Source organism: Alphaproteobacteria bacterium (assembly GCA_040220875.1).
Lineage (GTDB): Bacteria > Pseudomonadota > Alphaproteobacteria > JAVJVX01 > JAVJVX01 > JAVJVX01.
Genome location: JAVJVX010000009.1, coordinates 345156 through 402826, shown reverse-complemented (window position 1 = coordinate 402826; position 57671 = coordinate 345156). Strand labels below are relative to the sequence as shown.

At 58.8% G+C, this 57671-nt stretch carries 51 protein-coding genes, 1 tRNA gene and 1 pseudogene (2 of these 53 cut by a window edge); 35 read left to right on the top strand and 18 right to left on the bottom strand.

Annotation, left to right across the window (positions count from 1 at the left end; all coding sequences use genetic code 11):
- The 3 genes in view from RLQ26_11365 to RLQ26_11355 are tightly spaced (at most 17 nt apart) and all read left to right on the top strand, a layout consistent with a single transcriptional unit that may run on beyond the window.
- Positions 1-260: the 3' portion of a CDP-alcohol phosphatidyltransferase family protein gene (locus RLQ26_11365; protein MEQ9089321.1), read on the top strand. The gene continues 310 nt to the left of window position 1, outside the view; the window shows 260 of its 570 coding nt (coding positions 311-570); its start codon lies off the left edge, out of view; the stop codon is at positions 258-260.
- Complete coding sequence (locus RLQ26_11360; protein MEQ9089320.1) at positions 257-1330, top strand: AI-2E family transporter; 1074 nt, start codon at positions 257-259, stop codon at positions 1328-1330. Before RLQ26_11365 ends, RLQ26_11360 begins: the two co-directional genes overlap by 4 nt.
- Positions 1331-1347: 17 nt before the next feature.
- Entirely contained in the window at positions 1348-2040 is a 693-nt protein-coding gene (locus tag RLQ26_11355; GenBank protein ID MEQ9089319.1) for a DnaA/Hda family protein, read from the top strand.
- Here the strand turns inward: RLQ26_11355 and rnd are convergent.
- Complete coding sequence (gene rnd / locus RLQ26_11350; GenBank protein MEQ9089318.1) at positions 2037-3185, bottom strand: ribonuclease D; 1149 nt, start codon at positions 3183-3185, stop codon at positions 2037-2039. The two genes, RLQ26_11355 and rnd, sit on opposite strands and share 4 nt — an antisense overlap.
- Before the next feature lie 233 nt (positions 3186-3418).
- Here rnd and aspS point away from each other — a divergent pair, with 233 nt between their 5' ends.
- From aspS to RLQ26_11330, 4 genes are all read left to right on the top strand, one after another.
- Positions 3419-5224 carry an aspartate--tRNA ligase gene (aspS, locus tag RLQ26_11345; protein ID MEQ9089317.1) on the top strand — a complete coding sequence of 602 codons (1806 nt, stop codon included), beginning with the start codon at positions 3419-3421 and terminating at the stop codon, positions 5222-5224.
- Between the two features lie 5 nt (positions 5225-5229).
- Positions 5230-6030 (top strand): DUF1849 family protein, encoded by an 801-nt coding sequence (locus RLQ26_11340; GenBank protein ID MEQ9089316.1) that lies wholly within the window; start codon positions 5230-5232, stop codon positions 6028-6030.
- A 174-nt stretch (positions 6031-6204) separates the two neighbouring features.
- A complete protein-coding gene (locus tag RLQ26_11335) occupies positions 6205-6570 on the top strand; it encodes a response regulator (protein ID MEQ9089315.1) in 366 nt (121 codons plus the stop codon).
- Between the two features lie 18 nt (positions 6571-6588).
- Positions 6589-8013 (top strand): PleD family two-component system response regulator, encoded by a 1425-nt coding sequence (locus tag RLQ26_11330; GenBank protein ID MEQ9089314.1) that lies wholly within the window; start codon positions 6589-6591, stop codon positions 8011-8013.
- Between the two features lie 12 nt (positions 8014-8025).
- Here RLQ26_11330 and rpmG read toward each other — a convergent pair whose 3' ends face one another.
- From rpmG to ruvX, 9 genes are all read right to left on the bottom strand, one after another.
- Positions 8026-8193, bottom strand: coding sequence for a 50S ribosomal protein L33 (rpmG, locus tag RLQ26_11325; GenBank protein ID MEQ9089313.1), 168 nt, complete (start codon positions 8191-8193; stop codon positions 8026-8028).
- Between the two features lie 135 nt (positions 8194-8328).
- Positions 8329-9939, bottom strand: a complete 1611-nt coding sequence (locus RLQ26_11320; GenBank protein MEQ9089312.1) for a S41 family peptidase — start codon at positions 9937-9939, stop codon at positions 8329-8331.
- Positions 9940-10118: 179 nt separating this feature from the next.
- Positions 10119-12437 (bottom strand): ribonuclease R, encoded by a 2319-nt coding sequence (gene rnr / locus RLQ26_11315; GenBank protein ID MEQ9089311.1) that lies wholly within the window; start codon positions 12435-12437, stop codon positions 10119-10121.
- 15 nt (positions 12438-12452) lie between these two features.
- Positions 12453-15149, bottom strand: a complete 2697-nt coding sequence (gene topA / locus RLQ26_11310) for a type I DNA topoisomerase (protein ID MEQ9089310.1) — start codon at positions 15147-15149, stop codon at positions 12453-12455.
- A 115-nt stretch (positions 15150-15264) separates the two neighbouring features.
- A complete protein-coding gene (gene dprA / locus RLQ26_11305; GenBank protein ID MEQ9089309.1) occupies positions 15265-16413 on the bottom strand; it encodes a DNA-processing protein DprA in 1149 nt (382 codons plus the stop codon).
- 1 nt (position 16414) lies between these two features.
- Positions 16415-17032, bottom strand: a complete 618-nt coding sequence (gene plsY / locus RLQ26_11300) for a glycerol-3-phosphate 1-O-acyltransferase PlsY (protein MEQ9089308.1) — start codon at positions 17030-17032, stop codon at positions 16415-16417.
- A 6-nt stretch (positions 17033-17038) separates the two neighbouring features.
- The gene (gene pyrC / locus RLQ26_11295) at positions 17039-18349 is read right to left on the bottom strand and encodes a dihydroorotase (GenBank protein ID MEQ9089307.1); all 1311 of its coding nucleotides are present in this window, start codon (positions 18347-18349) and stop codon (positions 17039-17041) included.
- Positions 18346-19320, bottom strand: coding sequence for an aspartate carbamoyltransferase catalytic subunit (locus RLQ26_11290; GenBank protein ID MEQ9089306.1), 975 nt, complete (start codon positions 19318-19320; stop codon positions 18346-18348). The genes pyrC and RLQ26_11290 overlap by 4 nt, the downstream gene beginning before the upstream one ends.
- 104 nt (positions 19321-19424) lie before the next feature.
- Positions 19425-19889, bottom strand: coding sequence for a Holliday junction resolvase RuvX (gene ruvX, locus RLQ26_11285; GenBank protein MEQ9089305.1), 465 nt, complete (start codon positions 19887-19889; stop codon positions 19425-19427).
- Positions 19890-19991: 102 nt separating this feature from the next.
- Here ruvX and gatC point away from each other — a divergent pair, with 102 nt between their 5' ends.
- Genes gatC through RLQ26_11265 form a run of 4 tightly spaced genes read left to right on the top strand, consistent with a single transcriptional unit; the run spans position 19992 to position 23892 of the window.
- Entirely contained in the window at positions 19992-20279 is a 288-nt protein-coding gene (gene gatC / locus RLQ26_11280) for an Asp-tRNA(Asn)/Glu-tRNA(Gln) amidotransferase subunit GatC (GenBank protein MEQ9089304.1), read from the top strand.
- 3 nt (positions 20280-20282) lie between these two features.
- Positions 20283-21764 (top strand): Asp-tRNA(Asn)/Glu-tRNA(Gln) amidotransferase subunit GatA, encoded by a 1482-nt coding sequence (gene gatA / locus RLQ26_11275; protein ID MEQ9089303.1) that lies wholly within the window; start codon positions 20283-20285, stop codon positions 21762-21764.
- Positions 21764-23212 carry an Asp-tRNA(Asn)/Glu-tRNA(Gln) amidotransferase subunit GatB gene (gene gatB / locus RLQ26_11270; protein MEQ9089302.1) on the top strand — a complete coding sequence of 483 codons (1449 nt, stop codon included), beginning with the start codon at positions 21764-21766 and terminating at the stop codon, positions 23210-23212. The genes gatA and gatB overlap by 1 nt, the downstream gene beginning before the upstream one ends.
- Positions 23213-23262: 50 nt before the next feature.
- On the top strand, positions 23263-23892 hold the full coding sequence (locus tag RLQ26_11265) for a glutathione S-transferase N-terminal domain-containing protein (protein ID MEQ9089301.1): 630 nt from the start codon (positions 23263-23265) through the stop codon (positions 23890-23892).
- A gap of 28 nt (positions 23893-23920) precedes the next feature.
- On the opposite strand, the gene RLQ26_11260 is transcribed toward RLQ26_11265, so the two are convergent.
- Positions 23921-24121, bottom strand: coding sequence for a hypothetical protein (locus RLQ26_11260; GenBank protein ID MEQ9089300.1), 201 nt, complete (start codon positions 24119-24121; stop codon positions 23921-23923).
- 289 nt (positions 24122-24410) lie between these two features.
- Between RLQ26_11260 and RLQ26_11255 the strand changes: the two genes are divergently transcribed.
- Positions 24411-24794 carry a hypothetical protein gene (locus tag RLQ26_11255; GenBank protein ID MEQ9089299.1) on the top strand — a complete coding sequence of 128 codons (384 nt, stop codon included), beginning with the start codon at positions 24411-24413 and terminating at the stop codon, positions 24792-24794.
- Here RLQ26_11255 and RLQ26_11250 read toward each other — a convergent pair.
- A complete protein-coding gene (locus RLQ26_11250; protein MEQ9089298.1) occupies positions 24791-25393 on the bottom strand; it encodes a TetR family transcriptional regulator in 603 nt (200 codons plus the stop codon). The two genes, RLQ26_11255 and RLQ26_11250, sit on opposite strands and share 4 nt — an antisense overlap.
- A 203-nt stretch (positions 25394-25596) precedes the next feature.
- Between RLQ26_11250 and RLQ26_11245 the strand changes: the two genes are divergently transcribed.
- The 3 genes from RLQ26_11245 (at position 25597) to RLQ26_11235 (ending at position 26931) form a co-directional block, all read left to right on the top strand.
- Positions 25597-26061: a nuclear transport factor 2 family protein gene (locus tag RLQ26_11245; protein ID MEQ9089297.1), complete on the top strand. Its 465-nt coding sequence runs from the start codon at positions 25597-25599 to the stop codon at positions 26059-26061.
- 72 nt (positions 26062-26133) lie between these two features.
- Positions 26134-26763: a pyridoxamine 5'-phosphate oxidase family protein gene (locus tag RLQ26_11240; GenBank protein ID MEQ9089296.1), complete on the top strand. Its 630-nt coding sequence runs from the start codon at positions 26134-26136 to the stop codon at positions 26761-26763.
- A 75-nt stretch (positions 26764-26838) separates the two neighbouring features.
- A tRNA-Ser gene (locus RLQ26_11235) sits at positions 26839-26931 on the top strand.
- 251 nt (positions 26932-27182) lie between these two features.
- Here the strand turns inward: RLQ26_11235 and RLQ26_11230 are convergent.
- On the bottom strand, positions 27183-27365 hold the full coding sequence (locus tag RLQ26_11230) for a TonB family protein (protein ID MEQ9089295.1): 183 nt from the start codon (positions 27363-27365) through the stop codon (positions 27183-27185).
- Between the two features lie 8 nt (positions 27366-27373).
- Between RLQ26_11230 and RLQ26_11225 the strand changes: the two are divergent.
- The 6 genes and pseudogenes from RLQ26_11225 to RLQ26_11200 all read left to right on the top strand — a co-directional run bounded on the left by RLQ26_11225 (position 27374) and on the right by RLQ26_11200 (position 35496).
- A pseudogene (locus RLQ26_11225) lies at positions 27374-27829 on the top strand (DUF3883 domain-containing protein).
- An 86-nt stretch (positions 27830-27915) separates the two neighbouring features.
- Positions 27916-30687 (top strand): LuxR C-terminal-related transcriptional regulator, encoded by a 2772-nt coding sequence (locus RLQ26_11220; GenBank protein MEQ9089294.1) that lies wholly within the window; start codon positions 27916-27918, stop codon positions 30685-30687.
- Between the two features lie 284 nt (positions 30688-30971).
- Entirely contained in the window at positions 30972-32126 is a 1155-nt protein-coding gene (locus RLQ26_11215; protein ID MEQ9089293.1) for an aromatic ring-hydroxylating dioxygenase subunit alpha, read from the top strand.
- Between the two features lie 98 nt (positions 32127-32224).
- Positions 32225-33535, top strand: coding sequence for a DUF1329 domain-containing protein (locus RLQ26_11210; GenBank protein ID MEQ9089292.1), 1311 nt, complete (start codon positions 32225-32227; stop codon positions 33533-33535).
- Between the two features lie 251 nt (positions 33536-33786).
- Positions 33787-34377: an alpha/beta hydrolase gene (locus tag RLQ26_11205; GenBank protein MEQ9089291.1), complete on the top strand. Its 591-nt coding sequence runs from the start codon at positions 33787-33789 to the stop codon at positions 34375-34377.
- A 93-nt stretch (positions 34378-34470) separates the two neighbouring features.
- Positions 34471-35496, top strand: coding sequence for a leucyl aminopeptidase (locus RLQ26_11200; GenBank protein ID MEQ9089290.1), 1026 nt, complete (start codon positions 34471-34473; stop codon positions 35494-35496).
- Positions 35497-35760: 264 nt separating this feature from the next.
- Here the strand turns inward: RLQ26_11200 and RLQ26_11195 are convergent, their stop codons facing one another.
- The gene (locus RLQ26_11195; GenBank protein MEQ9089289.1) at positions 35761-36726 is read right to left on the bottom strand and encodes an amidohydrolase family protein; all 966 of its coding nucleotides are present in this window, start codon (positions 36724-36726) and stop codon (positions 35761-35763) included.
- 201 nt (positions 36727-36927) lie between these two features.
- A complete protein-coding gene (locus RLQ26_11190) occupies positions 36928-38043 on the bottom strand; it encodes an LLM class flavin-dependent oxidoreductase (protein MEQ9089288.1) in 1116 nt (371 codons plus the stop codon).
- Positions 38044-38875: 832 nt separating this feature from the next.
- Here RLQ26_11190 and RLQ26_11185 point away from each other — a divergent pair.
- The 10 genes from RLQ26_11185 to RLQ26_11140 all read left to right on the top strand — a co-directional run bounded on the left by RLQ26_11185 (position 38876) and on the right by RLQ26_11140 (position 49752).
- Complete coding sequence (locus RLQ26_11185; GenBank protein MEQ9089287.1) at positions 38876-40036, top strand: class I SAM-dependent methyltransferase; 1161 nt, start codon at positions 38876-38878, stop codon at positions 40034-40036.
- A gap of 205 nt (positions 40037-40241) precedes the next feature.
- Complete coding sequence (locus tag RLQ26_11180; GenBank protein ID MEQ9089286.1) at positions 40242-41561, top strand: DUF1329 domain-containing protein; 1320 nt, start codon at positions 40242-40244, stop codon at positions 41559-41561.
- 110 nt (positions 41562-41671) lie between these two features.
- The gene (locus tag RLQ26_11175; protein ID MEQ9089285.1) at positions 41672-42055 is read left to right on the top strand and encodes a hypothetical protein; all 384 of its coding nucleotides are present in this window, start codon (positions 41672-41674) and stop codon (positions 42053-42055) included.
- Positions 42056-42104: 49 nt separating this feature from the next.
- A complete protein-coding gene (locus RLQ26_11170; GenBank protein MEQ9089284.1) occupies positions 42105-43712 on the top strand; it encodes an FAD-binding oxidoreductase in 1608 nt (535 codons plus the stop codon).
- A gap of 56 nt (positions 43713-43768) precedes the next feature.
- A complete protein-coding gene (locus tag RLQ26_11165; protein MEQ9089283.1) occupies positions 43769-44953 on the top strand; it encodes an aromatic ring-hydroxylating dioxygenase subunit alpha in 1185 nt (394 codons plus the stop codon).
- A 6-nt stretch (positions 44954-44959) separates the two neighbouring features.
- On the top strand, positions 44960-45295 hold the full coding sequence (locus RLQ26_11160) for a hypothetical protein (protein ID MEQ9089282.1): 336 nt from the start codon (positions 44960-44962) through the stop codon (positions 45293-45295).
- A gap of 299 nt (positions 45296-45594) precedes the next feature.
- Entirely contained in the window at positions 45595-46371 is a 777-nt protein-coding gene (locus RLQ26_11155) for an alpha/beta fold hydrolase (protein MEQ9089281.1), read from the top strand.
- 62 nt (positions 46372-46433) lie between these two features.
- Positions 46434-47477, top strand: coding sequence for a leucyl aminopeptidase (locus tag RLQ26_11150; protein MEQ9089280.1), 1044 nt, complete (start codon positions 46434-46436; stop codon positions 47475-47477).
- 39 nt (positions 47478-47516) lie between these two features.
- Positions 47517-48287, top strand: coding sequence for an SDR family oxidoreductase (locus tag RLQ26_11145; GenBank protein MEQ9089279.1), 771 nt, complete (start codon positions 47517-47519; stop codon positions 48285-48287).
- A gap of 268 nt (positions 48288-48555) precedes the next feature.
- Positions 48556-49752 (top strand): aromatic ring-hydroxylating dioxygenase subunit alpha, encoded by a 1197-nt coding sequence (locus RLQ26_11140; protein MEQ9089278.1) that lies wholly within the window; start codon positions 48556-48558, stop codon positions 49750-49752.
- A 495-nt stretch (positions 49753-50247) separates the two neighbouring features.
- Here RLQ26_11140 and RLQ26_11135 read toward each other — a convergent pair whose 3' ends face one another.
- Both RLQ26_11135 and RLQ26_11130 read right to left on the bottom strand, forming a co-directional pair.
- Positions 50248-50796 carry a 3-phenylpropionate/cinnamic acid dioxygenase subunit beta gene (locus RLQ26_11135; GenBank protein MEQ9089277.1) on the bottom strand — a complete coding sequence of 183 codons (549 nt, stop codon included), beginning with the start codon at positions 50794-50796 and terminating at the stop codon, positions 50248-50250.
- Positions 50793-52166: an SRPBCC family protein gene (locus RLQ26_11130; GenBank protein ID MEQ9089276.1), complete on the bottom strand. Its 1374-nt coding sequence runs from the start codon at positions 52164-52166 to the stop codon at positions 50793-50795. The genes RLQ26_11135 and RLQ26_11130 overlap by 4 nt, the downstream gene beginning before the upstream one ends.
- Positions 52167-52914: 748 nt before the next feature.
- Here RLQ26_11130 and RLQ26_11125 point away from each other — a divergent pair.
- The 3 genes from RLQ26_11125 (at position 52915) to RLQ26_11115 (ending at position 56334) form a co-directional block, all read left to right on the top strand.
- Positions 52915-54315: an amidohydrolase family protein gene (locus tag RLQ26_11125; protein MEQ9089275.1), complete on the top strand. Its 1401-nt coding sequence runs from the start codon at positions 52915-52917 to the stop codon at positions 54313-54315.
- Positions 54316-55024: 709 nt separating this feature from the next.
- A complete protein-coding gene (locus RLQ26_11120) occupies positions 55025-55660 on the top strand; it encodes an urea carboxylase-associated family protein (protein MEQ9089274.1) in 636 nt (211 codons plus the stop codon).
- 2 nt (positions 55661-55662) lie between these two features.
- The gene (locus RLQ26_11115; protein ID MEQ9089273.1) at positions 55663-56334 is read left to right on the top strand and encodes an urea carboxylase-associated family protein; all 672 of its coding nucleotides are present in this window, start codon (positions 55663-55665) and stop codon (positions 56332-56334) included.
- A 70-nt stretch (positions 56335-56404) separates the two neighbouring features.
- On the opposite strand, the gene RLQ26_11110 is transcribed toward RLQ26_11115, so the two are convergent.
- Positions 56405-57382: a phytanoyl-CoA dioxygenase family protein gene (locus tag RLQ26_11110; GenBank protein MEQ9089272.1), complete on the bottom strand. Its 978-nt coding sequence runs from the start codon at positions 57380-57382 to the stop codon at positions 56405-56407.
- A gap of 253 nt (positions 57383-57635) precedes the next feature.
- Between RLQ26_11110 and RLQ26_11105 the strand changes: the two genes are divergently transcribed.
- A protein-coding gene (locus RLQ26_11105; protein ID MEQ9089271.1) for a LuxR C-terminal-related transcriptional regulator crosses the window boundary here: on the top strand, positions 57636-57671 show its beginning. The gene runs 2691 nt beyond the window's last position; the window shows 36 of its 2727 coding nt (coding positions 1-36); it begins with the start codon at positions 57636-57638; its stop codon lies off the right edge, out of view.

Here is a 57671-nt window from a genome sequence, read left to right as displayed (position 1 = left end):
CGGTCATCGTCGGGGGCCTCATACTGGAGCACATGCTGCGCGATCACGTCGTGATGAAGCCCCTGCTGATCTCGAAAGCGAACACGTTGCTCCAGATAACACTCGCCGGGTTTGTTCTCGCAAAGCTTGGCGGTTATATCGACGCAGGAGTCTGGCTCAGCGTGCTGATTTACATGGTCGCCGCCACGACCCTTGCCTCCGGAGCGCTCTACGTATGGAACGGCCTGATGGGAATCGATAAAGCGGGAGGACCGGTATGACACGCGCAACCCGCCACGGCCTGATCTGGATCGGCGTTCTCGCCGTCTTCATCGTGTTGCTCAATTTTTTCGAGGCCATCCTCCTGCCGTTCGTCCTGGGCGCACTTATCGCGTATTTGCTCGACCCGCTGGCGGACCGGCTGGAAGCGGTAAGGTGTCCGCGATGGCTTGCGACGTTACTGGCGCTGCTTGCGTTTACCCTGATCGTGACGGCGGCGCTGTTGCTGATCGTGCCAATCGTGACGGTCCAGGCAGCCGGACTGGCCAAAAACCTGCCCGAATATGTCGCCGAGCTGACCGCCGTCCTCACCCCTTACCTGCAACAGTTGACGGATCAGATTGCGCTCGCCGAATTCGGCTCCCTTGGTGAGAACGCAGGCAAGATCGCTGAAGGCCTGCTGAAATGGGTCGGTGGCGCGACGCAGGCCATTCTCAATGTCTTCAACGTTATTGCTCTCCTTGTCGTGACGCCGGTCGTTGCGTTCTATCTGCTGCGCGACTGGGACCGGATCGTCGCCCGTATCGATTCATGGGTTCCCCGCGACCATCTGGCCGAGGTCAGGTCCCAGGCCCGCGCGATCGACGAAACCCTGTCGGGCTTTCTGCGCGGTGTCGGGTCCGTCTGTCTGGTGTTGGGAATCTTTTATGCCGTGGCGCTCACGGCCCTGGGCCTGCAATTCGGTGTTCTTGTGGGGCTGATCGCGGGTCTTCTGTCTTTCGTACCTTATCTTGGCGCGATCGGCGGGTTTGTGCTGGCGACGGTTCTGGCCGCCATCCAGTTCGGCGACATCCTGTATGTCGGCCTGGCTGCCGGTATCTTCGTCGCGGGCCAGGCGATCGAGGGAAATTTTCTCACGCCCAAGCTCGTCGGGGACCGGGTCGGGCTTCATCCCGTGTGGGTCATCTTCGCCCTCCTGGCGGGCGGGGCGGTGGCCGGTTTCGTGGGTGTTCTCACAGCCGTGCCGGTCGCCGCCACAATTGGCGTGCTGCTGCGATTTGCCATGGGAAAATACCGCGAAAGCCGGCTCTATCTCGGTGACGATCGGCCGCGCCCCGGGCCGCAGCAGTGACTTCAGGCGGCCGGCAATTGCCGTTGGTCTTTGCGCCGCGCCCGGCGCTCGGTCGTGACGATTTTCTGGTGACGGACTCGAACCATGCCGCGATCGCCTGGATCGATCGCTGGCCCGACTGGCCTGCCCAGGGTCTCGTCGTTTCCGGCCCGCGGGCAAGCGGCAAGACGCATCTCGCCCATGTCTTTCGCGAGCGCACAGGGGCACCGATCATTGCCGGCGGGAGTTTGCGCGGCTTCGAGTCGGGGACTGGCGAGGGACTTTTCGCACCCGAAGGAGTTCGCGCCGCCCGGGCACTTGTGATCGATGACGCGGATCAAGTGGCTGACGGGCGGGACTTGCTGCACGTCATCAATTTCATTCGGGAAAATGGCGCCAGTGTGCTGCTGACCGCGACGCGGCCGGCCGGGCACTGGCGTGCCGAGCCGGCGGATCTGGCGTCGCGGCTGACGGCGATGGGGGCGGCCACGATAGCCCCGCCCGACGATCACCTGCTGGCTGCCGTGATTTCCAAGGCATTTTCGGACCGCCAGGTCCGGGTCGGGGATGACGTGATGCGCTATCTTCTGGCGCGGATCGAGCGCTCGTTCGAAGCCGCCAGGGATATCGCAGCCCGCCTCGATGCGGTGTCGCTGGCGCGCGGGCAGAAGGTTTCTGTGCCGTTGGCGCGGGCTGTCCTGGAGGACCAGGGCAGGGCGGAAGGCGACTAGATCGGAATCTGGCGCAGTCCGCGGGAATCGACCGTCAGCGCGATCCGCCCCTGCTTGAGCGCGAGCGCATCATCACCGAAGACGTGCCGTCGCCAGCCTTGGAGGGCCGGAACCGCTGCACTGTCATCGAGCGCGATTCGTTCCAGATCCTCGCTGCTGGCCACCAGCTTCTGCGCGACATCGTGCTCGTCGCATTTCAACTTGAGAAGGACCTTCATCAATTCCACAAGGGGGCGCTTGTTGGCAGGCAGATCGGGTCGCCCGTCGACCATCGGACATTCCTCGGCCGGAAGAGCGCGGCCACGGGCAACCGCCTCCAGAATTGCCGGCGCCAGCTTGCTTTCGCTGAAATCCTTGGGTACCCGTCGCGACTGGCGCAGTTCATCCGGTGACTGGGGGCTGCGGGCGGCGATATCGAGCAGGACGTCATCCTTGATGATCCAGTTGCGCGGTATGTTGCGCGTCCGTGCCGCCTCTTCCCGCCAGGCGGCCAATTCGCGCACGATGGCCAGAAAACGGGGATCGGTGCTGCGCGTCTTGAGCCGCCGCCAGGCATCCTCGGGGTGGACCAGATAGGTTTCCGGCCTCTTGAGAATTTCCATTTCTTCGCTGACCCAGGCCGCGCGCCCTGTTCGCGCCAGCTCTTTCTCAAGCCAGCAGTAAATCTCACGCAGATAGGTGACGTCGCCAAGTGCGTATTTTAGCTGGCGTTCGGTCAGCGGCCGGTGCGCCCAATCGGTAAACCGGCTTGCCTTGTCGAGTTTGGCCCTGGCAATTTTGTTCACAAGTTTCTCATACCCCACCGAGTCGCCGAAACCGCAGACCATGGCGGCAACCTGCGTGTCGAAAAGGGGGGTCGGCACCTCGCCCCAGAGATTGACGAAGATCTCTATGTCCTGTCGGGCTGAATGAAAGACCTTGACCGGGCCGGAACTGGCGAACAGAGCCGCGACCGGCGAGAGATCGATCCCCGGCGCCAGCGCGTCGACCGCGACCGCCCGGTCGGCTCCGCCGAGCTGCAAGAGGCACAGGCGCGGCCAATAGGTCCGTTCCCGGACGAATTCCGTGTCAACAGTGACGAAGGGTTCGGTGGCGAGCTTCTCGGTGAACTCCGCGAGTGCGGCGGTCTCGGTGATCAGGTCCATGGGGTGGAGAGATACACAAATTCCGCACGCTTGCAAAACCTTCCTTCCCGGAGGCCGGGGCATTGGGCCCCCGACCGGTCTGTCCCGGGACCCGGCCGCCGCCGGCTCCCCTTGACAATCGGGTCTGTTCCATGCGGTTTAGCGTCTCGTCCGGTGGCCGGGCAGGCGGGGTTTTTCGCCGATTTTCCCGGCCGCGGGCAGGAATCCGGTGGCCGCCTGAAGAGGTTCAATCAATGCATCCCTACCGCACTCATACTTGCGGCGAGTTACGCGAGTCCCATGTCGGCGAGGTCGTCCGGCTATCCGGCTGGGTACACCGGATTCGAGATCACGGTCATCTTTTGTTTGTCGATTTGCGCGACCATTACGGGCTGACGCAATGTGTTGTCGAGGCCGGCGACCCCGGCTTTTCCGAAATTTCGAATTGGCGGCTGGAAAGCGTCGTCTCGGTGACCGGCCCGCTCGCCGCGCGCTCCGCCGATACGGTTAATCCGCAATTGGCGACCGGTGCGGTGGAGCTTCGTGTCCGCGAGTTCGAGATGCTGTCGGCATCCGATCCGCTGCCGCTGCAAGTCAACAGCGATCAGGATTATGGCGAGGATGTGCGGCTGACGTATCGCTACCTCGACCTGCGGCGCGAGCGCATGCACCGTAATCTGACACTGCGGAGCGCGATCATTTCCAGCATCCGCCGCCGTATGGTCGAGGCCGGGTTCAACGAATTGCAAACGCCGATCCTGACGGCGAGCTCGCCCGAAGGCGCACGGGATTACGTTGTACCCTCGCGCGTGCATGCGGGAAAATTCTATGCGCTTCCCCAGGCGCCGCAGTTGTTCAAGCAATTGCTGATGATTGCCGGTTTCGATCGTTACTTCCAGATCGCCCCCTGTTTTCGAGACGAGGACAGCCGGGCGGACCGGCTGCCCGGGGAGTTCTATCAGCTTGATTTTGAGATGTCCTTCGTGACACAGGAAGATGTGTTCAACGCGATCGAGCCGGTAATCCACGGTGTGTTTGAGGAATTTAGTGGCGGCAAGGCCGTGACGCCACTGCCGTTTCCACGGATCCCGTACGAGGAAGCGGTGCTGAAATATGGCAACGACACGCCCGATTTGCGCAACCCCATCGTCAATGCGGATGTGACTGAGATATTCCGCGATTCCGATTTCCAGATTTTCGCCAGTCAGATCAGCGGAGGCGCTCTGGTCCGGGCCATTCCGGCGCCCGGGGCGGCCAGGCAGCCGCGGAGCTATTTCGACAAGATGAACGACTGGGCGCGCGAGCAGGGGGCGGCGGGCCTGGGCTACGTTATTTTCGACGGAGGCGAGGTGAAGGGGCCTATCGCCAAGCGGCTCGACGAGGCGCGGCTGGCCCGGCTCCGGGAGGCCGCGGGGCTGACCGACGGGGACGCGGTGTTTTTCGCCTGCGGTCACCCGAAGGAATCAGCCCGGCTGGCGGCGGCGGCGCGAAACAGGGTCGGGCTGGAGCTGGACCTCCTGGAAAAGGACACGTTCCGGTTTTGCTGGATCGTCGATTATCCGATGTATGAACAGGACGAAATCACGGGCGCCGTCGAGTTCAGCCATAATCCTTTCTCGATGCCTCAAGGGGGACTTGAGGCTCTCAATGCACTGCCACCTTTTGAAATCAAGGCGTATCAGTACGATATCGTGTGCAACGGCATCGAGCTGTCGAGCGGCGCCATCCGTAACCACTTGCCGGAAATCATGTACCGGGCCTTTGAGATCGCCGGCTACAGCGCTGGAGATCTGGAAGAGAAGTTCGGCGGACTATTGAGCGCTTTCAAGCTGGGGGCACCGCCCCATGGCGGCGCGGCCCCCGGGATCGACAGGATTGTGATGATGCTCCTGGGCGAGCCCAATCTTCGGGAGGTGGTAGCCTTCCCGCTCAACCAGCAGGCAGAAGATCTCATGTTGGGGGCGCCCTCCGCGCTTGGCGCAGAACGCCTGCGCGAGCTTCACGTCGATATCCGCAAGCCCCCTGTGCGAAAGCCTGAGGCGGCGGAAAGGGAAGGCTGAGCCTGATGCGTGCCGCAACCGCCACGATCCTGGTGTTTCTCTGCCTGTCTGCGCATGGTGGAGTCGTTCTGGCTGCAACCCTGGCGCCTCACCGGGCCAGCTATACGCTGGAGCCGGGTGGGGCCCGGCCGGGCAGCGATATCATCCGCGCCGATGGCAGGATGTGGGTCGAGGTCGGAAAATCCTGTGATGGGTGGCTGTCTTCGCAGCGGATCAAGATGGCGGCGTTCCCCCGAGAGGGGGCGGCGATCAACACGGACACGGCCTATACCAGTTGGGAGAGTTTCGACGGACTTCAATTCCGCTTCGCCACGCAGACCAACCGGGACGGCCGGGCGGCGGAACGTCGGGCCGGGCATGCGACCCTGGAACGGCCGGGCGGGCCAGGACAGGTGATCCTCACGGCGCCGGAGAAGGGAACCGTCGATCTGTCGGCCGGAACGGTCTTTCCGACCCGGCATCTGTTGGAAATTCTCGACATGGCCGGAGCCGGAAAACGCCAGTTTTCGCGCACCGTATTCGATGGCAGCACGCCCCAGGGGTCGAGTGACACCAGCGTCCTGGTCCTTTCGCACATTCCGCCGGGCAAGGTGCCAGACTCGGGTCTGGGCCTGCCCGATATCGGACGATGGAACGTCCAGATCGCCTTCTACGACCCCGACAACCGGAATGGCGCGCCCGATTACGAGATGAGCGTCCGGCTCTTTGAGAACGGGGTGGCGGAGGCAATGGTGCTGGATTTCGGTAACTTTACCGTCCGCGCCAGCCTCGAGGAGTTCGAATTCCTGCCCGAGCCTGCCTGCTAGGCCAGCGCCTCCCGGGCATAAGGCTTGTTAACCACGCCGGGCAGTCTAGGATTAAGATCGTAAAGTCTAAGGGAAAATTAACCCGCTTCCGCGACCATCGGTCAGGTTCCTTGGGGCGAAGGGTATGCGGGGATCAGGCGGATGACGGCGGCCGAGACACAGTCGGGAAAATTGATGTCAAAGAAGGTTCTGATTGTCGAGGACAACGAACTGAACATGAAGCTTTTCCGGGACTTGCTGGAGGCTCATGGCTACGAGACCGTTCAGACCCGGGAGGGGCTGGAAGCCCTGAAACTGGCGCGCGAGCATTCGCCCGACCTCATTCTCATGGATATTCAATTGCCGGAAGTATCCGGCCTCGAGGTCACCAAGTGGATCAAGGGCGACGAGGTGTTGCGCCATATCCCGGTCATCGCGGTAACCGCCTTCGCCATGAAGGGGGATGAGCAGAAGATCCGAGATGGCGGTTGTGAAGCCTACATTGCAAAGCCGATCTCCGTTTCCAATTTCATCGATACGGTCCGAAAATTCCTCGGATGAGTTTGACTGGCAGCGCAAATGACTGGCTTAGTTCTTATTGTGGACGACGTTCCAGCGAACGTCAGGTTGCTGGAAGCGAAGCTCACCGCAGAGTACTACAGCATCATTTCCGCCTATGACGGCGAGGAAACGTTGCGTCAGGTCCGCGAGGCGGCGCCTGACGTCGTTCTCCTCGATGTCATGATGCCGGGCATGGACGGGTTTGAGGTCTGTGAAAGAATCAAGGCGGATCCTGCGACTTCACACATTCCTGTCGTTATGGTCACCGCCCTCTCTGACCGGGCCGACCGGCTCCGCGGCCTCGAAGTGGGCGCCGACGATTTCCTGACCAAGCCGGTGCGCGACGAAGCCCTTTTTTCCCGCCTGAAATCTCTCATCCGTTTCAAGCAGACCATGGACGAATGGCGCGTGCGCGAGGAATCATTCGGCCAGTTCGGCGGTTCCGAGGAACTGGCAAAAATGCGGGATCTCGGGATCAGGGGCGCCCGGGTGCTGGCAGTCGACGAGTATGACGAAGCGCGTGCCCATCTGTGTGAAATATTCGCTCAGGCAGGCGCTGACATAGAATCGGCCAAGGGCAATGACGAGGCGTTCGCGCGGCTGGCCCAGGCGGATTACGATCTGCTCGTGGTCGGCTCCGTCGAAGGGGGCGGCGCGGTGCGATTCTGTTCACAATTGCGCGCGCGTCCCGAGAGTCGATCGGTCCCCATCATCGTGATCGGGAACGAGCAGATGCAGGAAGAGCTTTTCAAGGCGCTCGACCTTGGCGTCAACGACTATGTCGTGCGTCCGCTGGATCGAGCGGAGCTCACAGCCCGTGCCAAGACGCAGGTCGCGCGCCACAAGTACCATCGCTGGCTGAAGGACGGTTATGCCCGGAGTCTCGATTTGGCTCTGACGGATCCACTGACGGGGGTCTACAACAGGCGCTATTTCGAGGTGCACCTTGAAAAGAAGCTGGCACAGATGCGCCCGGGCTCGTCACTTGGGCTGATCTTTATGGACATCGATTCGTTCAAACAGATTAACGATTCCCAAGGCCATGCGGTGGGGGACCGCGTCCTCATGGAGGTCGCCAGGATATTGCGTGAGCGGGTGCGCGAGTTCGACATGGTGGCGCGGCTTGGGGGGGATGAGTTTGTCGTCGTCACGCCGGATATGAGCGAGGACTTGCTTTTGCGAGTGACCGATCGTCTTTGTGAGGCAATCAGGGGGCTTGCCATCGAGCCTGTCAAACCGGGACAGGCCAGTCTCGCCATTACGATGAGTGTCGGCGCTGCGTTGACCGAGGCGGCGGCCGTCAGTCCGGTCGAGTTGCTGGGCCTGGCAGATACAGCCATGTATCAGGCGAAATTCGCCGGTGGCAACTGTGTCAGGATCGAGACGGTCAGTGCCGGACGGCCGCACGGTGGCGGGTCCGGTGACGCGGCGGCGGCCAGATAGCGCCTGACCCGCTTATTTGATCTTCGTTTCCTTGAAGATCACGTGCTTGCGGGCCTTCGGGTCGTATTTTCTTTTCTCGATTTTTTCCGTCATCTTGCGCGGGTTCTTCTTCGCCACGTAGAAGTAGCCCGTGTCCGCGGTGCTTTCGAGTTTGATTGTAATCGTGTTGGCTTTGGCCATGACCCTGGTCCGCTCTCTGGTGGCGATTGAGGCGCCCGAACATAGCGGCCGCGCCGCGCCTGTCAAGTCCGGCGGCAAGCGGCGGGTTCCCGTCTCCGGGCCTCGACCGGCCGCATAATGGATTGAAATAACGTCTTAATCCGTGTCTGCGGCCTGGGCCGTCGAGATTTCCGGGCCGGAAAGCATCAGCGCCTTGGCGTACAGGACCGGATGCTCGAGAAGGAGCCGGGCGATCTGGAGATCCCGGTCCGAATTCTTGGAGACGGCCGGGCAGGTGGCCTCGATCAGTTTTCGCGTGTCCGCACTGGCGTAGCGCCAGGAGGTCAGGCTCGTGCGGGGTTTGGCAATTTCGGCGTCGAGCAGGGCGTCGATCTGGCTCACACTCGGTGCTGCCCCGTCCCCGGCCGAGCTGGTGCACAGTGTAGGCAGGACGCCGAGCTTGTTCAGCATATAACCGGACGGGGTATAGATCAGCGACCATGTGAGGATGATTTCCCCGTTATTGGGCAGGCGGACCACATTCTGCACCGTGCCCTTGCCATAGGATTTTGAACCGACAACGACGGCGCGGCCCTGGTCCTGAAGGGCGGCGGCGACGATTTCGGAAGCCGACGCCGAACCGCCATTGATCAGGACCACGATCGGAACGCCAAGGGCGACGTCGCGGGAATCGGCGCCGAAATTCTGACTGCTTTGCGGGTGGCGTCCCTTGGTCTTGAGGATCTGGCCGTGATCGAGGAACATGTCGGCGACCAGGACCGATTGGTCGAGCAGGCCGCCCGGGTTATCGCGCAAATCGAGAATGAGCCCCTTCAGAGTGCCCAGCGTGTCCTGTTCGGCCCGGCGGATGAAGCGGGCCACGTTACGGGCCGTCCGCCGGTTGAAGGAATCGATGCGGATCGTGGCTATCCGGTTCTCCTGCACCATGGACACGGTGCGCGGCACGATCAGCGCACGACGCAGCTCCACGGTGCGGTTGCCGTTCTTCTTCTTGATGGTCAGGTTGATATGGCTTCCGATCGGGCCGCGCAGCCTGTCCACCGCTTCGGTCGGTGTCAGGTCGCGTACCGGCTGGCCGTCGATATGGCTGATGGAATCGCCGGCCTCCAGCCCGCCCGTGGCCGCGGGACTGTCGTCATAGACATCGAGAATCGTGAGGATCCCGTCTTCGTGGCGGAGCCTTACGCCAAGCCCGCCAAACCCGGTCCGGTGCGCGCGCGTGTTGTCTGCCGCCGATGCCCCGACATATCGGGAGAAGCCGTCCAGGTCATCGAGCGCGGCGTCGAACACGGCCGTATAGAGTTCCTCGTCCGATGCTTTTCTGAGATTGGGAGAAACCGCGCGGCCGGCATCGATCACATCGAAGGTCAGGCGTGCCCAGCCCTCGACATCGTCCTCGGCCGGGATGCGGTAATGGCCACGGACATGGGTGTCCGATACCAGCATCAGATCATCGCCCTCGACCCGAACCGAAATATTGCCGTCGATATGGCTCAGCCCTTCGAGCGCGTTCCGGGCGATCTGCTGCGGCCGCATGGGATCGATATAGCGCTCGGCAATGTTGCGATACCCCACGGCCAGCACCTCGCTCGCATCGGAATCGACAACACCACGATTGCTGACGATCCGGTTCGGTGTCGCGCAGGCGGCCAGCACCGGGACCATGGCCCCGAGCAACAGCATGGCCCGGCAAACGTGGAGGGAAGTCCTCGCCGGCTTTTTCCGGTTATCGTCGCGAGATGTCATCCGGGCCGCTCTCATCGGGTTTTACGGCAGGAACAAGGGTTCGGGCATTTGCGCCGGTCGCTGGCGCGCTCCGCACCTGGCAGCCGCGGGCCGGGCCCGGCCTCCAATCGAGATTATCATAGCCAGACCAGCCAAAAATCAGTTAATTGCGCCGCCCGGTGGGGTGGTTTGCCGTCATTTCAGCGCCGGGGGCGCCGTTTTCCGGGCTTGCCTCGTGGCCCGGGTTGTTTGCCGGAGGGGCCGGATTTGCTGCGCCCCCTGTGCGGCGGTCTCCGGTGCGAGGTGAGACGGCCGCCGGATCTTGGGGAATCCGGCGCGGGGATCGACCGGGGCCGTGCCCGCGCTTCGGTCAGGAGATCCAGGATCAGGCCACCCGTCACGCCATCGGCTTCGCGCAGCCGGACTTTCACCTGGTCGCCCAAAACATAGACCGTATCCGTTTGCTGCCCGATAAGCGCATGCCGCTTCTCGTCATGGAAGAAATATTCGTCCCCCAATGCCCGCACGGGGACGAGTCCTTCCGCGCCCTCCTTTACCAGCCGGACAAAAAGGCCAAACCGGGTGACCCCGGTGATCCGGCTGTCAAACACATCGCCAACGCGGCCTGACAGGAAGGCGGCGAGGTAGCGGTCCATGGCGTCGCGTTCCGCCGCCTGGGCGCGCCGTTCGGTTCCCGAGATCTGCTCGCCCCAGTCCTCGAACTTGCCGCCATCGGCGGGGTCAATCCCGTCCTCGCCCAGCCGGAGCGCAGAAATCAGGGCGCGATGCACCAAGAGATCGGCGTAGCGCCGGATCGGTGAGGTGAAGTGACAGTACCTGGCAAGGGCGAGACCGAAATGGCCCTGGTTTTCGGGTGTGTAGACCGCCTGGGACTGGGTTCGCAGAATAAGTTCGTTGATCAGGGTTTCGTTCGGATCGCCCGATACCTTGTCAAGCACCTCAGCAAACGCGCGCGGTCGTGTCAGCCGGTTCGGGTCCAGATGATAGCCCATCCCGTCGAGCACTTCGGTCAGGGATTCCACCTTGACCGGATCGGGCGGTGCATGCACGCGGTACATGCAGGGCCAATGTCGCCCTTCGAGTGTTTCGGCGGCAGCGATATTGGCCGCGATCATGAATTCCTCGATCAGCCGGTGGCTGTCGAGTCGTGCACGGATTTCGATGCGCTCGATGCGTCCGTCCTCGCCGAGGCGAACCGTGCGCTCGGGCAGGTCGAGATCGAGGGTGCCGCGCTTGGCGCGGGCGCGTGCCAGGGCCCGGTAAGCGCTGTAAAGAGGGGTCAGGATCTCGGCCTCGAGGGGCCCGGTCAGATCGTCGGGCTGCCCGTCCTGAGCCGCCTGGACCTGTTCATAGGTCAGTCGTGCGGCCGAGCGCATGAGGCCGCGTTCGAATTTGTGCCGGCGTAACTGCCCGGTCTCGGAGATCCAGAGATGGGCCGCGAGACAGGCCCGAGATTCCCCCGGTTTCAGCGAACATAGATCGGCCGATAACTCGAAGGGCAGCATCGGGACGACCCGGTCCGGAAAATAGACGGAATTGCCACGCGCGAAGGCGGCCTTGTCGAGGGCGCTGCCGGCGCGCACATAGTTGGCGACGTCGGCGATGGCGACGATGAGATGGAAGCCGCCCGCATTATCGGGATCGGGATCGGGCTCAGCCCAGACGGCGTCGTCGAAATCGCGGGCGTCCGCGCCGTCGATGGTGACCAGGGGGATGTCGCGGAGATCGGTGCGCCGGCCCGGCTCGTGGACCGGCTGCGCCGCGCGCGCCTCCTCGAGGGCGGCGTTGGAAAACTCCTCGGGAATATCGTGGGTCTTGATTGCGATGAGGCTGACCGTCCTCGGGTCTCCCATCGGGCCCACGACCTCGGTCACGCGCGCCCGGGGCTGGCCGCGATAGCGCCCGGGGCTCATCTCCGCTAGGACAAGGTCGCCGCTGGCTGCATTCAACGTATCCTGGCTGTCGACGATGAAATCCTGTTTGTGGCGCCGGTCGGTCGACTGGAGGCGGGCGCCCGCCGGATCGAGACTGAGAACGCCCACGATTTGTTTCGGCGCTGGACCGATAAGCCGGATCGGGCTGGCTTCGTAGCTGCCGTCCGCCTGTCGGGTCAGCCGCGCCAGTATGCGGTCGCCCTCGGCCAGGGTCGGCCGGCCTTTGCGGTCGGGCGCGACGAAGATCGGCGGTGGCGGCGTCTCTTCGTGCCAGACGGCCGGCGCGCCGATCAATTCGCCATCTTCATCAATGCCGGTGATATGTATCACGCCCACATCGGGAAGCGTGCCCTTGGGTCGGACTTTTCGCTTCCGGCCGGAATCGATCAGTCCTTCCTCGCGCAGTTCCTTGAGGAGGTGCTTGAGCGGAATCCGGTCAGATCCCTTGATATTGAAAGCGCGCGCGATTTCACGTTTGCCGACTGGCGTGGGGCTCGACTTTACAAACGCCAGGATCTCGTCCCGGGAAGGAAGTGTGCCGGATGACTTTTTCTTTTTCACCACGTCGGGTGGCCTCGCCTACGAATCATCGGCAGAGCTTGATTTGGCGGAGTCGCTCTCTCCCGTTTCCGCCTTATTGTCGGTCTGCTTTTTGGGCGCCGTCTTCTTGCGGGCTGATTTCTTGGCGGTTTTTTTCTTTGGCCCCGTCTTTTTGGCAGCCTTTTTGGCAGTCTTTCGGCCCGTCGTTTTTTTCCCCGATTTGGCCGACCGTTCCGCCAGAAGTTCGACCGCGCGCTCGAGGCCGAGTTTGTCCTCGTCCTCTCCCGACGGCAGGCTCGCGCGTGTGCTTCCATGGCTGAGATAGGGACCAAAGCGCCCCTTTTTCAGCATGATCGGCCTGGAGTCCTCGGGGTGCGGGCCGATCTCGCGCCCGGGGCCTCCACCTCGCTTCTGCGGGGCCTCGGCGATCAGCGTCACCGCCCGGTTGAGCCCGATGGAGAGCACATCGTCGTCGTTCTTCAGCGAAACATAGTTTCCGTCATGGTTCAAATACGGGCCGAAGCGACCTATTCCGGCCGTGATTGTCTTGCCGCTTTCGGGGTGCCGCCCCACCTCGCGCGGAAGGTTGAGGAGGCCGTGCGCGGTTTTCAGATCGATTTCGGCCGGATCGAAATTTTTTGGAATGGAGGCACGCTTCGGCTTCTCCTTGGCCTTGCCCTTCTCCTTGCTGGCCTCGCCAAGCTGAATGTAATAGCCATAGGGCCCGCGGCGCAGCGACACGTCGAGTCCGGTCTCCGGGTCTGCGCCCAGCAGTTTGAGCCCTTCCGGCCCCACCACGGCGCCATCGTCCCGGCCGTCCACCGACAGGGGCGAGGTGTAGCCGCAATCGGGGTAGCGCGAGCAGCCGATGAATGCCCCATACCTGCCAAGCTTGAGACTCAGGCGCCCTTCGCCGCAGGCCGGGCACTTGCGCGGATCGACGCCAGACTTGGTTTCGCGGAAAAAATGCGGTCCGAGCTCGCGATCCAGTTCATCAAGGACATCGCGCACCCGAAGCTCCGACGTCGCGTCGACCGCTTTTTTAAAGGCGATCCAGAAATCCTGGAGAACGGTTTTCCAGTCGACCTTGCCGGCCGAGATGTCATCGAGCTGGTTCTCAAGATCGGCCGTGAAGTCGTATTCGACGTAGCGCTCGAAAAAGCTCGTCAGGAACGATGTGACAAGGCGGCCGCGGTCCTGCGGGACCAGGCGCTTGGCATCGAGTTCGACATATTTGCGTTGCTGCAATACCTGAAGTATCGCCGCATAGGTCGATGGCCGGCCGATCCCCAGTTCCTCAAGTCGCTTGACGAGGCTCGCTTCGGTATAGCGCGGGGGTGGCTGGGTGAAGTGCTGCTCGGGCTTGACGGCTTCGCGGGCCAGTGCCGAGCCTTCGCTGAGCGGAGGTAACGCGCGCGAATCGCCGTTCTCGTCATCCGGGTCATCACGGCCTTCCTGATAAAGGGTCAGGAAACCGTCGAAGGCGATGGTAGACCCTGTTGCCCGGAAAACGGCGCGGCCGTCGTCGGCCCCGATGTCGGCCGAGACCTGGTCGATCTTCGCGCTCGCCATCTGGCTGGCAAGGGCCCGCTTCCAGATCAGCTCATAGAGCCGCAAGTGGTCCCGGTCCAGGTGGCCGGCCACTCGCGCCGGGCTGCGGCCGAGGTCCGTCGGCCGGATCGCCTCATGGGCTTCCTGGGCATTCTTGGCCTTGCTCTTGTACAGGCGCGGACTGTCCGGCACGTAGCGGTCGCCGTATTCTCTTGCGATCACGCGACGAGCGCCGTGCACGGCTTCCTGAGCCATGGTGACGCTGTCGGTCCGCATATAGGTGATGAGCCCCACAGTCTCGCCACCAAGACGGGCGCCTTCGTAGAGGTCCTGCGCCAGTCGCATGGTGCGCGCCGCCCCCAGCCCCAGCTTGCGGGAGGCCTCCTGTTGCAGGGTCGACGTGGTGAAGGGGGGATAGGGATTTCGCGTCGTCTGTTTCTTCTCGACGGTGGCGACGCGGAAGCTGGCGTTTTCCGCAATGCGCGCGGCCGCAGTAGCCTCGTCTTCATTGGACAAGTCAAACTTGCCGAGTTTCTTGCCATCAAGATGGGTCAGGCGCGCCACGACGTTCTTGCCGTCCGGTGTTCGGAAAACCGCCTCGATCGACCAGTATTCGCGGGCGACGAATGATTCGATTTCCGCTTCCCGTTCGCAGATCAGGCGGAGTGCGACCGACTGCACACGACCGGCGGATTTCGATCCCGGCAGCTTGCGCCAGAGTACGGGGGAGAGGGTGAATCCGACGAGGTAGTCGAGCGCGCGGCGCGCGAGGTAGGCGTCGATCAGTTCGCGATTCAGATCGCGTGGGTGTTCGACCGCATCGAGAATGGCGTTCTTGGTAATTTCGTTGAAGACGACGCGCTTGACGTCCACGTCCTTGAGCGCGCCTTCACGCTCCAGGAGTTCGCGCACATGCCAGGAGATCGCCTCGCCCTCGCGGTCGGGATCTGTCGCCAGGAGGAGTTGATCGGCGCCCTTGAGCGCCTTGGCGATATTGTGGACCCGTTCGGCCGATTTGCCCGACAACTGCCATTTCATGACAAAATCATGCTCGGGGTCGACGGAGCCTTCCTTGGGAGGCAGGTCGCGCACATGGCCGTAGCTGGCGAGGACCTTATAGTCGTCACCAAGATACTTGTTGATGGTTTTGGCTTTGGCCGGGGATTCGACGACAACGACCTTCATGGCGGCCTATTTGCCCCTCTTCAAAAAAAACGTTCCAATTCCGTTCTCGGCCCAATGCGCGCGGCGCGCGACGACATTGCGCGGGGCAAGGTTAGCCGCAGGTTAATGAGGCCAATCAAAGCCCGGCGACAAGCGCGACCCGCCCGCCGGCGCTGCGTTCGAGACGGCCGGCCAACTCCAGTTCGAGCAGCACGGTCGCCAAAATGGCCGGAGACACTTGGCATTGCCGAAGCAATTCGTCAACGTCGACAGGGCTCGGCCCGAGCCGGCTGAGGATTTCGGGACGAGCCGCCTCGACCTCGCTTTCGGGGAGGGATGCGGCCGGTTTTTCCGAGAAATCAAGGCCTTTGGGCTCGGTGATCCGCTGCGGCCGGCGGCTGCGGAGTTCATCCAGAATATCTTTTGCCCCCTCGATCAGGATTGCACCGTTCTTGATCAGATCGTTCGGGCCCTGGGCGCGCGGATCGAGCGGCGTGCCCGGCACGGCAAAGACATCGCGTCCCTGATCCAGCGCCTGGCGGGCCGTGATGAGAGAGCCCGAACGGCGTGTTGCCTCGACCACGACGACGCCTTGCGACAGGCCGGAAATAATGCGATTGCGCCGGGGGAAATGCCGCGCCTGCGGGACTGTGCCGAGGGGCTGCTCCGCCACGATTGCGCCCAGCGCCGCGATCTTCTCGTATAGGCTCCTGTTTTCCGTCGGATAGGGCACATCGATACCGCCCGCGACCACCGCGACCGTGCCGGATTCGAGCGCGCCCGCATGGGCTTCGGCATCGATGCCCCGGGCCAGGCCCGAGGCCACGACGACGCCGGCCTGACCAAGCTCCGCCGCCAGGTTGCGGGCAAAGCGCCGCCCGTTGGCTGACGCATTGCGCGCCCCCACGATTGCGACTATCTCGCGAGTGAGCAGGCCGGCATGCCCCATAACCGTCAGCACCGGCGGCGGGTCATGGATCGCCCTGAGAGGGGCGGGGTAGTCGGGCTCGCATGCGGCCAGAAGGCGGCCGCCGAATTTTTCGAGCTTTTCAAACTCGGCCGCTGCCTCGGCGTGCGGCTGAATACGGATGGGCCGTTGCCGGCCGCCTCGACGCGCCATCTCGGGTGCGCCGCGCAGCGCGGCCTCGACCGTGCCGAAATGCTCAAGAAGGCGGAAGAAGGTAACGGGGCCGATATTCTCGCTCCGGATCAAACGCAGCCAGTCGAGGCGCGCCGCCGCCGAAAGGGGGCGGCCTTCGGGCGAACCGGCACCCGGCCCCGCCATGTCAGCGTTCCTGCCGGGGCTTGCCGCCGATACGCGGCTCCGTGCCCGAGAGCAGCCGAGCCAGATTGGCCCGGTGGCGCCACCAGACCAGCGCGGAGACCGCAAGAGCGAGTTGAAAGACGCGAAAATCAGCGAGATACCAGGCGAGGATCGGCAGTGCGGCGAAGGCGGTGAGGGCGGCCAGCGAGGAGAATCGGAAAACAAGCGTCATGGCGAGCCAGAGAGCGGCAGCGCCCAGCGCCGTCCAGGGTGACAGGCCGGCCATGACCCCCAGCCCGGTGGCTACCCCCTTGCCCCCGCGTCCCTTCAGCCAGACAGGGTAGAGATGGCCCAAAACGGCGCCAAACCCGGCCAGCGCGGCCATGTCCATGCCGTAGGTCAGGCCGAGCCAGGCGGCGGTGGCACCTTTCAGGCCGTCGAGCAGAAGCGTGGTCGCCGCCAGCCCCTTGCGGCCCGTGCGCAGCACATTGGTCGCGCCGATATTGCCCGATCCCAATTGGCGCAGATCTTCCGTGCCGCCGAGCCGTGTCAGGATCAGGCCGAACGGAATCGAGCCGAGGAGGTAGCCGGCCATGAGAGCGGCCAGATAATAGAAACCGGACAGGGCGGGATCGGGCATGATGGATCAGGCCCCGATCTCAAAAACAGTTTTACCGCCGACGACTGTGCGCAGGACCCGGCCCTGAAGCGGCTTTTTGTCGAAAGGTGTGTTCTTCGATTTGGCCATCAGGCGATCGGCCTTCACCCGCCAGGCGCGGTCGGGATCGAACAGGCAAAGATCCGCCGGGGCACCCGGTTGCAGGGTGCCACCCGGCAGCCTGAGAATCCGGGCCGGGGCAAGCGAGAGGCGCGCGAAAAGGGTGTTGAGGTCGAGGTCGCCGTCATGGACCAGGCCGAGCGAGACCGCCAGCAGGGTTTCGAGACCAACCGCGCCGAACTCCGCCTGGCTGAACGGGAGGCGCTTGTCATCCTCATCCTGAGGCGTGTGGTCGCTCGCGATCGCATCGATGGTGCCGTCCACGACGCCCTCCACGATGGCGCGCCGGTCCGCCTCGCTACGCAGCGGCGGCGAAAGCTTCGCGAAGGTCCGGTAATCACTGACGGCGAGCTCGTTGAGAGCGAGATAAGGCGGAGCCGTGTCGCAGGTCACCTGCAGCCCCTCGGCCTTGGCCGCGCGAATGACGCCGACCGCCAGGGCGGTGGAAACGTGGCCCACATGATACCGGGCGCCGGTCATCCGGACGAGGTGAAGGTCGCGCTCGATCATCATGGCTTCTGCCGCGGGCGGCATGCCGCGCAAGCCCAACCGTGTGGCGATCTCGCCCGCGTTCATGTCGCCGCCATTTGTGAGTGACGGCTCTTCGGCATGCTGCATCACCAGCACGTCGAAGCCGGTGGCATAAGCGAGGGCACGGCGCATCACGGCCGCGTCGGCGACGCAGCGCGTGCCGTCGGTAAGCGCGAGTGCGCCGACCTCGGCCAGCAGGCCGATTTCCGTCAGCTCCGCGCCGGCGCCGGCGCGGGTCAGGTGTGCGTAACTCCTGACATTTACGACGCCGGACTCTGCTCCCCGTCGGGCGACGAACTCGACCATCGCGACATCGTCTATGGGTGGATCGGTATTGGGCAGGCAGACGATGGTGGTCACCCCGCCCGCTGCGGCAGCCAGGCCTTCTGTCTGGAATGTGCCCTTGTGCTCGCTGCCGGGTTCGCCCACCTGGACGCGCATGTCGATCAGCCCGGGCGCCAGGCAGGCGCCCAGACAATCGATCCGCCGGGCACCTTCAGGCACCGCGACGGATGGTCCTATATCCGCAATTTCCCGGCCCTTCGTCAGGAGAATGCCGGTTTCATCGCGCCCCGTCGCCGGATCAAGCAATCGCGCGTTTACATAGGCCGTCATTTCCGGCCCGGAGAAGGTCTCTCCCGCGGTCATGATGCCTGCGCCCTTTCCAGCGCCGCCCGGTTGTTTCGGGCCAGGACCTCCAGGCAGGCCATGCGCACCGCGACACCCATTTCCACCTGTTCGCGGATCACGCTGCGGTTGATGTCGTCGGCCAGTTCGCTGTCGATCTCGACTCCCCGGTTCATTGGCCCCGGGTGCATGACCAGCGCATCCGGCTTGGCGACATCAAGTTTCGCCGCATCGAGGCCGTAGAAGCGGAAATATTCGCGAGTGGAGGGGGCATAAATGCCCTGCATGCGCTCCGTCTGCAGGCGCAGCATCATCACGATGTCGCAATCGTGAAGCCCGTCTTCCATGTGTGTGAAGACCTGCACGCCGAGACGCTCGATCCCCGATGGGAGAAGCGTCGGCGGTCCCACCACGCGGACCTGGGCACCCATAGTATTCAGCAGAAAGATATTTGACCGGGCCACACGGCTGTGGAGGATGTCGCCGCAGATCGCCACTTTCAGCCCCTCGATGCGCCCTTTCCGGCGCCGAATGGTGACCGCATCCAGAAGGGCCTGGGTCGGGTGCTCGTGACTGCCATCGCCTGCGTTGATGACGGAGCAGTTCACTTTCTCCGAGAGCAGCTTGACGGCGCCGCTATCGGGATGACGCACGGCCAGCACGTCCACATGCATGGCGTTCAGCGTCATCGCCGTATCGATCAGCGTCTCGCCCTTCTTGATCGCGCTCGAGGCGATGGCCATATTGATGACATCGGCCCCAAGTCGCTTGCCGGCCAACTCGAAAGAGGTGCGCGTGCGCGTTGATGTCTCGAAAAACAGGTTGATGAGCGTGCGGCCGTGAAGCGTGGTTCGCTTCTTGTCCGCTTCGCGGTTCAGGTCAACGAAAGAGTCGGAGAGATCGAGGAGAAACCCGATCTCCTCAGGCGTCAGGTCCTCGATGCCGAGGAGGTGGCGGTGTGAAAACCGCGCGTCTGGCTCGCTTGCGCTCATTAAAGCCGCACTATATATCCCGCACGGTCCCGCGCGGCAACCAATTAGGCTCAATGAGGTCCAATTCGGCCCTGACGCCTGCCGGAACGCGCAAACCCGGGCTTTCAGCCGTGTCTGAGACGGTCCAGCACGCCCTGCAGGATATAGGCGGCGGCCTGGCTGTCGATCGTCCGGGCCCGCTTGCGCCGCGAGCGGTCAGCGCGGATCATCTCGCGTTCGACCGCCCGGGTCGAGAGCCGTTCGTCCCAGAAGGCAACGGGAATATCGATCTTTTCCAGCAGGTTGGACGCAAAGTCACGGGTCGACTGGCAGCGCGGCCCTTCACTGCCGTCCATGTTGACCGGGAGGCCGATTACGAGCGCCCCCACGTTTTCCGCCCGGACGAACTCGCTGATTTGAGCTGCGTCCTCGGTAAATTTGCGCCGGCGCAAGGTCAGACGCGGGCTGGCCACGGTAAGGTCCGGGTCAGAAAATGCCAGCCCTATCGTTTTTTCCCCCACGTCCAGCCCCATCAGGCGCTGGCCCGGGGCGAGATGGAGGCGCAGGTCCGTAGGCTTGCAGATACCCATGCCCGATGATACCTTCCGCGCGCCCGAAGAGGGCGGTTTCCGCCCGATTCCGGGCATTTTCCGATCATAGGCCCGGCCGGCGGGCGAGGAGAGATTTACCTCATGGCTTTGGATAAGGCTACCGTAGCGCGGGTGGCTCACCTGGCACGGATCAGGGTGGACGATTCCGAGCTCGACCAGCTTTCGGACGAGTTGTCCAAGATTCTCGGCTGGGTCGAAAAACTTTCCGCCGTCGATACGGAAAACGTGTCTCCCATGACCAGCGTGGTCGAGATGTCGCTGCCCTGTCGCCAGGACGTGGTCAGTGAAGAGGGGGACGCTGCGGCGGTCACGGGGAACGCACCCCGCTCCGATCATGGATTCTTCACCGTGCCCAAGGTGGTGGAGTAGAGCGTGGCCGAGTTGACCGACTTCACCATCGCCGGGGCCCGGGCTGCCCTTGAGGCGGGCGATGTCTCCGCCGTGGAGCTGACACGGGCGCATCTCTCCGCCATGGAAGCACATCGCGCGCTCAATGCCTTCATTACCGAGACGCCGGAAAGGGCGCTCGCCATGGCCGAGGCGTCCGACAAGCGGCGCGAGGCGGGAGAGGCCGGGCTGCTCGAAGGAGTTCCCCTCGGCATCAAGGACCTCTTCGCCACGGCAGGCACGCTGACCAGCGCCGGCTCGCACATTCTGGATGGATTTCGCCCGCCTTATGAATCGACGGTGACGCAAAAGCTCTGGGATGCCGGCGCGGTAATGCTTGGCAAGCTCAATCTGGACGAGTTCGCCATGGGCTCGTCCAACGAGACAAGCTATTATGGCCCGGTCGAAAACCCCCGCCGGCGGGCGGGTGACAACCGGCCTCTTGTGCCAGGCGGGTCCAGCGGCGGGTCTGCCGCCGCGGTGGCGGCCGGGCTGGCCGTCGGTGCCACGGGCACGGATACCGGCGGTTCGATCCGTCAGCCGGCCGCGTTCTGCGGCGTCGTCGGCCTCAAGCCCACCTACGGGCGGTGTTCGCGCTGGGGCATCGTCGCCTTCGCCTCGAGCCTGGACCAGGCCGGCCCGGTGACCCGCACGGTCGAGGACGCGGCCCTGATGCTGCGCGCCATGGCCGGACATGATCCAAAAGATTCCACCTCGGTCAACCGGCCGGTGCCGGACTATGCGGCCGCTCTCGAAAAGGGTGTGAAGGGTCTGAAAATCGGCATCCCCCGAGAATACCGGATCGAGGGCATGGATGGCGCGGTCGAAAAAGTCTGGGCCGATGGCGCTGCCTGGCTGAAGGCGGCGGGTGCCGAGATTGTCGATATCAGCCTGCCCCTCACCGACATGGCACTGCCCGCCTATTACATCGTTGCGCCGGCCGAGGCGTCGAGCAATCTCGCGCGCTATGACGGCGTGCGCTATGGGCTCCGGGTCGAGGGCGATAACCTGCTCGATATGTATGAAAAGACACGGGCCGCCGGTTTCGGCGCTGAGGTCAAGCGCCGGGTGCTTATCGGCACATACGTCCTGTCCGCGGGATATTACGATGCCTATTATCTGAAGGCGCAGAAAGTGCGCACCCTGATCGCACAGGACTTCGCAACGGCGTTCGAGAATGTCGACCTCATTCTGTCGCCGACGACTCCGACGGAGGCCTTCGCCATCGGTGACAAGGTGGACGATCCGCTCGCCATGTATCTCAACGATATCTTTACCGTGCCAGCCTCTCTCGCCGGGCTGCCGGGCCTGTCGGTTCCGTCGGGTATCTCGTCGGGCGGGCTCCCGCTTGGCCTGCAGTTGATCGGTCGCGCCTTTGACGAGGAGACGGTGCTGCGCGCCGGCGCGGCGCTGGAAGCGGCCGCCGGATTCGAGACGCGGCCCTCATCCATCGGAGAGCAGGGCTGATGCTTTACAAGGGAAATACCGGCGAATGGGAAGTGGTGATCGGACTAGAAGTCCATTGTCAGGTCATTTCCAGGGCCAAGCTGTTCTCGGGCGCCGCCACCGTTTTCGGGGCCGAGCCCAACTCCCAGGTGGCATATCTCGATGCGGGCATGCCGGGCATGCTGCCGGTCATCAATGATTTTTGTGTCGAACAGGCGGTCCGCACGGGCCTCGGCCTGAACTCCAGCATCAACCTGTTCTCCGTCTTCGCCCGGAAGAACTATTTTTATCCGGATCTGCCCACGGGATATCAGATTTCTCAACACGAACTGCCGATCGTGGGTGAGGGCTTTCTTCAGATCGATCTCAAGGATGGCACATCGCGTAACATCGGGATCGAGCGGCTGCATCTGGAACAGGACGCAGGGAAAAGCCTGCACGATCAGCATCCGGACTATACGTATGTCGACCTCAACCGCGCGGGGGTCGCGCTGATGGAAATCGTCAGCAAGCCAGAACTGCGCAGCCCGGACGAGGCGGCCGCCTACCTGCGCAAGCTGCGGTCCATCGTACGCTATGTCGGTAGCTGTAACGGCAACATGGACGAGGGATCCATGCGGTGCGACGCCAACGTGTCGGTCCGCCGCCCCGGTGATCCCCTGGGGACACGTTGTGAAATCAAGAATGTCAATTCGGTGCGGTTCGTTTCCCAGGCCATCGATTACGAAGCGCGCCGGCAGATCGAAATTATCGAGGGCGGCGGCAAGATCGACCAGGAAACACGCCTTTTTGACACCGGCCAGGGCGTGACGCGCCCCATGCGCTCGAAAGAGGAGGCGCATGATTACCGCTACTTCCCCGATCCGGACCTGCTCCCGCTCGAGCTGGAGGAGAAATGGGTCGAGGAGATCCGGGCCGCCATGCCCGAGCTGCCGGACCAGAAGAAAGAGCGATTTATCTCCGATTTCGGGCTGTCGGCCTATGACGCGGGCGTACTCGTGGTGGATAAGGAGACGGCGGCCTATTTCGAGACCGCGGCCGAGGGGCGCGATTCCAAGCTCGTCGCCAACTGGGTCATTTCCGAGCTGTTCGGGCGGCTCAACAAGGCGGGGCTGGCGGTGACCGAATCGCCCGTCTCCGCCAGGGCCATCGGGGAATTGGTGGATCTGATCTCGGACGACACGATTTCCGGGCGGATTGCCAAGGATGTGTTCGACGAGATGTTCGAGACCGGCAAGGGCGCGGCCGCCATCGTCGACGAGAAGGGGCTTCGGCAGATCACTGATACGAGCGAACTAGAGCAGACGATTCAGGCAATACTCGAAAAGGAATCGGAAAAGCTGGCCGAATACCGGGCGGGGAGCGAAAAACTGTTCGGCTGGTTCGTCGGTCAGGTCATGAAGGCCACCCAGGGCAAGGCCAACCCCAAGATGGTCAACGAATTGCTGAAAAAAATGCTTCAGGGCTGACGTGCCCGAGGCTTGGCGCCGGCGATGAAGGCGGCGAAGGGGAGCGGCGAATGATCGATCTCTACACCTGGTCCACCCCCAACGGGCGCAAGGTTTCCATCATGCTGGAGGAGACCGCGCTCGACTACGAGGTTCATCCGGTCAACATTACGGCTGATGAGCAGTTCGCCCCGGATTTCCTCGCGATCAGCCCGAACAACAAGATTCCCGCCATCGTGGATCGGGGCTCGGCCGATGGCGAACCCTATGCGTTGTTTGAATCCGGCGCGATCCTGATCTATCTGGCCGAAAAAACCGGACGGTTCCTGCCGCGCGAGGTGCGCGGTTGCTACGACGTCATTCAGTGGCTCATGTTCCAGATGGGCGGGGTGGGGCCCATGTTGGGGCAGGCGCATCATTTCCTGCATTTCAACCCGGGCAAGGCGCCTTACGCAGAGGAGCGCTACGCCAACGAGGCCCGGCGGCTTTACGGGGTGCTCGAGAAGAGGCTTGGTGAGAGCGAGTTCCTTGCCGGCGATTATTCCATCGCAGACATGGCTACGTTTCCCTGGCTGCAGCGTCACGACTGGCAGGGGATCGATTTCGCCGACTTCCCCAATGTCCGGCGCTGGTATGATTCGATCGCGCGCCGACCGGCCGTCGAGCGAGGGATGAGCGTGCCGACGCCGCCCCGTAAATAGGCTTGCCGCTCGCGCTCCCGGCCCCGACTCAGGCGAATGCGGTCAGGGCGTCCGCCTCTCGGGCCGGGCGCTCCCGCCGGTCCCGGGCGGCAGGTTCGCCACGGAGTTCCGACAGACAGGTTTCCAGCGCCCTCTTTTCCCGGGCGTCCTCGCGGTCGTGACATTCGAGATAGCCCAGCTTGATCTCGATCAGGTCGATCAGGATCTCTTTCGATCGTTTGGAAAGCATTGAAGTCTCCTTCAGCCAGCCGGTTCTCTGCGGCCCCAATACCCAGATCCAGATTTCTATATTGCCCCTGCCATCGCCCGTCAGGGCTGATGGTTGGCGCGTTAGGCTTAACACCGGGTAAATGAAGCCTGGCCGACGGAGGATTTCCGGCGAGGCGGGCGTGAGGTCGCCGGACGGGGCCGGCGTGCCGGGTCCCGGCGTTAAGCAATTGGCAAGCCGGAGAAGCGCAGGATCGGCCGGACCGTGCGCGACGAAACGATGCCGGGCCGCACGGGGGGAGGGGATGAGAATGCAGGAAACGGCTGAATTTGCCAGGGCCTCGGGGTCCGTGCCGATAAATCAGGCGGTCGCCTCGCTCGGCGAGCCACGTTACAGCCGGCGTCTGGGGGACCGGATCCTTGCGGCCTTCAATCACGCGTATGCGATTGGTGCGACGGATATCGCGGACCGGTTGCGCGAGGTGCTGGAAACTCTTGAACGCCGGGCGCCGGATTCCGGGCCTTCGTCCCAGGGACGAAAGGGGGCGATCTCGCCACTCGAACAGGCGGCGCTTTGGGCCGCGTTCGTCGATGCGCGGAATACCTATAACGAGATGGTCGCGGCCGGCGAACTTGCCGCCGAGGCGGCGCTCGAGGAGATGCAGGCCGCCTATCGCGCCTGGATAGCGGTTTAGTCCGGCCCTGGCGGGGCGGACCGCCTGTCCGGATCCGGCGACGTCGCAACGGCGAGCAGGTGGCGTGCCGCTTCCTTCGCATCTCGCGCTGGATCCTGGGCGTGTCCGAGATGCGCTGTCACGATCGCCCCTTCCTTCAGCAGAAGAAGCTGACGGGCAAGGAGGCCCGGATCTTCAGCCCCGGCATCCGTGGCCAAGCGAAGGACATGATTGAAAATCAGTCGCTTGTGCTCGGCAGACTGGGCATGGATCGGATGGTCGGTGTCCTGAAACTCGGCCGCCGCCTTGATGAACATGCAACCGCGGAAGTCCGGCTGGGCAAACCATTCGCCAAGCGCGTCGAACATGGCAAGGAGCTGGCCGTCGGGTGCGTCGCCAAGTTCCTCCATCCGGCGGAAGAGCCAGTTGCGAATCTGCTCGTCGCGAAGCCTGAGGGCGCCGAGGATGAGGTCCTCCTTCGTGCGGAAATGGCGGTACATCGAGGTTTTCGAGATGCCGGTCTCGGCGACGAGCCGGTCCATTCCTGTCGCATGGAAGCCGTTTTGATAAAAAACCTCGAGTGCCTTCCGGACCAGCGCATCGCGCTTCGTCGGCCGCATGATTGCCTCCATAACATGTACAAATCAGTATAGTCAGATTACCTGGAAGGGCTCAAGGTAACTACTTTAAATATCAGTAATATAGAGATAATAATTTAAGGCCGGTAAGATTTTAGCGGGATGGCCAGGCAAAACCGGGTTTACAAATGGTACTGATCGGTACATATTGGTTCTCGATCGAGCCGTGCCAGGGAGATTACCGGATGAGCCGCCCGCCTTTACCCCCTTTCACCGAAGAGAGCGCCCGGACCAAGGTGCGGGCCGCCGAAGACGCCTGGAACTCCCGGGACCCCGCGCGGGTCGCCCTGGCCTACACGCCTGACAGCCAGTGGCGCAATCGGGCCGAATTTGTGAATGGCCGGGGGGAGATCGAGGCCTTCCTCGCCCGGAAATGGGCGCGGGAGCTCGATTATCGGCTGATCAAGGAATTGTGGATTTGCGCGGGCGACCGCATTGCCGTGCGTTTCGCCTATGAATGGCGCGACGACAGCAACACCTGGTTCCGCTCCTATGGAAACGAGAATTGGGAGTTTGATGCCGACGGGTTCATGCGCCGCCGGATCGCCAGCATCAATGATCGGCCCATTGCCGGGACCGAGCGCAAGTTTCACTGGCCGCTTGGCCGTCGCCCGGACGGTCATCCGGGGCTTTCGGAGCTCGGCCTGTAGCGGCGGACGGGTCCGGGCGGCAAAGAACACACATAAAAAAAGAACACACAAAAGCGAGCAGGAAAAAACATCATGACACGCGCATTTGCGGAGATCGCCTTTACGCCGGCCGTGCGCGAGGTGCAGGCCCGTCAGGGCTCGGCCGCGGCATATGACAGGTTTCTCGCGGCCGATGCGTCCCCCGGCGACCGGCTGGGGCCCGAAGAGGCGGGCTTCATTGCCGATCGTGACGGGTTTTATCAGGCGACCGTGTCGGCGAGCGGCTGGCCCTATGTCCAGTTCCGCGGCGGGCCGGCCGGGTTTCTGCGCGTGCTCGATGAGCGCACGATCGCCTATGCCGATTACCGCGGCAACCGGCAGTATCTGAGCACCGGCAACCTCGCGGACGACGACCGGATCTCGATGATCCTGATGGATTATGCCAATCGCCGCCGGCTGAAAATCTGGGGCCGCGCGCGGCTCGTCGAACTCGCGGCCGATCCCGATCTCGTCGCCGGCCTGATGACCCCTGGCTATGACGCCCGGCCGGAGCGGGCGGTCGTCATCGCCATCGCGGCCCTCGATTGGAATTGCCCGCAACACATCCCCCAGCGCCTGACCCTCGAGGAGATGGACGCCGCCCTGGCGCCCCTGCGCGAACAGATCGATCGCCTGGCGACGGAGAACCGGTCACTCAAGACGGCGCTGGCGCGTTTGACCTGAGCGGGATATAGAGGTTCCGGCCAGAGCCGGGATTCGTTGACAATCCGCGACCCCGCTGGGTAGAACCAGCCGGACGGAGGGGTGGCCGAGTGGTCGAAGGCGGCGGTTTGCTAAACCGTTGTACGGTTTTAAGCCGTACCGAGGGTTCGAATCCCTTCCCCTCCGCCATCTCCGGAAGCCGGTTTCTTCCCTGGCCAGCCCCGTCCCCGTGCAGCGCCACAAGCAGTCCGAGTTCGTCCGTCCATCTTTCGCTTCTCCGTAGGGCGCTGGCGAAGCCATCCCTGCGCGTGATCTCTTGCGCTTCGGTCCAGGCTGCCCCGCCGCTCACGCCCTTTGCGCCATTGGCATTGACCAGGCCCGGGCTTGTGCCAGGGGTTCCGGCAGAAAAGCGACGACAAGATTGTTTATCGCAGGACGAATCAGACCGGTACGACAAGTTCCAGGCGGAGTCCCGCAACCGTTTCCGGCGGGTGCGGCAAGGGCTGGGCGCGTTCGATCATGGCCCTGACGGCGTCGTCCAGGAGCCCGTGCCCAAAGCTCTGCGGCACGCCGTATTCCAGGACGCGTCCGCCGCGATCGATCACGAAATACAAAAGGACCATGCCCTCCTGCCGGCGAGGAGCTCGTGCTGGCGCATGAGCAGGCATCGGTACGATCGGCGGGGCGTGATGACCTGGCGCGAAGGATCCGTTGGGTATCCGAGGAAGACGGGGATGGCGCAGGCTACGACATCGCGAGTTTTGCGTCGGACGGTCGGTCACGCCTGATCGAGGTAAAGACGACGAAAGGGTGGGAACGGACGCCGTTCCACATCACACGCAACGGACTCACAGTGGCGGACGAGCGCAGATCCGAATGGTGCCTGTTCCGGCTTTGGAATTTCTCGCGCGAGCCGAGGGCCTTTGAACTGTATCCGCCCCTCGACGTCCGCGTCACACTGACAGCCACAACCTTTGTGGCTGGTTTCCATCGAGGCAACGGTGCCGGCGGCAGTGCAGTTGCGGTTGCCGTGAATGGTGACGACGCATCCAGACGGTCAGGATGTGGGGTACCGAATATTTTTTAAATATATCAGCCTGATAAGGGCACACATGGCGATCATTTATTCGCTCCCCGCGTTGAGATACCATTGTCGGACTTCCGGGGGCTAAGATGCCATCGATCCTATATACGAAACTGCGTCCGCCGATCCTCGGCACGCGGCTGATTAATCGGAAGCGGATTTTTGCGCCGATAACGGAGAAAATCCTCCGCAGGGAAACTCTCCTGACTCTAGTTGTTGCACCCGCCGGTTTTGGCAAGACCACCTTTCTCGCCCAATGGCGCAAAGATCTTATTCCCCATGGTGTGGCGGTCGTCTGGCTCTCTATGGACGAGGCCGACAACAACTTGGCCCGATTTCACCAGCATCTGGATTTTGCTCTCCAAGAGCAGATTAATCAGTCGAAAATTGGAGGTGGCCTCGCCCTTGAGAGGGGCATCCCGAATTCTCCAGCCACAGATTTTCTGAACGTCATGGCCGGTGCAGACCGGAATTTCGTGGTCATGCTTGATGATTACCATTTGATCAGCAATCCTCGGGTCCATAAGGCCGTTGAATATCTTATCAGATTCTCGCCGTCGAATACCCATTACAGCTTGGCAAGCCGCGCCGCTCTACCTCTGGAGCTTGGGCAGATAAAAGCCCGCGGCCTCGCAAATACCGTGGGTAGCGATTTACTTCGCTTCGGGGAGGAGGATCTGTCTCACTTGATTGAAAACGGATTTATCTCTGGTCTTTCCCATGAGGAAATTTTTGATCTGAACGAGGCCATGGAAGGCTGGCCCATTGGCCTGCAGCTTGCCGCGGTCTCGGGGAAAACGTCGAGTGACATCGAGCAGCTTCGGCATGTTTCCAAGGATACCCTGGGTATGCTGCACGAGTTTATTGAAGAGAGCGTGTTTTCCAAGCTACCCAAGGATGAGCAGCTCTTTCTGTTGGACATTTCTGTCGTGGACGAGGTCTCACCCAGCTTGGCAAATGCACTCCGGGGGCATGACGACAGTGAGAGTTTCATTACTAAGATATATGACAAGAACTTGTTCCTATTTTTCGTTGATGCCGAAAATGAGTGGTTCCGGTTTCATGCCGTTTTTCTGGATTTTCTCGAGCGCAGGCTTGCCCGCTTGATGCCCGACCGGAGAAAGCTTCTTCACCTGCGTGCGAGCCGCTGGTTCGAAGATCATGACCGGACGACTGAAGCCGCTCGTCACGCTCTCCGAGCCAAATACTTTGATCGAGCGGCTGTGTTAGTCGACAAATGTGGCCGTCAGCTTTTGCATGAAGGACATCAGGAGCTCTTTATCGACTTTGTCGAAGAGCTTCCCCCTGACCTCCGGGACCGTTATGCCAACGTCGTTTATCTACGAGCCTGGGCTCATCTATTGGTGGGAGAGATTGAGAAGGCCCGTTGCGTCGCGGACAAGGCGGAAAGCCTCATAGCGGAGATGCACAAAAACAAAAATGAGGGACAATATGATTTTGATCAGATCAATGCCCTTGAAGATGAAATGGAGTCATTGCGTCTGATCCTTCAGCTTTCGGTTGACGCCCACTGGGCAGACATCAAGAAGGCACGGGAAATTGAGGGGCGTCGCCGATCGAAGCTCACCTTCTCGGCCGGGATGGCCTCCTATGGCCAAGCTCTGATTTATTTGCGTCGTGACGAGATCCTCAAGGCAACCGGTGCCCTTGAAAAAGCAAAGCGGCAGTTCCTTGAAGACCGTTCCATAAACAGCTTCAGTACGGTTACTTACCTTCAAGGACACATTTTAAGAGATCAGGGTCGTCTGAAAGACATTCTACGCCTATGCGAGGAGGCGGAAAAGACAGCCGCTCGGTTGGAAGAGAGCGATACGCCGGCACTCGAGCCCGTGCATATCTTATTGGCCCAATACGAACTGGAGCAAAGTAACCTCTCAGAAGGCCGTGCACATTTACGCCTGGCAGAGCGGCTCAACGCGCAATCCCTTCGTGCGGACTGGAAAATTCTTATCAAGCTGTGCAACGTGGCTTTCGATCTCAGAGAAAACAGATATGACAGGGCCTTGAGTACCATTGAGGAGGCAGAGAGCCTTTCGCGGGAGTGCCGGTCCCTTTTGCCGTTTAGTGTGCAGAACATTGACGTGCGTATTGTAAAGGCGAATGCTCTAATTCGTGTGGGTGATATCCAGGAGTCTTTTAAATTACTCGAGGGGCTCGAGGCTCCCTTGGGAGCAATCAGCCCACCTCCCGGCTTTAACTGTTGCTATAGAGACTGGCCCCTTTATCTGTGTTTCGTGCGATATCTCTTGGCTGCCGGCTCTAGTGATCGGGCAGCTCGCTGGATTCGGACACTCCTAACTGAAGTAAGGGGGAGCGGGCTGGATGGTATTGAGCTTCGCCTTAACATCCTTCTGGCCGATGCAACTTTAAAGACAAAAGGGCCGCCCGCAGCCCACAAGGTCCTTCGTGAAGTGCTGGCCAACGCCGAAGAGCGGGCCTACCTAACCACTCTGGTCGATGAGGGGCAGGACTTAGCGGAGTTGGTTGAGGGACTTCGTCGCGGGCGGAGCGAACCTCATCCGGCGCTGCCACTCAAACCCTCCAACCACTTTCTCGATCGTTTCCTCGAGGTAACTGGTCGGTCAGTTCCCCTGGAAACCGATTGCCAGCGAAGTCTGGCATGGCGTCAATTCGGGGACAACGAGATCAGCCTGACAGGGACGGAGCGGAAAGTACTCGACCTGGCGGCTGCAGGCTTGACCACCAGCGAAATTGCCCGAGAGCTTGGCATTCGAAATACCACTGTGAAATGGCATTTTCAGAACGTGTTTTCCAAGCTTGGCGTTCACTCCCGGATGCAGGCTATCATCCTTTCCCGTAAGCTTGCGCTTGTGCGGTAGGCGTCAGCGACGGCCTCAATTCCCCATATTTTTTAGGGATTTTTAGTCCGGCTTCGCCCCTCTATCCCCTCCTTAGGGAGGGGGAACCGCGGGCGCACCGCCTCCATGCTGTCGGCTACGAGGTCGAAACCAGATAAGAGACCTTGGGGCCAGCCCGTCTTAGCCGGACGTCTCCATCTGCTCGGCGCGGACGTCACTGGCCTGGCGGGGCCGGACAGCCACTGGCAAGCCGCCACCTGATTTGAAAGCTGGCGGTTCCTAAGGCCGCGGAGGAAAAGAAAACCATGAGTGCAATGTCACAAGTAGAAGACTTACCGGCACGCCCAGATTTTTCCGAGACTCGCCGGGATATCCTGAAAGCGCGGCATCTACCGGGCTATGTCTACACGTCGCCCGAAATCTATGAACGCGAAGTTGATCAAATTTTCATGAAAGATTGGCTGTGCGTTGCTCGCGTGGAGGAATTCCAGAATCCCGGCGACTACCAGGCACTTCGGATCGCCACGGAACCCGTAATCATCTGCCGCGGAGAGGATGGAGCCCTCAATGCCTTCTCAAACGTCTGCGCTCATCGTGGCGTAGAAGTGATCCGGGGCGAAGGCACCGTCAAGGAGTTCAGCTGCCCCTATCATGGTTGGCTTTATGACCTTGAAGGCAGGCTTGCCGGCGCTCCTCACCGTAAAGGCGTAGAAGACTTTGACTTTGCTAATTGCCGTCTGCCGCAACTCAAAATTGATACCTGGGGCGGGTTCGTTTTCATTAATTTCGATTCCGCTGCCCCGCCCCTCGGCGAGTATCTGGACGTGGATGACATAAGGAAGGAAGCGGACTTCTTGCGCCATGAGGATACCCGAATGGCCGATAAGTTCGTCACTGAGATAAACTGCAACTGGAAGCTGGTCACAGAAAATCTGATGGATATCTACCATGTTGGCGTTATCCATTCGACATCGTTTGGTAAGAATTTTCCTGTTGATAACTTCAAATTCAATCTGACAAGGCGGGGCTACCATGCCTTCTACCAAAGCCTGACGATGGCGCCGGAAGGGGTCTCTCTCTTTGGTCCCATTCCTTGGCTTAAAGACAAGGACCCGATGTTTGCGTGTACGTTCCTCGTGCCGCCTAACATGAACCTTTTTGGACGTTTTGATGTACTGCAGCCTTGGATAGTTTATCCGTTGGGCCCGGACCGGTGTGTCATCACGATCTATACGCTTTTCCCTAAAGAATATTTCGACATGCCAGCATTCGATGAGCGGGCCCAGATCTACCGGGACTTTATTCGGCTGGTAGGCGACGAAGACAAGGAAATGATTGAATCACTCCAGCGAGGCTTCAAGTCGCGTGCCTATAAACCGGGGCCGATGGTTGGACTGGAAGCGGCAATCCATAACCGGATAAACGTTTATATCGACCGTATTTTCGGCACGGAGAAATAGAGAAATTTAACTGACCGTAGGAGGGGGCCTGTCTCAAAGGTATAGGCGAGTCTCGCAAAGAGGTGGGGCCTTAATTCTAGGGTAAGGGAGTGGAAACAATGAATCGAGTGCGCCTTTCTCTACAGAGAGCTATGAGAGGAGCAGCGCTGCTATGCGCGGCTTCTCTTGCCGGACAATCTTTCGAAGCTGAGGCGCAACAGTGCGACGGCAGGGATTGGGAGGCCGGTGGTGTTATTAGCAATGAAAACCTTGATTGCGCCGTCCAGGGCACCTTTCACGGACATAAAATTGGCGAGATGATCCCTGAAAAGATTGCTTGGCAGATTCGAGAGAAGGATCTGAATATCACGCTTGCCGATCCCACACCCCTCGCAGTGGATTACAGGATCCGAGAATGGACGCAGAAGAACCGCGGCCGGGTCGAGTTCAACGAGGCCACCCGCACAGTATCTGGCTGGAAGGCTGGGGTCCCGTTCCCAGATATCGATCTGAACGATCCTTTTGCGGGGATCAAGGTCGCGTGGAATTATACCTATGGCGTTCCGCGAGGAGACACTCAGGCCCTTTACAAGTTTGTCTTTGGTCTGGTGGATGGCGATACAGGGATCGAACGGGTCCAGAGGTGGGGCTATATCCGAAAATACTATAAGGGGGTCCTAGGCAACCAAGGACCTACCTTGGGTGATGGAGAGGTCTTTGATAAGACCTTGCTGGTTGCTTTCTCGCCTCATGATATCAAGGGGCTTGGGACCCTAACGATTCGCTACGATACAGGTCGGCTGAACGATATATGGGCCTATATTCGAACAGTACGACGCGTTCGGCGCCTGTCGGGAGGTGCCTGGTTTGATGTGATTGGTGGTACGGACGTCCTGCAAGATAATATTGAAACATTCAACGCTTACCCGACCTGGTACCCGAAGTACAAAATGCTAGGCAGGCGCACCGTTCTGGCGATGGCACATGGGACAGCGCCAGCGTGGATCGAGGACGCTGACAACTATGTAAACATGTTTCCGCGTGTTGATGTAAGCAATCCGCCATACTGGAACCCGATCGAGACGTGGGAGCCTCGCGACGTCTACGTTGTCGAGGCAATTCCGCCAAAGGAACATCCGTATTCGAAGAAGGTTTGGTACGTAGATGCTGAAGCGTGGCGCCCCTATTTCATGGAAGGATATGACAAAAAGGGTGAGCTTTGGCAGTTTCAGCATTACTCGACCGGTGAGTATCCGGTGGCAGACGATCCCGAAGGGTCCGCGCTGCTGACCTGGACCGGAATCACGGTAGATTTTCAAAGAAACCATGCAACCTTCTTTGCGGCACATGATTCTTGGGTGATGAGCGTGCCGGTGGAGAACGACGAGGTTAGTATCGGGGCACTGGAATCGGGCGGGAACCTTCGCTGATTGTTCGGCAGAAGAGGCAACTGGACCGATGTTTTCCCCCGGTCGTTGGCTGCCTGGAAGCCAGGCCTTGATCCTCCGTCGTCATACAAGCGAGGGGCGCTTTTCCTAGGTGATGATACAGGATGAGGAAAAGAGCCCTTGCTGAAGGAAGTTTGGGGGGGACAAAGCTGAACGTACGAGAATGGCGGAAGGGCAAACCCCTCATCCTCGTGCATGGCTCGGGTGCTTCAGCCGACCTTTAGGACCGGAAAGTGGGTGCCTTCGCCTGCTTCAGGAGGGTCACCGGCGTCGATCTTCGTGGTTTCGGGCGTTCGGAGAAGCTTACCTACGAGGATGTCTGCAGGATCCGTAGATTTACTGATGACATCATCGCGCTCGCCAAAGATCTCGATGCCGAGAAAGTTGATTTTCTCGGCACGTCTAGGGGCGGGTTCACTGTCGCGCAGCGTGCGCCGGCGCCCTGGGGCCGGTTGATCCTGGGTCACACGGGACCAAAGATATCGATCCCGGCTGACATTATGAAAAAACGTCTAAGGGAACTGACGGAAACGGTCATGGACACCTTTTCGGCGATAGTCGCCAGACAGACACTCTCGCCTGACGCTGATCCGATACTGATAGGACGCATCGCTGACATGATTGTTCGCAATGATCCAATGATCTACCGACGGATTCTTCTTGAAGGCCTCAGCAATTTCGACGTGACAGACCCCTTGAAGTCGGTTGCACGGCACTCTCTTGTGCTTACGGGGCAATACGAAAAGGTTATTCCCCCATTTGAAGGTAAAGAGCTCGCTTGTCTGCTGCCAAACATCGCCCCCGTCCGGCTCTGTCCAACGTAGGCCACCTTGGCTATGTGGAACACCCTGTGGCCCCTAATCAGGTTGTTGCGGCTCTTTTAAATGAAGAAACCAAGCTTCCCCGGGAGATATAAAATGGATGCAAGAAAATCAGACATTGATCTCGTGAGCCTTTTCCGCAAGGAACTGGAGCTCTGCCGCGTGACGCCTGACGAAACTGTTGCTGTTCTATCGGAAGGGGAGAATTTGCGCAATTATGCGGAAGCATTTCTCTCTGCAATTCGGAATCTGGGCGCAAGCGCAATTGATGTTAATTTGAGAGGCCAACTCACGGATACAAACGACCGACTCAAACAAATAGGAAAGAACAATTTAGGAAACAACCGAGAGGCGATGGAGCAATTAAAGGCGGCAGATATGGTGGTTGACCTGGTTCTCCTGTTGTTCTCGAAGGAGCAACTCGAGATACAGGAGTCCGGCACGCGCGTCCTACTATGTGTAGAGCCCGTTGAGATCCTTCAGAGACTCATGCCATCGCGTCAACTGCGAAGGCGCGTAGAAGCCGCCGCCAAGAAACTTTCGACCGGGCGGGTTCTTCGCTTCACCAATGAGATGGGCACGGATATCACCTACGAGCTGGAGGAGCATAGCGTACTGGCTGAATATGGTTATACCGATACACCGGGCCGTTGGGATCACTGGCCTGGTGGCTTTTTGGCCACCTATGCAACGGGTGATGTGCGGGGTCGGGTTGTGATGGCGCCTAAGGACATCGTCTACCCTTTCAAAGAATTCGTTAAAACACCTATTGAGTTTGAGGTGCGTAACCGCGAAGTGCAAAGCATACAGGGTGGGTCGGATGCAAAAAGGCTGAGGGCTTATATGGATGAATTTTCTGACCCTCGAGCCTTTGCGATTTCCCATATTGGTTGGGGGCTTAACGAGGCGTGTGAATGGCGACCGGACCTTCCTGGTATAGGGATGGACGGGCGCGCCTACTATGGCAATGTGCTGTTTTCAACGGGTCCAAACACCGAGTTTGGCGGAGAGAATGACACTGCTTGTCACTTGGATATGCCGATGTCCGGATGCACCCTGTACCTTGACGACGAAATGATCGTGAACCAGGGCCAAATCGTGCCCGCTGAAATGCGCATTTAGTGGAATGAATCCTGAAGCGCCTATTTTTTTTGAGCGCAAAGTGTTCGTTTCGTATCCGTAAGTCCCATTTGATTCGGCAATTAGTTTGAAGAGTGTTGGTAGTTCGGAGAACGTTGGCACGTTAACAGCGGCGGGTAAGGAGAAATCGGGATCATCGAACGACGCTGGCGGCCCTGTTCGCTCCTGGCACCAAGTCAACATGTCAACGCCGATCAAAGTCATCGGCCCGGGGCTGGATTTCAAATAGTAAACGCGGAAAAGGCTTTATTTTCTAATCGCCAAGCGTGGGAACAGGGCCTCAGCGTGGCCGTGCTCGACACCAGCAAGCATTGCCTCATCGAGGGCTTCCAATTCGCTAAGCGCCGCCACAGACCTCTCGGTCACTACCTCTGGCGCGTAAGGCCAGTCGCTGCCGAAAAGGATGTGCGACGGTTCAACCACAGCCATAAGCGCGGCCATCACCTGGGGAGAAGTAGAAATGGCCGTGTCGTAATAAAAGCGGTTTAGATAGTATGCGAAACCCTTGGGCACGCGTTTCTCCAGCCTTGGATCGATAAGCCCGCCCATGGACAGCCGCCAGGCGAAGTAGGGGAGTGTGCCGCCAGCATGTGACAGAATGAATTTGATGTCGGGATAGCGCTCCATCGTGCCCTGATGGATCAAATTTACAGCGGCGCGAGTGGTATCAAACAGAAACTCCATGAGAAAGGCCGGTATTTCGTGGCGGAGTTCCTTGGTGGTTGGATGAACGGTGGGGTGAACGAAGACCACCGCCTTGCGTCGGTTAAGCTCTTCATAGACCGCATCGAAGGCGGGATCGCCCAGGAAATGGTCTCCGATGCTGGCAAGCAGGATGACACCGTCTAATTTCAGTTCATCCAAAGCGCGTTCGATTTCCGCTAGCGCCGCATCAATGTCGGGGAGCGGGACATGAGCGAAGGCGCCGAAACGGTCAGGATTTCCGGCCACCAGCTCAGCCGACACGTCGTTACAAATTCTGGACAGCTCACGAGCCAGATCGACATTGCCGAAATAGACGCCAGGCGAGGAAACCGATGTTAGGGCCGACCGTATGCCGTTACGATCCATCAGGCCAAGCGCCTTCTCAGGGCTCCAATCGGGATACGGGATGCCGCCAGACGTCGAGATCCCAGACTGGCCCAATGCATCGAGGTATTTCTTCGGAATGATGTGATGATGCACGTCAATCCTGTGCGGTGCTGATTCCATGCGCTCCTCGCCTGTGTCGACCTGACTGGCCCCTGTGGCTGTCTGCGTCGGTTGCTAGGCAACCTGCCCATGGCCCCTTGGGTTTTTGACCGGTCAGACCTGGGCCCTGCTGGATGGACCGGTTAAAATATAAGTGTATCGTCGATTTTGTCTGTAGAGGCATGATACCCGCTGGCGCGAGCGGTTTTAATGAGCCCCGGATCACCACATAGGGGGCAGCTCATTTTGGGCGGATGCTCTTGTTTCCACATTCACGCGCCGGCACTTGAGGGACGGGATTACCCGCTCACCAAAGTCCCGAACCCCGGATACGAAATCCGGCCAACAAAAAAGCATCCCATCTGTGTTCGTTTCCTCTGCAATCTTGTCTATTTTCCGCGCGACCGTTTCATAGGATCCGTATAGGACAGGAAAGCCCATGAACGCAGAATTGCCATCGTCCAGACTTTTGGCGAGAGAGGCTTTCAGGTGATCGGAGCTGCCGCCTCGGTTGGAATCAAGAGTGGCACTGGACACGACATTGGTGATTGCACCAACGTCTGCCTCTTCGATGATATTTCGTCCAATCTCGGCCGCTTCGGCGTCTGTGTCCGCGAGGATCATTGCGAATAGGGCGTACGTTCCGACTGTACGGCCATAGGACCTGCCTTTTTCCTTCAGGTTGTTGCAAACAGCACCGAGCTTAGACGGCGGCGCCATCACGAAATTAAAATCACCCATCTTTGCGACAAAATCCATGCCGAGCGGAGATTGGCCGGCGCAGACAATCGGGATGTGCCTTTTGGGTTGGGGCAGGCTGCGGCAATCGTCTAACTGAAAAAACTCGTCGTTGTAGGTGGCGCAGCCCTTCTCCCAAAGTTCCTGGAGAATGTGTAAATAGCGGGCAGCATACTCATAGCGCCGCTCATAATGCTCGTCGCCAGGCCAGAGCCCCATCTGGGTGTATTCGGGCTTGTTCCAGCCCGTCACGATATTCAACCCGCAGCGACCGCCACTTATGTCGTCGATCGTAGCTATCATCCGGGCAACGTAGGCTGGATGCTGGCTGAGAAGAGCGATACTCGGGAAAAGTTGGATCCGGGTGGTAACGCTTGCAAGTCCGGCCATCAGGGTGAATGATTCGAGACAAGCGTCCCAATAACCCGTCTCTCCTCCAAACCCTCGAAATTTCATCATAGACAGTACCATGTCGAGGCCCTGGCGCTCGGCTTCCAGGCTGATCTTCTTGTTGTGCTCAAAAGTAGGCAAGTAAGGAGGAACAGCCTTCGAGAGGATGTAGCCGTCACTGCCATTGGGGAGAAAGACACCAAACTTCATTGCAGGCCTCTCCTATTTTTGGTTCGCGCGTTTTAGTTCACGCGAAAGGCGCCAATATAATAATTCGATATCAAAGGATATAGGATTCTATCGCTTCTGCGTCAACGCTAGAGCCCTTCTGGTTGGGTGCCTCGCGCCTGCTTGAAACGATGACGCACATTTCCAGTATAGTTCATGCCAGTGGATGGATTCCCGGCGGCCCAATTATACCCTCTTGCGCCCCTGCACCAGAAACTAGCCAGGTGAATAATCCTTTGAAATTTCGCTTTGAGAAATGAAGGACGACCCAGCTCGTCATTGAAGACGCCCAGGGCTCCAGGAATCCACGGGTGTTGCGGTAAGTGGAAATTTGCGACGGGGTCGTCCTTGCCACCCGAGCCATGGTCTCTGCCTTCGCCTGAGACGGCTTGGCTGAATCCCGGTATTCACAATCATCACGCCAGCTTTCCGGCCCTCAGCTTAGCCACCTTGGTGCGGTTTGCACTGCATCAGAGAGGGTAGGTAGGGGGAGCGGTGACACTTAAGCCCTTACTCTCCGCCACAAATGCCCGCTTTATTTCCGGCACAGATACCCGCATTTCCACCACAAACACCGCGGTGCGGTGAAGTGCAAATCCGATATTACAGATTATTTACTTCGATATCGAATGTGTGTATCCTCGTCCCTCAACCTTAGATATCAAAGGAAAAAGACGTCATAGGAGCTGTGGCGGCCACGGTCTGCTGGATCACCGCTAGCCAGAATCCGGCTTGAGACGGCCCTGTTCTTCCTGAGAGCCGGGACAAGCGCCAAAGGCCCACGTTATCCAGTCCACTCGAGGGAGGACCAGAGATGCCCGAACAATTTGCCCACGACGTATTATTGAGGCGTACCAGCGAGGAGCAGTCACGGCAGGCTTTCGCGAAGAACCTCAAAATCCATCTGGCAACGTCGATCTCGCCCGGCAACCGAGTCGTTTACGACAACGACATCGCGCCCGAATTGGCAAAGAAGCTGGGTCGCGAGCCTAAAACCCGCCACGAAATCCGCAAACCTATGGAGAGCCATCCATATTATCGGATGTGGTCTTCACTGCAACGATCGAGCCAGGAAGTGATGTGGGACGCAGTCGGCGAATCCGTCGAGCGCCAGTTAGACGATTTGATCGAGCGGGCAAAAAAATTAGGAAAGGGACAAACAAAAGGATCCTTGCGACTGGACCCGTCACTGGAAGTCCCCAGTTACCTGGCCGGCGTTGATACCCATTGCCAGCCAGGCAGCTATTATACCGAAGTTACTCAGGACGACGTTTATGCGGGCGCCGTCTACGATCGGGTGACTTACATCTACACAATGGGGCGAATCGGGCCGTTGAACGAAGACATGGGGCTTACGGCGGTCGATTATCTGAAAGAACAACATCCGGATTTCAGTCCGTCCCGAATTCTGGATATGGGTTGTTCCGTCGGCCAGAGCACTTTGCCATATGTCAGGGAATTTCCAGATGCCGAGGTGCATGGCATCGACATCGGGGGGCCCATGCTACGTTATGGTCACGCCCGCGCGGAGTCGCTGGGTGCATCTGTACATTTCTCCCAGCAAAATGCCGAACACACAGATTTTGATGACGAATCGTTCGATTTGATCGTCTCTCATATCCTGTTGCACGAAACATCCAGTAAGGCGCTGGATAACATTTGTGCGGAGGCTCGGAGACTCCTTCGGCCCGGGGGCTTGATGCTTCACATAGAAGTACCTCAGTACGAAGGCATGCACGTTTTTGACCAATTTATGCTTGATTGGGATACCTACTATAATAACGAGCCATTCTGGGGCGGATTGCACGATAAAGATCTTAAAAAAGTAGCGGTGAAAGCGGGTTTCGACGCTAGTCAGGTCATTCAAGCGATGCAGCCCATGCACACGGAACGACAAGCACACCGTCTTGAAAAATTCGAGTGCGGAGATTTCGCCGGGGGCGGCGCCTGGTTCATTTTTGGCGCCCAAAAATAACGGACAAAGCCTAGCCTTTGTATTCCGGGAAAGATCTTCCTCTCATGAGAACCGTGCACACGGACGCGCATGCGTTCGCAGAGGGACCCGGCCCCTATCGCAGGCCGAGGACAAGAGGGGGGAGCAACGGATCCAACAAATGGGCCGGCTCCCCGCGAAGAAACTCCAAAAAAATAAATTAGCCACTTGGGAGGGACGATCCACGATGTCATCTTCAATGTTCCAACAGAGGTCCTTGCAAATCTTGGTCTCACTTTGCCTCGGCGCGGGGATGCTTGGCGTTGCACAGGCACAAGAGAGTGCCGCCACAGTGGCGCCGGAGCTAAGCGCTGGCTTTGTCATAACAGCCAATAATTTAGATCGTGCGAAAAGTTCGACGTTTCATGGCCGTGAAGTTGGTGCAATGCTCACTGACCGTATTGAGTGGCAAATTAGGAATTACGGACAAACTATACGGTTGAAGGACCCTGAACCGCATCCGGTGGACCCACGGCTCGCGAGAGCGACAGAGCTCTATCGCGGCACTACCACCTTCGACCCAAGCACTCGCATGGTGCACGGCTACAAGTCAGGCGTGCCGTTCCCTGAGATCGATTACGCCAACGATCCGCACGCGGGAGCAAAAGCTATCTGGAACTTTACCTATGCACAGCCCAGATTGGATATTCAGGATTTTCGGAGATTTGCCTATCTGCTGATCGACGGTAACGCAGGCATAGAGCGTACATTACAGGGTGGGTACGTCCGCTATTACATGAAAGGCCAGGTTCGGGACATCGAAAATCCGGTGGAGGGCGAGGGTGAACTCGATAAACTCCTACTCTGGTTTTACTATCCTCAAGATGTGAGAGGGGTCGGCACTTTTACGATTCGGTACGACACGGGCAAGTTGCCGGATGTCTGGGCCTATATCCGAACTGTGCGAAGGGTTCGACGTCTGTCCGGAGGCGCCTGGATGGATCCAGTCGGTGGCACGGATCAACTTCAGGATGACCTCGACATATTCAATGCCCACCCAGCCTGGTACGATTCATACCAGTTGATTGGCAAGGCTACGTTCCTAGCTATCGTAAACAGCGACGGAATGGCATGGAACGAAGACGCAGGCAGCATCGATCGTACATATCCACATGTGGATCTTAAGACCCTGCCGTACTGGAATCCGGTCGACGTTTGGGAACCGAGAGAATTGCTTGTAATCGAGGCCGTCCCACCCCACTACCATCCCTACAGCAAGAAAATCGTGTATCTGGACGCCGAAAATTACCGGCCGGTTTTCGGGGACCATTACGATCGCAAGGGGGTTTACTGGAAGCATCAGAATTTCGCCGGAAGAGTGCTTAAAGCTGAAGACGGTGGGGTTGGCGTAACCTCAAATTGGGGCAGCACCATCGATTTCCAACGCGATCATGCAACCATCTTTAAGTCGCACCCGAGCTGGGCTTTCAATCCGCAAGGCATTGAGGCCGAAGATGTGTCACTCCAACGTCTCGAAGATGCCGCACGCGGGGGCGGGTTTAACTAAGCCCCTCTCACGACCCGTTCGGTGTCCGGGACAAATGGGCTTGGCATCTCCAGGTCATCTCGGGAAACGACGGCACTACCATCCAACACAGCCTAAAATGGAAATCTAAGATGAACCATGAGCCCCAGGAAACCGTCACCGGTGATAGTGTTAAGGGCCGTCGTCTACGGGTCGCCAAAGGCCGAAGGCCATGGTTCTTTAAAAATCCCGAATCCGATCAGCTCGTGGCAATGGTGGTCGCGTTGGCAAGTGAGCTAGCGACCCTTCGTGACCGGGTAGATGCCCACGAAAGGCTGATGGAAAAGGAAAAAGAGTTCTCCAAGAAAGCGGTGGATGCCTTTGAGCCGTCAGAAGCAGTGGCCCAAGAACGGGACGAATGGCACGCCGATTATCTGAACAGAATCTTTCGGATCTTGCAGAGCGAAATTGACGACGTAGCCAAGCAGGCAGGGGAAAAAGAATACAGGGACGTGGTAAAAAGCGTAACCCGTTAGGCATCCGCCATGATCAGAGCGAGCTAAAATTGAAGAGGGTGAGGAGAAAATGGCTATCGAAACGTCTGAGAGGGCCGGCAATCTAGCGGATACGCTCGATCAAATGATTGGGTCCGAGAATGTTCTCAAAGAGCATAGTGAGCGCGACTATATATCTCGAGACCTTAGTTACCTCCCCTATGAGCTGGCAGATATCGTAGCACGACCGGGAAATACTGAAGAACTTGCCGCGGTGGTGCAAAAAGCCGTGGCGGAGGGATACGCCGTCGTGCCTCGCGGGGGCGGTATGTCTTACACACTAGGCTATACGCCGGAACGTAAGAACACCGTATCGATCGACTTCAGCCGAATGGACAAGATCGTCGAAATCAATACCGAGGATATGTATGTAATCGTCGAAGTAGGGTGCACCTGGAAAGATCTCTACGAGACATTAAAAAAACATAATGTGCGCACCCCCTACTACGGCCCACTATCAGGGATGTATGCCACGGTTGGTGGCGCTGTCTCGCAAAATAGCGTCTATATGGGCGGTGGAGAGTTCGAGACGGCGGCCGATAGCGTAATCGGCCTTGAGGTCGTCCTTGCCAACGGCCAAATTCTTCGGACCGGCTCTTGGGTGCACAGAAACAGCAATCCCCATTTCCGCCATTTTGGTCCGAATCTCTCCGGCATCTTCACAGCTGACACGGGAGCATTCGGCCTGAAGGCAAGGGTCGCGCTTAAGTTAATAACGCTTCCGGCAGTTACGGAAACAATGTCGTTTGCATTTGATAGCCTGGAAACCATGTTCAGCGCTCAGATCGAGCTTGCGCGCTATCGGATAGCTGCGGAGACGTATGGATTTGATCCGTATTACAACGCAGCATTCGAGAAACTGGGCTTCGAATTTAAGGAGGGTGTTACGACGCTCCGTGACATCGCTACAAAGGGCGGGTTAAGTCTCGCAAATTTGTTAAAATCCTTGAAAGTAGCGGCTGCCGGCAAAAAAGTGCTCAGAGACGTTCAATACTCGCTACATGTGACCTTCAATGGCCATGATGAGGTGATGGCAAGAGCCAAGTTGAAGTTGGGACGGGAGATCTGTTTGCGTCACCAAGGGCGGGAAATCGATAACAGTATCCCAATCGTCTTTAGCACCAAGCCTTTCGATTTTGCAGGAACCATTATACTTGGTCACGATGGCGAAATCTGGCTTCCCATTCACGGCTTTGTGCCTCTTTCAAAGGCTATCCCTCTTGCACAGGCGGTTGAAAAACTTTTCGCCGACAATAGCGAACTGATGGAGAAGCACGACATCAGGACCTCATATTTGACGTGTCTTTCTGGAACCGACTTTTTAATTGAGCCCAGTTTCTACTGGTACGACGAGATCCAAAAGTTCCGTCTCGACCGAGTTTCTCCGGCCAACCAAGAAAGATGGAAAGACCGAAAACCGAATTTGGAGGCTAGAAAGGTTGCGTTAGACCTTCGCGATCAGCTTCGAGATGTATTTTTCGACTTTGGTGCGTCGCACCTGCAGATAGGGCGTTATTACAAATACCGGGAGGCCATCGAGAACGAACCGTTTTGGACTCTGCTGGAAACTTTGAAAAGTAATCTCGACCCCGACAATCTTATCAACCCAGGATCTCTGGGATTGGATACCAATCGGTAGAGTGCCCATTCCCTCAGAGAGTCCGCAATTTTCCCAGACCATGGAAACCGGCCGACATGGAATTACAGCCTAAACTTACCAGAGAATTTCCGGATTTCGACCTCGATCCAATGCCGGTGGAGCCGTACCTCTCAGATGACATCTACGATATGGAGCGGGAACGGATTTTTCGTCGCAGCTGGCTTATGGTTGGTAGGGTAGAGGAAATCCCGGATCCTGGAGATTTCCTGGTCAAGAATCTCGATGTGTTAAACGCGTCAATAATCGTTATTCGAGCGAAGAACGGAGAGGTCCGGGCATTCCATAACGTTTGTAAACACAGGGCCAGCCGTTTGTTATCGGGAACAGGATCAAGGAAATATATCACCTGCCCATTTCACGGGTGGACATACGATATCGAGGGGAATCTTCTGTCTGTCACGCAGGAGGAGGCATTCCCCTCGCTCTGCAAGAGTGAGAACGGTCTTGCTCCTGTGCATGTGGACACATGGGCAGGAAAAATCTTTATCAATCTTTTGAAGGAGCCGATGGAGTCCCTGCCTGATTTTCTTGGCGGTATGAAGGCACATTTGGATCCATACCCGTTCGAGGACTTGGTGCTGGTCGGAAAATACACCCAGGTTCTGGACGCGAATTGGAAGCTTGCGATGCACAATACGCAAGAAATTTACCATCTTCCCGGACTACATTCGCGTACCATCCCTGGCGGGTTTTCAGCCATTGAGAAGGTCAGATTCTATGGCCCGCATCAAATCGGAAGTAATGCTGGAGATGCCAACTACAAGCCAACGCCAGCCGAAAGGATAGCCCAACGGCTTGGAAGTACGGCGTCGGAGGAAGGTGCGGCTCTTTCCCGCGGCATGCGTGACCAAGCATTGAGGGGACTTAATGTCGACAACCTAAAGGGGTTTGCGTTCGACTTCGCGACTATCTTCCCCAATCACATTATGACCATAGGGGACGGCTGGGTTTTTTCTTACAATTATTGGCCAATCAGCGCAAAGAGGACTCTTCTGGAAATCAATCGATTTTACGAGCGCCCGAAAAAGCCCAGCGATGTCATCGGCCGCGAATTCGCGTTGGTTGTCATGCGGGAAGCGGACTGTGAAGATGGGCTGTCGATAGAGGAATGCCAAAAGGGTCTGAGTAGCGGCACAATGAATCATATTCATTTTGGGGATCAAGAGATCCTTTGTCGGCATCTCCACAAAGTGGCGACTGACTGGATTGCGAAAAAATAAATGACAATGACAGTGGAGAAATTGCCTGCGGATTTCAGCGCGTTGGAGTTCCTCGTACGCGAGTGGAGCGTGAGAGGCGAGCAAGCGCGCCGCGCGAAACGACTTGCCAGTAGCGCTGAGGAACTCGAAGAATTCTATAAGGCAATGATAGAAAAAATAGAAGAAATCGCGGCCTATCTGGATAGGTTTCCCTTGGAGAATTTGCCCCCCAGGGAAATGGTGCTGTTAGATCTGGCATTAATGTTTATGGAAGTGGCGCCTGCTGTTGAACTGTTCGGAAATCCGAACCTGCCATATTCTATGGATCCTGAAAGACAAGTGATTCACCAAACGAGAAGTTGAAATTCGGAGGACTAAGGCATCCTCCCGGCTTGCACTCGCCCGAGGACCGGTGCCGCGCCGCGCGCCGCTGGGCAGACACGGCAGGTCCTCCAGGCCCGGCTCCCCACTCCTAAAACCAGGCCCGGAATTCCGCGGGCCTTCCGGTCTTGCCGACAGAGCTCCCCCACTGGCCATGCGACAGGGCAAATTAGGCGCCGACACAAGTAAGTGGCGAGCCACTTTGAGCCGATAGTCTTGACAGATCGCTCCAGCGCCATAGAGTTCGATATCTAAGGAAAAATCCTCGCCGGGACCGCTGCATGTCACGCCAGGTGTTTGGCAATATCGTCCTGAACGTCCGCCAGTGGGGAAGCGGTGAGCCCCTCGTCCTGGTCCATGGGATCGGGGCCGGAAGCGACCTTTGGCTGCTGCAAGTCGAGAACCTCTCAAAATATTTCCATGTGATCGCAGTCGACTTGAGAGGTTTTGGCCGGTCTGACCGTCCACGTGGAGACCATAACTACAGCCTTCCGATAATGGCGGAGGATATCCGCAATGTAATTAGAACACTCGACCTGGGGCCGGTTCACTTTCTAGGGACATCGTTGGGCGGGTTTATCGCGCAATATCTCTACGCGACGGGCCCGGAGGATTTCCGCTCGCTCTTGCTCTGCCATACCGCCGGTCAAATGACTATGCCGGATCACGTTATTCAAGCCCGACTAACGGCAATTGAATCCATGTCGATGGATGATTATGCACAGATGGTGGTTAATCAGGCTGTTGGACCGAAAGCCGGGGAATTCGCGCGAGAATGGATTTCCGAGATATTGGCGCGAAACGATCCGGAAATTTACGGGACGGTGCTGAAGAATGTGCTCTGTGGTTTTGATATGGCGGATCAACTTTCCAAGATTCGGGTGCCGACTCTCGTCTTAGTGGGAGAGTCGGATCAGGTAATTCCTGTTGAAAGTGGCCTCCGGCTCGCCGAGGAAATTCCTAATACTGAACTCGCAGTTATTTCCGATGCCGGGCATGTAAGTTACGTGGAACAGCCGGCCGCCTTTCAAAAGTCGATCCTGAGTTTTCTGACCTGATCCGGTCAGGCCCAGCGTTCGCGACGTTTCGCTAATAGCAACGAGTACGACTGGAGACGATGATGCGCACAGCCGAACCAGATCGAAAAATGGTGGAACTTTTTAAGAAGGAGCTTGTCCTTTGCAAGGTCGGTCCGGGCCAAACGGTGGGCATTCTTTCGGAAGGGAATAGCGCTAGGGATTACGCTCTTGGCTTCATTCAGGCTGCCAAAGAACTCGGTGCAGATCCGATCGACGTTAATCTGCCTTCCCACAACGATAAATCGGCCAATGAACGGCTCGCGAACCTCGCCGATAACGCTTTAGTGGGAAATAGACAGGCGATAGAAAGGCTTAAGACTACGGATCTCGTCATAGATCTCATATTTCTTCTGTTCTCCAAGGAACAGATTGAAATTGAGTCGGGAGGTGCGCGCGTGCTCCTGGTTGTTGAGCCGCTCGAAATCCTTGAACGCCTTATGCCCACGGAGGATCAACATCGAAGAGTGCAGCTGTCCGAAGAGCTCCTCAAGAATGCCAGTCAGTTACGATTTACAAATGCCGCCGGGACCGATGTTTTATACGAACTTGGCAAGGCACGGTTGCTTCCTGAGTACGGATTCGCCGATACACCCGGTCGTTGGGATCACTGGCCAGGCGGATTTCTTTCGACCTATGCGGTGGGCGACATTCGCGGGAAGGTAGTCATGGCACCCGGCGACATTCTTTATCCGTTCAAGGAGTTCGTGAAGGACCCCATAGAATTCACCGTTATGGACGGTATGATTCAAAGCATTGATGGTGGCGAAAGCGCGCAAAAACTCCAATCGTATATGGAAAACTACGACGATCCGCGTGCCTTCGCCGTGTCACATATTGGTTGGGGCTTAAACGAAAAATGCGAATGGCGGGTCGATTTTCCGGGAGTTGGCATGGATGGCCGGGCCTATTATGGAAACGTGCTCTTCTCGACCGGCCCGAATACTGAATTTGGTGGTGATAACGATACGGCTTGCCATCTAGATCTGCCGATGAAGAATTGCAGCCTTTGGCTTGACGGCGATCTGATCCTCCGGGACGGTGAGTTTACCATCCCTGAACTAAGGGCCTCTCGGTCAGCCACATAACCTTAGACACTGTTACCTGATCTTTCTGGGAGATAGAGCGTGAGTAAACGACTACGGGATAAGGTGGCTTTGGTAACGGGCGGAGGCGGCTCAATCGGTCGGGCCATCGTTTTGAGATTTCTTGAACAGGGGGCTAAAGTCGTTGCGTGCGATCTGGACGTTCAACGTTCGAAAGAAACCCAGAAGATCGCTGGCGAAAAAGGAATAGATCATGATTTTCGATCGTTTCATCCCTGCGACCTCGCGGACCGAGTCCGAGTGGCGGAATTGGTCAATTTCATTTCTTCGGAATTCGGGCGACTCGATGTTCTCGTGAACAATGCGGGAATGGCCTATTTCAACTCGATGGAGACAGTCACTGATGAGGATTGGGATCGGACCATTTCGGATGAGCTCGATTCGGTTTTCAACATGACCCGTGCAGCCTGGCACCTTCTAAAAGAAAGCGGGAGCGCGTCCATTATTAATATCGGATCCGTCTCGGGGAAACAGGCTTACGAGGCCTTGCCCGCTATAGCTCACATGGCAGCTAAGGGCGGTGTTATTGCGATGACCAAACAACTGGCAATGGAAGGTGGCGCCTCCAATATCAGGGCCAATTCCATCTCTCCCGGGACGATAGAGACGAACCAGACTTTCGAGTTGATGAAGGACGAGTCGTGGTACACAGCCATGCTCAAGAAACTCATGATAAAGCGGCTTGGAAAGCCCGACGACGTAGCTTACGCGGCGGTCTATCTCGCTTCTCCCGAGGCTGAGTGGGTAACGGGCGCGGATTTCGCCATAGATGGCGGGACGATGGCCTGGTGAGGAACTGCAGACCCTTCAGGCGATTGGGAAAATTCGGCTCCTGACCATCTAAGGACGGGGGTTGGTGCCCATCCAACACGACCGAGCCCAGAGAGGCAGCACCTAAACAAAGAGGTGCATCGTGAGCAATGAGGTTCATCTCGCAAGAACATTGATCCACTACCTAATAGCGAGGTATACTTCGGTATCTAAATAAAAGAGCGAGAGGCCGTGGGTTCTTACTGGTCCTACCGAATTCGAGAACTAAGCAGCTCAAGAGGAGGAAATGATGAGCGTTATTGAAAAGACGGCGGGGAAAAAAGCTCGATCAAAAGATCGGGGTGACCTTGTCATCGATAGCGAGTTGGAGGCTACCCGCGCGGACCTTCTCCGCTCTCGACACCTGCCCTCGAAGTACTACACGTCCGCAGAAATTTATGAGCTTGAGCTCGAAAAAATATGGCGTAAGGACTGGATCGTGGTGGGTCGTGAGGAAGAGTTCCCGAATCCGGGTGACTACCGCGCGATGAACGTGGCCGGCGAGCCGGTCGTCATTACCCGGGCGGAGGACGGCACTCTAAATGCTTTCTCGAATATTTGTGCCCACCGGGGGACTGAAGTCGCCTATGGAGAGGGAAACACGAAGGATTTTAGCTGTCCGTATCATGCCTGGCTCTACGGCCTGAAAGGTGAGTTGATTAAGGCAACACGTACCGGGCCGATCGAAGGATTCGATCTTTCAAATTGTCGACTTCCAGAAGTAAAGCTTGATACGTGGGGCGGATTTATTTTCATAAATTTTGACGATAGCCCGCCTGCTTTGACTGATTATCTTGACGCCGATACCGTCAGAAGCGAAATGGATTTTTTGCGTATGGATGAGCTTCGCCTTGTCGATACGTATTCGTTTGAACTGGACTGTAATTGGAAACTGATCCCGGAAAATTTCATCGACGTATATCACGTCGAGGTGCTGCATAAACAGACATTCGGACGGGAATTCGGCACCGATGATTTTGAGTTCGGGCTAACGAAATACGGATGGTATGGGAAATACGAAGCGGGAACGAACGCACCGGACGGAGAGATGTTCTTCGATCCAATCCCGTGGCTAGATGATCATCCCAGTGGCGAACTCTTCGCATTTACAATGTTTGTGCGGCCCCACATGATGGTTTTCGCGCGGCAGGACCACGTTCAACCGGTGATCTGCTACCCGTTGGGGCCTGAACGTACGCTTTTAAAGGTCTTCACATTGTTGCCCCAGTCTTCTTTGAAGGCCCGCGCCTTCCCGCAGAAGGTCCGCATTCTCCATGACTATATCAAGCAGGCGACGGGCGAAGATGCGGATATGCTGGTTTCGATGCAGAAAAACTTCAAATCGTCACGATTCGCGCCTGGGCCATTTACAGTGCTGGAAAAAGCCATCCACCACAGGCTCAACAGATACCTGGACATACTGCAAGGGGATGGCGAAACGCTTTAGCCACCTATCCTAAGTCTGAGGGGTCTTTTGCGCTCCGGGACACCGCCTAAGGCCGATTGCCATCAATAGACGGGGGGGGCAGGTCCCCTCGGCCACGGGATGCGGCTCGGCCGGGCCGGATCCCCCGCAGATACGGCTCCGCCCCGCATGGCACGGCGTAGGGTCCAGCCCGTTCCCGGCCGCGCGTCTGCGAACAAGTGGCAGATGTCCGCTCAATGGTGCCTTTTTACGCGCTGTTTGGAGGGGGTTGCTCGGTCAAGGGTGAGCGCCCAACGTCAGGTCTGCAGGCGGTTACCGGGAGCAGGGAAGTCAGGTATTCCGAACGGAAAAAAGGTCGGTCTCGAGACCGCATCGGCCCTCAAAGATGGTTTAGCGAGCCCGCCTTCGCCGGCAAGAAACAAAGGGGTGTGAAAAAATGCAAAACAGGTTGCTTGGCGGTAAATGGTGATCCTGGCGCCATCGTTGATTTTGGGATTGGGAGACCGAATGTTTCGTCTAGAAAAAGATTGTCAGGCTTTTCGCTGTAAGGACGGATTGGTCAAGAAAGATCGAGCGATCCTTTAAAAGAAGCTCGCCGTCTTTTCCACGCAACAAAACGTCCTTTCGCTTTCCTGCAAAAATGTCCGTCTCGGTCTCAGTTCGATTTCTGTACACCAGGAAGCGACTCTCCGACTCTATGCGCTCGTCTGTTTCATCCTTAACTCTGATGTTGGTTACAAAGTGGGACGTCCGCGAGAGCGGCTCTTCAGCCCAGTGGTCGCCTCCCAGCAACTGCTCAACCCGTTGTTCGAGCGCGAATTTCCCCTCGTCGAACCAGTTCAGGTCACGCCCTGGACTCGTGTATTCCTCGTCATAATGACCCGCGGGAAAATTCCGAGCGATGGGCATCCAGTAATGGAGATCCTCGTGGAGCAGATCAAGCCATTCTGTAAACCTGCGTGCGTCCAGAAGTTCCGCCTCCAGCAGAAAGAACTGTTCGACCTCGCTACGAAGCAGCAGGAGGCGAATCTTGTCCTCATTTATTTTCGACGTCGGCGCATTCATTTCTCGTCGTCTCCTTGTCCCGGCCCGTCGTCCATAACTTTCGCCCAATGTTCGAAATATGATCTCTGATTTTGTTCGGTAATGCCTTCCGTGACTTGAACGTTGGGTCCGAACCAGGGGACGGGCCAGTTTCTTTTCTCGTACCCAATCCCCATTTCGTAATTGAATGGATAACGGCTTGCAACTGACCCCCGTGATCCTTCGTGGGCGTAGAGCCAGTTTTCCATATCGTCCTGCTCTGTCTGACCAGCAGGGCCCTGGTAACGTATGGCGTAATGACGCATGACGTCCTTGACTTCCGTCGGAGCGTCCTTCGGGACGAGGAAAATTCTCCACACTTCGGTCTCGTTAGGTCCGGACGGATGCCAGGACGCTATGCTCATTGTGACCCGTGAATAAGACAGGTTCGGGAAGATCGTGCCATGATGGGGGAACCATCTGGCTTTCTCCTTCAATTTTTCGCGTCTCTTATAGAATGCCTGTCGAAAGTATTCCTCAACAATTGGCATCTCCTGATAGATCGGAACGTAGTCGTGGTCGCCTTTGAAAAGCTGGCCTAAGGCTGTGTGGCCGGTCTTGTCCACCGCGATATTAAGCCGGTATGGAGCCTCGGCTCTGGTAACCGGGTCGTAGGTATGCCGACCCTTCTGCCCGCTTGGGGAGAAGGAAACCCTGTCGGCCGAGGAATGACTAAAATTGTGGTAGTAATCCCCGGAGAAATTTTCAGCGCCAAACTTCCAGTTGCATGGAATCTTCCATTTTATAATGCCGCCAAAGGCCTCCCACTCTCCTTCACCTCCGTCGTACATTCCAATAAAGGCGTCGAAGAAGAATAGCGAGCTACCCATATACTCTTCGAAAGAGGGCCCGTCCTGATTCCAGGTCGCCCAGATAGTTCCCCGATGGACATGCGCTCTGGCCTCAACGAGGCCCCATTTCGATGGGTCCAGCTTTTTGTGGTAGGCTGAATCAAGCTTGGGAACTTTTACTAACTTTCCCTCGTTCGAGAAGGTCCAGCCGTGATAGGGACATGAGAAGAAGCTGGTGTTCCCTCGGTCGTAGCGGCAGACGCGCATACCCCGATGGCGGCAGTTATTCAGGAGAACGTGAATTTTGCCCTTTTCATCTCGGGTGACGATGACTGATTCTTCGCCCATGCGTCCAAGAATATAGTCCCCCGGACTGGCTATCTGGTTTTCGTGACCGACAAATAACCAGGAGCGTGAAAAAATCTTTTCCTGTTCTTCATCGTAGATACGTCTGTCAGTGAAGATTTCTCGACGGACTATTCCGTTCTCTACATCAACTGATGATCCGAGATGTCTGGGGCTATTTCCGTGACCGCAAGAATGCATAGTCTTCTTCTCCAAGGACGTCCGGGCGGGCATTTTCCTTCTCTGGATCAGCCTCTAATTCGAAACTTCGATACCGAAGCATTATATCTCAGAGGCTAGTGAGGTCAAGCGATGCGCTGACGACACCACCCGAGATCTGCGCCGTTCGGCTGAAATGGGATTAAGTGTTAAAAGCCGGTAGCCCAGCGGTTCGAGACTTGCTTGGGGCGCTGACTGGGCGAACAGAGGTATTCTTCGGGATAGAATTTGGGATGTTGAGCGAGGTGGAGTTTCACTTGTTGTAAGGCAGCTAGGTTGGGGCGATATAGATGAGTCCTGAAATGTTCGGGCAGAGTTGTCTTCGCAGACCCCGCGGCCAGTTGCCGTATGCCCGTTTCAGAAGGGCGTAACCATTCTAGACGTCGTGCCAAAGAACGGCTTCGCGACTGGGGCATCAGCCTTTGGGCCATGGAGGTTTCACCAATCTGCCGGTTCATTCCAGGGACTGGCCCCATCCGCATTTCCTTAAGTGGCACCGCGATAATTGTTTCAAGGCTTGATCGGAGCAGCGATTGGTCGGTCCTGTCGGGCTTATCGATAGAGCCATTGAAGCAATTTTCTTCGGGAAGGCATCGGTCGGATTGGAAAAGACCGGGAAAAAGCCAGGAATCCGTCCTATACTGCGCTGAGCCGGCGGGACAGTCAGTCGGTCGGCGCGGGCCCGGCAGCAAAACAGGTCGGGTGGGGACGAGGGACAAGCGACGAGGGACGAGGGGGGTGTGCCATGGTCGAGGCGCCGGAAAAAGTCGATCTGCTGATCGTCGGGGCGACGCTTGTCACGATGGATGGCGAAAGGCGGATTCTGACCGATGGCGGGTTGGCAATCCGGGGCGACAGTATCGCGGGCGTGGGCAAACGCCGCGATATCGAGACAAGGTTTGTCGCGGACGAGAAGATCGAGGCAGGGCGGTTTGTCGTCACGCCGGGATTTGTCAACGGGCATATTCATATAACCGGCGAACAGATCCTGCGCGGCTATGTCCCCGACAATCTGGATTGGCGCGAGATGGTCGAGGGCTGGCTGGTGCCGATTTATTCCTCGCAAACGCCGGAAGAGGAACGGATCGCAGCCAAATTCGCCGCTCTCGAAATGCTCCGTTCCGGCACAACCTGTTTTCTCGAGGCGGGCACAGTCGGCAATCTGGATGCGGTCATGGACGGCCTGAGGGAGACCGGCATTCGCGGTCGTCTTGGGCGCTGGACCATGGATCGGACAACCGACCCGGACGCGGACCAGAGCGCACTGACAGATAACGCGATTCGCGGGCTTGAGGATGAATTGGCCAGATACCCGGCCGAAGGAGATCCCCGACTGGCGGCCTGGCCTGAACTGGTCGGCCACACCTGGATCACGGATGAGCTCTGGCGGGCCGCCAAAAGTCTCGCCGATGCGAAAGGCGTCGGCGTCTCGGCGCATATGAGCCCGGCCGAGGCCGACCCGGCGTGGTATCTGGAGACCACCGGGCGGCGTCCTATCGAACATCTCGCGGAGCTCGGTGTCCTGGGGGACAACCTCGCACTGACTCATGTGGTCCATACCGATGATCACGAGGTTGCGCTCCTGGCGGAAAGTGGGACGACCGTGACGTTCTGTCCAACCGCCTCGACAAAGGGGGCTTATGGTGCCTCTCGCCTGGGCAAGCATCCCGAAATGGCGGCGCGCGGGATCAACATCATGGTTGGCACGGATGGCACCAATAACGGGAACTCTGCCGATTTCATGCGGGCGCTGTTTTCGATCGGCGCCGTTTTCCGTGACGGGCGCCATGACGCAAGCCTCTTCCCGGCACATGAGGTGCTCACCATGGGAACGCTGAACGGCGCGCGCGGCCTTGGGCTGGCGGACCGGATCGGGTCACTCGAGGTCGGGAAAAAAGCGGATTTCGTGCTTCATGACACCGACCGGATCGAATGGCGGCCATTATTCAATGTCATCAATCAGCTTATCTGGTCGGCCGATGGCCGGGGCGTGCACAGCGTCTGGGTGGACGGGCGGCGCGTCGTCGACAATTACCGGTGCACGACGATCGACGAGGAAAGTCTTCTGGTGGAGGTCCAGGCTGCGGGCGAGGCCCTGGCTGCGCGGACCGGCCTGCCCCTGGTAATGCCTTGGCCTGTCCGGTGATCGCCTGGAGAACCGGTTGTCTTCCCCTGGAGCCTAAGCCCATATCCGCCGATCCCCGGGACGATCGCACGAAGGCAGGCTGGCGCCCAGCGTAACCCGGAAGCCATTCTCCATGTCGGTCCTTTTCGGCTTGTCAGGGGCTGACGAGTCCGACCCGGGCGATCCCGTCGCGCGGGCAACCATCTCCGTCTGGCGCAATACGGTTCGGCTGATGTTGACTCGCGTCAATGCATCGGGTTCGGATTGGTGCTGCTTTGAGAAAGCGATTTTACCGGTGTCCGGCGAGTCGGCACCGTTCTCGAGGAAGCCTTGGCGCAGTCGGCGCAAGCCGGGAATGCGGATCTTAAAAAGGCCTGCGTCGACGCCCGGTCATTCACTCAGATTTAAACGGAAAAACGAAGAACGTCGGGCATCGACGCAGGGGAGTGGAGCGAAAACCGGGAACGGTTGTCCGCGCCGCCTGCGGCTCCAGTTTCGGCGGAATTGTGGTGCGAGGAGGTTCCACAAAAACGAGGTCGCGGGACGGCCGGGAGCCTCAACGATTCCCTTGTCAGATACCTAGCCGGCGGCATCGATAGGGTCACCACCCGGAATGAGGGGTGACGGTCAGGCCGGAAGCTTTTTACGTTTGACGCGACGCTCCGGGGCTCTGCCCCGGCCGGCGTCGGAGGCCGGACAAACGTTCAAGCATAGATATGGGGCAGGCTCCATGGGTCCCTTGATTGACACCATCGTCGGTAATCCGGGCGACTATCCAAGCGGCAAGCTGAGAAAGGGGCAGACGCTGCGCATCATCGATCTCGATGGCCAGCAATGCGCGGATTTTTCCTCTTTCAATCTCCATAATCCAGTCGAGCAGTATAACGGCCCGCTGTCACAGGCGATCAACAGCTCGTTCCAGTTCACGACCGGCTCGGAATTCTATACCGATCGGGGCAACCTCATGTGGACGATGATGGCCGATACCTGCCCCACGGCGGCGCATTATTCGGGCGGCGGCTTTTGCTCGAACGCGATGAACGACGCGGTCGGGTCCGATATTCATGGCGTGACGGGCTCGCCCGGCCGCCGGGGCTGCCGCGAGACAATTGAGCTTGGCCTTGAAGCGAACGGGATATCCCCCCGGGCCCTCGATTCCCTGTCCTGCTTCAATTTTTTCATGACCATCGGCAACGATCCCGACGGGATTTACGAAATCCGGGTCGGGAAATCCAAGCCCGGCGACTATGTCGATCTCCGGGCGGAAATGGACATCCTGTGGGTCTGTTCGTGCTGCCAGTTTCTTGGCCCCGTCAATGGTACGGCGCCGAGCCCGCTCAAATTCGAAACCTATGACGTGACCTGACGATGTCGAGTGCCGGGGATACGGAAATTACCACAGGAGCTTGCCTGCTGGATGTTACGGCCGAGCCGGGCGAAATCGTCAGCGGCATCTGCCGGACGGGCCAGCTCCTTCGGGTAACCACCCCGAACGGGCACCAGGTGGGGGATTTGTGTTTCTTTTCCCTCGACGACCCGACCGTCGGCATGGACGGCCCCTATACCCAGATGTTTGCTCACCACTGGCGGCTGGCCAGCGGCATGCGGATCCTGTCGCGGCTCTGCCAGCCCATGTGGACGATCGTCGAGGATGATTGCGGCGAACATTACACAGGCGGCGGTCTGTTCCGCGGCGACATCGCTTCGGTCGTGGATCGCGTGCCGGGGCTGAAGATGCCGTTGGACGGGGAGGGGAACCGCGAGCGCATCGAACGCGAAATGGGGCGTTTCGGCATGTCGCCGCTCTGTCTCGATTCGGCCAACTGCTTCAATGCCTTCATGCATGTCGGCTATGATGCGGACGGCGTTTTCGAGATTCGCCGCTCTCCAGCGCCTCCGGGTGCCCGCCTCACGCTGGAGGCGATGGATACGGTCCTTTGGATTGGCTGCGTCAATCCGTTTCTCGGCGCGATAAACGGAGATGAGCCCGGACCCCTGCGCTTCCAGACCTTCGATCGGTCCGGCGGCGCGCCCGTCTGAATACCGCACTCGCCATAGTCTGCCATCGCGGGGCGTCCTGCGAAGTGCCGGCTCGGGGCTGCCCGTCCGGTCAGGCGCGTGCTTTCGGCGGCCAGGCCCTCGGGAAGGAAACGGGGTCGTCCCCGATGGGCTGTCCCGGCTCGAGCGTCGGCTCGAGCGCCTGCGGTGGCGCCATCTTCCGTTTCTTGTAGACAGCATCGTCGCCCGCATAGCGCACCGTGATCGCCCTTCGGGTCTGTGTCTCGGACCGGTTACCGCCACCGCCGTGCAGGGTGGCGATGTCGTGAATAACGAGGTCGCCAGGCTCCGGTGTGAAATACACGATGTCGAATTCGTCCTCGTGGCCGTCGATCTCCGGTACGAGAACGCCGTCATCGTCAGGGCTGGCGGCGTTGCTAACGAAATAATTCACCTTGTAGACCACAGACGGCCGGTGCGAGCCACGGACATAGCCGACCGTCCCGGTATCGCGCGTCTCGGAATCGCACGGCATGCGCACGGCGCAGATCTGCAGGCCCTCGTAGTGACCGTAACCGTAATCCTGGTGCCAGGCCGTTTTCTCGCGAGTGAGCGGACCTTTTACCAGAACCTGATCGCCGTAAAGGTAGGCATGGCTCGACTGCATCAATGTTGCGGCAACCTCGGGCATGGGAGAGTGCAGGCAAAGGTCCCGCACTGTCTGGTTGTGCATCCAGGCGTTCCCGGCGTGGAAGAACTGGCCCCGTTCCGCCGCAGTGTCCGAGACCGCCTCATCGATCAGCACCTGGCCGGAAAGGGCCGGGTTGGTCCGTGCCGTCAGTGCGGCATAGTCATTGTCCGACGTCCAGTCAGAACCTGCGACAAAGCCTTTGACCTGATCAGGATCGTTGGACATCAGGCCCAGGTTGGTCAGGCTCGCCGCCGTCGAAATCGGATTTTCCATGATGTCGGTGATTGCCGCGCGCAGCTCGCCCACCCAGTGCTGGTCGATGATTTTGCGGAGATGGACGACACCGTCGCGCTGATAGGTGGCAATCTCGTCATCCGTGACAGGGCGGAGAAGGGCCATCGCAAAGTTCCTCCCGAGACGATTATCGCGATTTTATCCGCCAATCCTAACAACAGGGCCCGGTGGGCAGGCCTTGTGGATTTGCATGGCGGGCAAGGCGAAATTGCAACATTCCTTGGCCCGGTGCCCGGCAGGAGGGGGTAGAGTTTCCCCAGGGCGCGCGGACGCGCCCGGCCGGGCTGGCAAGGTCTCGGGGGCGTGAGACATGGGAAAACGCAAGGCGGTCGCCGCGACTCGCAGGCGGGAGGGTTTGATGCGCTCCCGGCTGGCCGTACCCGCCACCGCCAGC

Bases quoted from the DNA above. Each gene is read 5' to 3' on its own strand.
- RLQ26_11360 (MEQ9089320.1), top strand. From the start codon at position 257: ATGACACGCGCAACCCGCCACGGCCTGATCTGGATCGGCGTTCTCGCC.
- rnd (MEQ9089318.1), bottom strand. From the start codon at position 3,185: ATGGACCTGATCACCGAGACCGCCGCACTCGCGGAGTTCACCGAGAAG.
- aspS (MEQ9089317.1), top strand. From the start codon at position 3,419: ATGCATCCCTACCGCACTCATACTTGCGGCGAGTTACGCGAGTCCCAT.
- RLQ26_11340 (MEQ9089316.1), top strand. From the start codon at position 5,230: ATGCGTGCCGCAACCGCCACGATCCTGGTGTTTCTCTGCCTGTCTGCG.
- RLQ26_11335 (MEQ9089315.1), top strand. From the start codon at position 6,205: ATGTCAAAGAAGGTTCTGATTGTCGAGGACAACGAACTGAACATGAAG.
- RLQ26_11330 (MEQ9089314.1), top strand. From the start codon at position 6,589: ATGACTGGCTTAGTTCTTATTGTGGACGACGTTCCAGCGAACGTCAGG.
- rpmG (MEQ9089313.1), bottom strand. From the start codon at position 8,193: ATGGCCAAAGCCAACACGATTACAATCAAACTCGAAAGCACCGCGGAC.
- RLQ26_11320 (MEQ9089312.1), bottom strand. From the start codon at position 9,939: ATGACATCTCGCGACGATAACCGGAAAAAGCCGGCGAGGACTTCCCTC.
- topA (MEQ9089310.1), bottom strand. From the start codon at position 15,149: ATGAAGGTCGTTGTCGTCGAATCCCCGGCCAAAGCCAAAACCATCAAC.
- dprA (MEQ9089309.1), bottom strand. From the start codon at position 16,413: ATGGCGGGGCCGGGTGCCGGTTCGCCCGAAGGCCGCCCCCTTTCGGCG.
- plsY (MEQ9089308.1), bottom strand. From the start codon at position 17,032: ATGCCCGATCCCGCCCTGTCCGGTTTCTATTATCTGGCCGCTCTCATG.
- pyrC (MEQ9089307.1), bottom strand. From the start codon at position 18,349: ATGACCGCGGGAGAGACCTTCTCCGGGCCGGAAATGACGGCCTATGTA.
- RLQ26_11290 (MEQ9089306.1), bottom strand. From the start codon at position 19,320: ATGAGCGCAAGCGAGCCAGACGCGCGGTTTTCACACCGCCACCTCCTC.
- ruvX (MEQ9089305.1), bottom strand. From the start codon at position 19,889: ATGGGTATCTGCAAGCCTACGGACCTGCGCCTCCATCTCGCCCCGGGC.
- gatC (MEQ9089304.1), top strand. From the start codon at position 19,992: ATGGCTTTGGATAAGGCTACCGTAGCGCGGGTGGCTCACCTGGCACGG.
- gatB (MEQ9089302.1), top strand. From the start codon at position 21,764: ATGCTTTACAAGGGAAATACCGGCGAATGGGAAGTGGTGATCGGACTA.
- RLQ26_11265 (MEQ9089301.1), top strand. From the start codon at position 23,263: ATGATCGATCTCTACACCTGGTCCACCCCCAACGGGCGCAAGGTTTCC.
- RLQ26_11260 (MEQ9089300.1), bottom strand. From the start codon at position 24,121: ATGCTTTCCAAACGATCGAAAGAGATCCTGATCGACCTGATCGAGATC.
- RLQ26_11255 (MEQ9089299.1), top strand. From the start codon at position 24,411: ATGCAGGAAACGGCTGAATTTGCCAGGGCCTCGGGGTCCGTGCCGATA.
- RLQ26_11250 (MEQ9089298.1), bottom strand. From the start codon at position 25,393: ATGCGGCCGACGAAGCGCGATGCGCTGGTCCGGAAGGCACTCGAGGTT.
- RLQ26_11245 (MEQ9089297.1), top strand. From the start codon at position 25,597: ATGAGCCGCCCGCCTTTACCCCCTTTCACCGAAGAGAGCGCCCGGACC.
- RLQ26_11240 (MEQ9089296.1), top strand. From the start codon at position 26,134: ATGACACGCGCATTTGCGGAGATCGCCTTTACGCCGGCCGTGCGCGAG.
- RLQ26_11230 (MEQ9089295.1), bottom strand. From the start codon at position 27,365: ATGGTCCTTTTGTATTTCGTGATCGATCGCGGCGGACGCGTCCTGGAA.
- RLQ26_11220 (MEQ9089294.1), top strand. From the start codon at position 27,916: ATGCCATCGATCCTATATACGAAACTGCGTCCGCCGATCCTCGGCACG.
- RLQ26_11215 (MEQ9089293.1), top strand. From the start codon at position 30,972: ATGAGTGCAATGTCACAAGTAGAAGACTTACCGGCACGCCCAGATTTT.
- RLQ26_11210 (MEQ9089292.1), top strand. From the start codon at position 32,225: ATGAATCGAGTGCGCCTTTCTCTACAGAGAGCTATGAGAGGAGCAGCG.
- RLQ26_11200 (MEQ9089290.1), top strand. From the start codon at position 34,471: ATGGATGCAAGAAAATCAGACATTGATCTCGTGAGCCTTTTCCGCAAG.
- RLQ26_11195 (MEQ9089289.1), bottom strand. From the start codon at position 36,726: ATGGAATCAGCACCGCACAGGATTGACGTGCATCATCACATCATTCCG.
- RLQ26_11190 (MEQ9089288.1), bottom strand. From the start codon at position 38,043: ATGAAGTTTGGTGTCTTTCTCCCCAATGGCAGTGACGGCTACATCCTC.
- RLQ26_11185 (MEQ9089287.1), top strand. From the start codon at position 38,876: ATGCCCGAACAATTTGCCCACGACGTATTATTGAGGCGTACCAGCGAG.
- RLQ26_11180 (MEQ9089286.1), top strand. From the start codon at position 40,242: ATGTCATCTTCAATGTTCCAACAGAGGTCCTTGCAAATCTTGGTCTCA.
- RLQ26_11175 (MEQ9089285.1), top strand. From the start codon at position 41,672: ATGAACCATGAGCCCCAGGAAACCGTCACCGGTGATAGTGTTAAGGGC.
- RLQ26_11170 (MEQ9089284.1), top strand. From the start codon at position 42,105: ATGGCTATCGAAACGTCTGAGAGGGCCGGCAATCTAGCGGATACGCTC.
- RLQ26_11165 (MEQ9089283.1), top strand. From the start codon at position 43,769: ATGGAATTACAGCCTAAACTTACCAGAGAATTTCCGGATTTCGACCTC.
- RLQ26_11160 (MEQ9089282.1), top strand. From the start codon at position 44,960: ATGACAGTGGAGAAATTGCCTGCGGATTTCAGCGCGTTGGAGTTCCTC.
- RLQ26_11155 (MEQ9089281.1), top strand. From the start codon at position 45,595: ATGTCACGCCAGGTGTTTGGCAATATCGTCCTGAACGTCCGCCAGTGG.
- RLQ26_11150 (MEQ9089280.1), top strand. From the start codon at position 46,434: ATGCGCACAGCCGAACCAGATCGAAAAATGGTGGAACTTTTTAAGAAG.
- RLQ26_11140 (MEQ9089278.1), top strand. From the start codon at position 48,556: ATGAGCGTTATTGAAAAGACGGCGGGGAAAAAAGCTCGATCAAAAGAT.
- RLQ26_11135 (MEQ9089277.1), bottom strand. From the start codon at position 50,796: ATGAATGCGCCGACGTCGAAAATAAATGAGGACAAGATTCGCCTCCTG.
- RLQ26_11125 (MEQ9089275.1), top strand. From the start codon at position 52,915: ATGGTCGAGGCGCCGGAAAAAGTCGATCTGCTGATCGTCGGGGCGACG.
- RLQ26_11120 (MEQ9089274.1), top strand. From the start codon at position 55,025: ATGGGTCCCTTGATTGACACCATCGTCGGTAATCCGGGCGACTATCCA.
- RLQ26_11115 (MEQ9089273.1), top strand. From the start codon at position 55,663: ATGTCGAGTGCCGGGGATACGGAAATTACCACAGGAGCTTGCCTGCTG.
- RLQ26_11110 (MEQ9089272.1), bottom strand. From the start codon at position 57,382: ATGGCCCTTCTCCGCCCTGTCACGGATGACGAGATTGCCACCTATCAG.